58 protein-coding genes and 1 tRNA gene are annotated in these 54,765 nt (G+C 59.7%); 30 read left to right on the top strand and 29 right to left on the bottom strand.

Annotated features, from left to right (window positions below; all coding sequences use genetic code 11):
• Nucleotides 1–56: 56 nt before the first annotated feature.
• The 3 genes from GOX01_RS04145 to GOX01_RS04135 form a co-directional block, all read right to left on the bottom strand.
• Complete coding sequence (locus tag GOX01_RS04145) at nt 57–425, bottom strand: hypothetical protein (protein WP_170212319.1); 369 nt, start codon at nt 423–425, stop codon at nt 57–59.
• Nucleotides 391–702, bottom strand: coding sequence for a hypothetical protein (locus GOX01_RS04140; protein ID WP_131973797.1), 312 nt, complete (start codon nt 700–702; stop codon nt 391–393). The genes GOX01_RS04145 and GOX01_RS04140 overlap by 35 nt, the downstream gene beginning before the upstream one ends.
• 183 nt (nt 703–885) lie before the next feature.
• Nucleotides 886–1,071, bottom strand: coding sequence for a hypothetical protein (locus tag GOX01_RS04135; RefSeq protein WP_062269514.1), 186 nt, complete (start codon nt 1,069–1,071; stop codon nt 886–888).
• A 110-nt stretch (nt 1,072–1,181) separates the two neighbouring features.
• Between GOX01_RS04135 and GOX01_RS04130 the strand changes: the two genes are divergently transcribed.
• Together GOX01_RS04130 and GOX01_RS04125 are read left to right on the top strand one after the other, a co-directional pair.
• Nucleotides 1,182–1,439 (top strand): helix-turn-helix domain-containing protein, encoded by a 258-nt coding sequence (locus GOX01_RS04130; RefSeq protein WP_081107060.1) that lies wholly within the window; start codon nt 1,182–1,184, stop codon nt 1,437–1,439.
• Nucleotides 1,436–2,665 (top strand): STAS-like domain-containing protein, encoded by a 1,230-nt coding sequence (locus GOX01_RS04125; protein ID WP_081107061.1) that lies wholly within the window; start codon nt 1,436–1,438, stop codon nt 2,663–2,665. The genes GOX01_RS04130 and GOX01_RS04125 overlap by 4 nt, the downstream gene beginning before the upstream one ends.
• Nucleotides 2,666–2,816: 151 nt before the next feature.
• Here GOX01_RS04125 and GOX01_RS04120 read toward each other — a convergent pair whose 3' ends face one another.
• The 3 genes from GOX01_RS04120 to GOX01_RS04110 form a co-directional block, all read right to left on the bottom strand.
• Nucleotides 2,817–3,017 (bottom strand): helix-turn-helix domain-containing protein, encoded by a 201-nt coding sequence (locus GOX01_RS04120; protein ID WP_062018527.1) that lies wholly within the window; start codon nt 3,015–3,017, stop codon nt 2,817–2,819.
• Nucleotides 3,018–3,108: 91 nt separating this feature from the next.
• Complete coding sequence (locus GOX01_RS04115; protein WP_062269516.1) at nt 3,109–4,320, bottom strand: tyrosine-type recombinase/integrase; 1,212 nt, start codon at nt 4,318–4,320, stop codon at nt 3,109–3,111.
• Nucleotides 4,321–4,667: 347 nt separating this feature from the next.
• Nucleotides 4,668–6,581 carry a glycosyltransferase family 2 protein gene (locus GOX01_RS04110; protein WP_231139126.1) on the bottom strand — a complete coding sequence of 638 codons (1,914 nt, stop codon included), beginning with the start codon at nt 6,579–6,581 and terminating at the stop codon, nt 4,668–4,670.
• Nucleotides 6,582–6,608: 27 nt separating this feature from the next.
• Here GOX01_RS04110 and GOX01_RS13105 point away from each other — a divergent pair, with 27 nt between their 5' ends.
• A complete protein-coding gene (locus GOX01_RS13105) occupies nt 6,609–7,025 on the top strand; it encodes a hypothetical protein (protein ID WP_231139127.1) in 417 nt (138 codons plus the stop codon).
• Between the two features lie 451 nt (nt 7,026–7,476).
• Here the strand turns inward: GOX01_RS13105 and GOX01_RS04105 are convergent, their stop codons facing one another.
• The 8 genes from GOX01_RS04105 to GOX01_RS04070 all read right to left on the bottom strand — a co-directional run bounded on the left by GOX01_RS04105 (nt 7,477) and on the right by GOX01_RS04070 (nt 14,127).
• On the bottom strand, nt 7,477–9,129 hold the full coding sequence (locus GOX01_RS04105) for an ArnT family glycosyltransferase (RefSeq protein ID WP_011252668.1): 1,653 nt from the start codon (nt 9,127–9,129) through the stop codon (nt 7,477–7,479).
• Between the two features lie 73 nt (nt 9,130–9,202).
• Complete coding sequence (locus tag GOX01_RS04100; RefSeq protein WP_011252669.1) at nt 9,203–9,970, bottom strand: glycosyltransferase family 2 protein; 768 nt, start codon at nt 9,968–9,970, stop codon at nt 9,203–9,205.
• Between the two features lie 4 nt (nt 9,971–9,974).
• On the bottom strand, nt 9,975–10,475 hold the full coding sequence (locus tag GOX01_RS04095; protein WP_011252670.1) for a F0F1 ATP synthase subunit B family protein: 501 nt from the start codon (nt 10,473–10,475) through the stop codon (nt 9,975–9,977).
• A 10-nt stretch (nt 10,476–10,485) separates the two neighbouring features.
• Nucleotides 10,486–11,046, bottom strand: coding sequence for a F0F1 ATP synthase subunit B family protein (locus GOX01_RS04090; RefSeq protein ID WP_011252671.1), 561 nt, complete (start codon nt 11,044–11,046; stop codon nt 10,486–10,488).
• Nucleotides 11,047–11,054: 8 nt separating this feature from the next.
• Nucleotides 11,055–11,282 carry an ATP synthase subunit C family protein gene (locus GOX01_RS04085; protein ID WP_024717170.1) on the bottom strand — a complete coding sequence of 76 codons (228 nt, stop codon included), beginning with the start codon at nt 11,280–11,282 and terminating at the stop codon, nt 11,055–11,057.
• A gap of 82 nt (nt 11,283–11,364) precedes the next feature.
• Entirely contained in the window at nt 11,365–12,114 is a 750-nt protein-coding gene (locus GOX01_RS04080) for a F0F1 ATP synthase subunit A (protein ID WP_011252673.1), read from the bottom strand.
• Nucleotides 12,092–12,460, bottom strand: coding sequence for an AtpZ/AtpI family protein (locus GOX01_RS04075; protein ID WP_024717171.1), 369 nt, complete (start codon nt 12,458–12,460; stop codon nt 12,092–12,094). The genes GOX01_RS04080 and GOX01_RS04075 overlap by 23 nt, the downstream gene beginning before the upstream one ends.
• 143 nt (nt 12,461–12,603) lie before the next feature.
• Nucleotides 12,604–14,127, bottom strand: a complete 1,524-nt coding sequence (locus GOX01_RS04070) for a TSCPD domain-containing protein (protein ID WP_024717172.1) — start codon at nt 14,125–14,127, stop codon at nt 12,604–12,606.
• Between the two features lie 198 nt (nt 14,128–14,325).
• Here GOX01_RS04070 and mlaD point away from each other — a divergent pair, with 198 nt between their 5' ends.
• From mlaD to GOX01_RS04040, 6 genes are read left to right on the top strand one after another with little or no spacing between them, the layout of a single operon-like run.
• Nucleotides 14,326–14,850 (top strand): outer membrane lipid asymmetry maintenance protein MlaD, encoded by a 525-nt coding sequence (gene mlaD, locus GOX01_RS04065; protein WP_011252675.1) that lies wholly within the window; start codon nt 14,326–14,328, stop codon nt 14,848–14,850.
• 3 nt (nt 14,851–14,853) lie between these two features.
• On the top strand, nt 14,854–15,096 hold the full coding sequence (locus GOX01_RS04060) for a hypothetical protein (protein ID WP_011252676.1): 243 nt from the start codon (nt 14,854–14,856) through the stop codon (nt 15,094–15,096).
• Nucleotides 15,093–15,782 carry a DUF2155 domain-containing protein gene (locus GOX01_RS04055; RefSeq protein ID WP_011252677.1) on the top strand — a complete coding sequence of 230 codons (690 nt, stop codon included), beginning with the start codon at nt 15,093–15,095 and terminating at the stop codon, nt 15,780–15,782. The genes GOX01_RS04060 and GOX01_RS04055 overlap by 4 nt, the downstream gene beginning before the upstream one ends.
• A gap of 48 nt (nt 15,783–15,830) precedes the next feature.
• Nucleotides 15,831–16,553, top strand: coding sequence for a trehalose-phosphatase (gene otsB / locus GOX01_RS04050; RefSeq protein ID WP_062269518.1), 723 nt, complete (start codon nt 15,831–15,833; stop codon nt 16,551–16,553).
• Nucleotides 16,541–17,884 (top strand): alpha,alpha-trehalose-phosphate synthase (UDP-forming), encoded by a 1,344-nt coding sequence (locus GOX01_RS04045; protein WP_131973798.1) that lies wholly within the window; start codon nt 16,541–16,543, stop codon nt 17,882–17,884. The genes otsB and GOX01_RS04045 overlap by 13 nt, the downstream gene beginning before the upstream one ends.
• On the top strand, nt 17,875–18,390 hold the full coding sequence (locus tag GOX01_RS04040; protein WP_011252680.1) for a disulfide bond formation protein B: 516 nt from the start codon (nt 17,875–17,877) through the stop codon (nt 18,388–18,390). The genes GOX01_RS04045 and GOX01_RS04040 overlap by 10 nt, the downstream gene beginning before the upstream one ends.
• A 9-nt stretch (nt 18,391–18,399) precedes the next feature.
• Here the strand turns inward: GOX01_RS04040 and GOX01_RS04035 are convergent, their stop codons facing one another.
• Nucleotides 18,400–18,576, bottom strand: a complete 177-nt coding sequence (locus GOX01_RS04035) for a DUF1328 domain-containing protein (RefSeq protein WP_024717175.1) — start codon at nt 18,574–18,576, stop codon at nt 18,400–18,402.
• Nucleotides 18,577–18,768: 192 nt separating this feature from the next.
• Here GOX01_RS04035 and GOX01_RS04030 point away from each other — a divergent pair, with 192 nt between their 5' ends.
• Together GOX01_RS04030 and GOX01_RS04025 are read left to right on the top strand one after the other, a co-directional pair.
• A complete protein-coding gene (locus GOX01_RS04030) occupies nt 18,769–20,805 on the top strand; it encodes an NAD(+) synthase (protein ID WP_062269305.1) in 2,037 nt (678 codons plus the stop codon).
• A gap of 92 nt (nt 20,806–20,897) precedes the next feature.
• A complete protein-coding gene (locus GOX01_RS04025) occupies nt 20,898–22,289 on the top strand; it encodes an NAD-dependent succinate-semialdehyde dehydrogenase (protein ID WP_011252682.1) in 1,392 nt (463 codons plus the stop codon).
• 116 nt (nt 22,290–22,405) lie between these two features.
• On the opposite strand, the gene GOX01_RS04020 is transcribed toward GOX01_RS04025, so the two are convergent.
• Complete coding sequence (locus GOX01_RS04020; protein ID WP_228119173.1) at nt 22,406–25,201, bottom strand: glycosyltransferase; 2,796 nt, start codon at nt 25,199–25,201, stop codon at nt 22,406–22,408.
• 511 nt (nt 25,202–25,712) lie between these two features.
• On the opposite strand from GOX01_RS04020, the gene GOX01_RS04015 reads away from it, so the two are divergent.
• The gene (locus GOX01_RS04015; protein WP_011252684.1) at nt 25,713–27,092 is read left to right on the top strand and encodes a beta strand repeat-containing protein; all 1,380 of its coding nucleotides are present in this window, start codon (nt 25,713–25,715) and stop codon (nt 27,090–27,092) included.
• Nucleotides 27,093–27,207: 115 nt separating this feature from the next.
• Nucleotides 27,208–29,913 (top strand): glycosyltransferase, encoded by a 2,706-nt coding sequence (locus tag GOX01_RS04010; protein ID WP_062269309.1) that lies wholly within the window; start codon nt 27,208–27,210, stop codon nt 29,911–29,913.
• Here GOX01_RS04010 and GOX01_RS04005 read toward each other — a convergent pair.
• On the bottom strand, nt 29,888–30,778 hold the full coding sequence (locus GOX01_RS04005; protein WP_011252686.1) for a rhamnan synthesis F family protein: 891 nt from the start codon (nt 30,776–30,778) through the stop codon (nt 29,888–29,890). The genes GOX01_RS04010 and GOX01_RS04005 overlap by 26 nt on opposite strands.
• 179 nt (nt 30,779–30,957) lie before the next feature.
• Here GOX01_RS04005 and GOX01_RS04000 point away from each other — a divergent pair, with 179 nt between their 5' ends.
• Complete coding sequence (locus GOX01_RS04000; RefSeq protein WP_011252687.1) at nt 30,958–31,227, top strand: HU family DNA-binding protein; 270 nt, start codon at nt 30,958–30,960, stop codon at nt 31,225–31,227.
• Between the two features lie 77 nt (nt 31,228–31,304).
• Here GOX01_RS04000 and GOX01_RS03995 read toward each other — a convergent pair whose 3' ends face one another.
• The 6 genes from GOX01_RS03995 to GOX01_RS03970 form a co-directional block, all read right to left on the bottom strand.
• On the bottom strand, nt 31,305–32,756 hold the full coding sequence (locus tag GOX01_RS03995) for a glycosyltransferase family 2 protein (protein WP_131973799.1): 1,452 nt from the start codon (nt 32,754–32,756) through the stop codon (nt 31,305–31,307).
• 137 nt (nt 32,757–32,893) lie between these two features.
• A tRNA-Gln gene (locus GOX01_RS03990) sits at nt 32,894–32,968 on the bottom strand.
• Between the two features lie 71 nt (nt 32,969–33,039).
• Nucleotides 33,040–33,729, bottom strand: a complete 690-nt coding sequence (locus tag GOX01_RS03985) for a TetR family transcriptional regulator (protein WP_011252689.1) — start codon at nt 33,727–33,729, stop codon at nt 33,040–33,042.
• A gap of 81 nt (nt 33,730–33,810) precedes the next feature.
• Nucleotides 33,811–34,632, bottom strand: a complete 822-nt coding sequence (gene proC, locus GOX01_RS03980; protein WP_024717177.1) for a pyrroline-5-carboxylate reductase — start codon at nt 34,630–34,632, stop codon at nt 33,811–33,813.
• A 2-nt stretch (nt 34,633–34,634) separates the two neighbouring features.
• Nucleotides 34,635–35,141 carry a type III secretion system chaperone family protein gene (locus GOX01_RS03975; RefSeq protein ID WP_062269310.1) on the bottom strand — a complete coding sequence of 169 codons (507 nt, stop codon included), beginning with the start codon at nt 35,139–35,141 and terminating at the stop codon, nt 34,635–34,637.
• A 178-nt stretch (nt 35,142–35,319) separates the two neighbouring features.
• Nucleotides 35,320–35,610, bottom strand: coding sequence for an accessory factor UbiK family protein (locus tag GOX01_RS03970; RefSeq protein ID WP_011252692.1), 291 nt, complete (start codon nt 35,608–35,610; stop codon nt 35,320–35,322).
• A gap of 81 nt (nt 35,611–35,691) precedes the next feature.
• On the opposite strand from GOX01_RS03970, the gene rfaD reads away from it, so the two are divergent.
• From rfaD to pgeF, 3 genes are read left to right on the top strand one after another with little or no spacing between them, the layout of a single operon-like run.
• Nucleotides 35,692–36,672 (top strand): ADP-glyceromanno-heptose 6-epimerase, encoded by a 981-nt coding sequence (gene rfaD, locus GOX01_RS03965; protein ID WP_011252693.1) that lies wholly within the window; start codon nt 35,692–35,694, stop codon nt 36,670–36,672.
• A gap of 11 nt (nt 36,673–36,683) precedes the next feature.
• Entirely contained in the window at nt 36,684–37,505 is an 822-nt protein-coding gene (lgt, locus tag GOX01_RS03960; protein ID WP_011252694.1) for a prolipoprotein diacylglyceryl transferase, read from the top strand.
• The gene (pgeF, locus tag GOX01_RS03955) at nt 37,498–38,277 is read left to right on the top strand and encodes a peptidoglycan editing factor PgeF (RefSeq protein ID WP_011252695.1); all 780 of its coding nucleotides are present in this window, start codon (nt 37,498–37,500) and stop codon (nt 38,275–38,277) included. The genes lgt and pgeF overlap by 8 nt, the downstream gene beginning before the upstream one ends.
• On the opposite strand, the gene GOX01_RS03950 is transcribed toward pgeF, so the two are convergent.
• Together GOX01_RS03950 and GOX01_RS03945 are read right to left on the bottom strand one after the other, a co-directional pair.
• The gene (locus GOX01_RS03950) at nt 38,235–39,410 is read right to left on the bottom strand and encodes an acyltransferase family protein (protein ID WP_011252696.1); all 1,176 of its coding nucleotides are present in this window, start codon (nt 39,408–39,410) and stop codon (nt 38,235–38,237) included. The two genes, pgeF and GOX01_RS03950, sit on opposite strands and share 43 nt — an antisense overlap.
• A 131-nt stretch (nt 39,411–39,541) precedes the next feature.
• Entirely contained in the window at nt 39,542–41,647 is a 2,106-nt protein-coding gene (locus GOX01_RS03945; protein WP_011252697.1) for a catalase, read from the bottom strand.
• Nucleotides 41,648–41,860: 213 nt separating this feature from the next.
• On the opposite strand from GOX01_RS03945, the gene GOX01_RS03940 reads away from it, so the two are divergent.
• Nucleotides 41,861–42,736, top strand: coding sequence for an SDR family oxidoreductase (locus GOX01_RS03940; RefSeq protein ID WP_011252698.1), 876 nt, complete (start codon nt 41,861–41,863; stop codon nt 42,734–42,736).
• Nucleotides 42,737–42,752: 16 nt separating this feature from the next.
• On the opposite strand, the gene GOX01_RS03935 is transcribed toward GOX01_RS03940, so the two are convergent.
• Entirely contained in the window at nt 42,753–44,084 is a 1,332-nt protein-coding gene (locus GOX01_RS03935) for an MFS transporter (RefSeq protein WP_011252699.1), read from the bottom strand.
• Nucleotides 44,085–44,269: 185 nt separating this feature from the next.
• On the opposite strand from GOX01_RS03935, the gene GOX01_RS03930 reads away from it, so the two are divergent.
• Complete coding sequence (locus GOX01_RS03930) at nt 44,270–44,926, top strand: 50S ribosomal protein L25/general stress protein Ctc (protein WP_011252700.1); 657 nt, start codon at nt 44,270–44,272, stop codon at nt 44,924–44,926.
• 3 nt (nt 44,927–44,929) lie between these two features.
• Nucleotides 44,930–45,499 carry an aminoacyl-tRNA hydrolase gene (gene pth / locus GOX01_RS03925; RefSeq protein ID WP_011252701.1) on the top strand — a complete coding sequence of 190 codons (570 nt, stop codon included), beginning with the start codon at nt 44,930–44,932 and terminating at the stop codon, nt 45,497–45,499.
• Here the strand turns inward: pth and GOX01_RS13100 are convergent.
• The gene (locus GOX01_RS13100) at nt 45,468–46,265 is read right to left on the bottom strand and encodes a CPBP family intramembrane glutamic endopeptidase (RefSeq protein WP_011252702.1); all 798 of its coding nucleotides are present in this window, start codon (nt 46,263–46,265) and stop codon (nt 45,468–45,470) included. The genes pth and GOX01_RS13100 overlap by 32 nt on opposite strands.
• A gap of 64 nt (nt 46,266–46,329) precedes the next feature.
• Here GOX01_RS13100 and GOX01_RS03915 point away from each other — a divergent pair, with 64 nt between their 5' ends.
• The 7 genes from GOX01_RS03915 (at nt 46,330) to GOX01_RS03885 (ending at nt 51,185) form a co-directional block, all read left to right on the top strand.
• On the top strand, nt 46,330–46,794 hold the full coding sequence (locus GOX01_RS03915) for a hypothetical protein (protein ID WP_024717178.1): 465 nt from the start codon (nt 46,330–46,332) through the stop codon (nt 46,792–46,794).
• Entirely contained in the window at nt 46,791–47,087 is a 297-nt protein-coding gene (locus GOX01_RS03910) for a transcriptional regulator (protein WP_062269312.1), read from the top strand. The genes GOX01_RS03915 and GOX01_RS03910 overlap by 4 nt, the downstream gene beginning before the upstream one ends.
• A gap of 124 nt (nt 47,088–47,211) precedes the next feature.
• Nucleotides 47,212–48,306, top strand: coding sequence for a redox-regulated ATPase YchF (gene ychF / locus GOX01_RS03905; RefSeq protein ID WP_062269314.1), 1,095 nt, complete (start codon nt 47,212–47,214; stop codon nt 48,304–48,306).
• A complete protein-coding gene (locus GOX01_RS03900; RefSeq protein ID WP_080504743.1) occupies nt 48,299–49,555 on the top strand; it encodes a glutamate-5-semialdehyde dehydrogenase in 1,257 nt (418 codons plus the stop codon). Before ychF ends, GOX01_RS03900 begins: the two co-directional genes overlap by 8 nt.
• Before the next feature lie 32 nt (nt 49,556–49,587).
• On the top strand, nt 49,588–50,175 hold the full coding sequence (locus GOX01_RS03895; RefSeq protein WP_011252707.1) for a nicotinate-nucleotide adenylyltransferase: 588 nt from the start codon (nt 49,588–49,590) through the stop codon (nt 50,173–50,175).
• A 98-nt stretch (nt 50,176–50,273) separates the two neighbouring features.
• The gene (rsfS, locus tag GOX01_RS03890; RefSeq protein WP_024717179.1) at nt 50,274–50,726 is read left to right on the top strand and encodes a ribosome silencing factor; all 453 of its coding nucleotides are present in this window, start codon (nt 50,274–50,276) and stop codon (nt 50,724–50,726) included.
• Nucleotides 50,727–51,185: a 23S rRNA (pseudouridine(1915)-N(3))-methyltransferase RlmH gene (locus GOX01_RS03885; protein WP_011252709.1), complete on the top strand. Its 459-nt coding sequence runs from the start codon at nt 50,727–50,729 to the stop codon at nt 51,183–51,185. It begins immediately after the preceding gene.
• Nucleotides 51,186–51,205: 20 nt separating this feature from the next.
• Here the strand turns inward: GOX01_RS03885 and GOX01_RS03880 are convergent, their stop codons facing one another.
• Both GOX01_RS03880 and GOX01_RS03875 read right to left on the bottom strand, forming a co-directional pair.
• The gene (locus GOX01_RS03880; RefSeq protein WP_011252710.1) at nt 51,206–51,922 is read right to left on the bottom strand and encodes a CHAP domain-containing protein; all 717 of its coding nucleotides are present in this window, start codon (nt 51,920–51,922) and stop codon (nt 51,206–51,208) included.
• 172 nt (nt 51,923–52,094) lie between these two features.
• A complete protein-coding gene (locus GOX01_RS03875) occupies nt 52,095–52,445 on the bottom strand; it encodes a RidA family protein (RefSeq protein WP_011252711.1) in 351 nt (116 codons plus the stop codon).
• Between the two features lie 162 nt (nt 52,446–52,607).
• Here GOX01_RS03875 and GOX01_RS03870 point away from each other — a divergent pair, with 162 nt between their 5' ends.
• From GOX01_RS03870 to GOX01_RS03860, 3 genes are read left to right on the top strand one after another with little or no spacing between them, the layout of a single operon-like run.
• The gene (locus tag GOX01_RS03870; protein ID WP_024717180.1) at nt 52,608–53,258 is read left to right on the top strand and encodes an MBL fold metallo-hydrolase; all 651 of its coding nucleotides are present in this window, start codon (nt 52,608–52,610) and stop codon (nt 53,256–53,258) included.
• A 16-nt stretch (nt 53,259–53,274) separates the two neighbouring features.
• A complete protein-coding gene (locus GOX01_RS03865) occupies nt 53,275–53,751 on the top strand; it encodes a DUF192 domain-containing protein (RefSeq protein WP_174787469.1) in 477 nt (158 codons plus the stop codon).
• Between the two features lie 7 nt (nt 53,752–53,758).
• Entirely contained in the window at nt 53,759–54,727 is a 969-nt protein-coding gene (locus GOX01_RS03860; protein ID WP_011252714.1) for an SDR family NAD(P)-dependent oxidoreductase, read from the top strand.
• The last annotated feature ends 38 nt before the right edge of the window (nt 54,728–54,765 follow it).

Below are 54,765 nucleotides of genomic sequence, written 5' to 3'. Positions count from 1 at the left end.
GTTTTTTCAAGCATCAAGAGACGATCACATGCTTGCTAGATCGTCTCTAGACCGCCTTATCGGCGTTTTGGTTGAACGAGAGCGATCACGTCCTGAGCAAACTGCCGTATGTTGGCTTCACTCTCATAGTCATACGGACTGTCAGCAATAGCTCGCGCCTTTGCCAGTAAATCGGCACGACTTTGTACAGGCAAGGAAAGCATCTTTTGACGTCCATAAGCCCATTGTTGGATGGCAATATCTGTCTTTCGGTCAAGGTCCGGATCTGCATCAAATGGTATGTGGGACAATCGTCTGATCTTGGCGTTGGCAGCCAAGGTCGCACGGGCAGCATTTTGTAAAGCGTTCATGATTGCCTCTTTCTCAGGAGAAGCACAGGACTGGCATTCATCATGCCACTCTTCGGTATGTGATGGTGCGTCCAACGCCATGCTCCGTCGCGACGGGCTCTCCGAACACTGGCTCAACTCGAGGAGTAGATATGTTGGTTCCCGTGACCAAGTAGGGCGTGAACGGCTCAGGCTGTTCCCACGTTTGAAGACCTTCGCCGTCGCAATCAGGTTCATTGTCGTAATCAGCTTCTTCGTCGCCGTTGGGCTCTAAGTCTTCGTTAGGGGCGTCAAGAACATCCAGATAATCGATTAAAGCCTGCGCTAATGCTTCAATGGCGGCTCGGGATGGGGCAGGGGAATGCGATTTCATGTCCATCTTCCTTTCACAACCACGAAAATGCGCCTTTTAGGGCGGGGGTCTTCGAGGTGGTGTTTGCGCCGAAGCGGCGGCCTAGCTCTGCAAAATGGTTCACCAGATCTCCTTCTCCGCGTGCCATCTCAACTTTGGCTTGGCGTTCTGCTTCCGTAGGGGGGACGATGGGGGCATGTTTGCTCATCGCACAGTCTCCACCTGAAGGGCGGCGTGGTGAGCCATGACGGGATCAGGCTTCATCATTCCGAAGAAAACGAGGGCCAGCATGAGGGAGATGCCGAGGCCAGAGACCATTTCAGAAACCAGGCGCAGATTGAGCGCCCCTGCCACGCGAGTAGCGGGCATGGTATAGGCGTGCTTAGCCATTGCCGAACTATCCTTCGGTATGTGGTTAGGTCGGACAGGAAGGCTCCTACCCCTTCTGTTCGACCGCTTTATCTCTTGCGAGATGTCATCATAGGTGACACTCTCCTTTTATGAATGCAAGAGAAAATGTCATCAATGATGCTATTTACCCGGCCCAGGTGAGAGCAGGACGCGCATTGATTGGCTGGACACAAGATAAATTGGCGTCTGAAAGCGGGCTTCCAAAGCGGACCATTGCTCGCATTGAAGGAGGAGAAAGCTCTCCCCGATCTTCCACAATCACCGCCATCCGAACTGCCCTGGAAGCTGCTGGCGTAGAATTTGTGCCTGAGAATGGCAGTGGGGCAGGAGTTAGGTTGAGAAAATGACAGAAAATAGTTTAAAAATAAAAGAAATAATACACATATCAGATCTAAGAGATATTCAATATAATATAAATATGCTTATAGATTTCAGAGGTTATGAATCTATAATATTAGATTTTTCTGAAACAAAAAAAGCATTTGCTGAATGCATGGTTCCAATGTGTTCTTTCATTTTATTAAAAAGAAACGAGAGGATAAGATTTAAATTAATACTTCCTAAATTCGATAGACTAAGAAGGCTATTTCTTAATTGTGGATTGGCTCACATAATTGATCCTCGTAGATTTAGAGAGTATCCAGAGCCAAGTCCATATAATATACCGGCAACAATATTTAGTGAATACAAAAAACAACAAGAATTAGTTAATGATTGTGTAAATAGAATACTTAAAAGATCTCCAAAATTAAATAGAAAGAACATGCAAGCTTTAGAATGGTCCGTAAACGAAATATGTGACAATGTTTTGAATCATTCGGAATCCCCCATTGGAGGATTGTTTCAGATGAATTTCAGGAATTTTGTAAAAGAGGTCGAGTTCATCGTTGCGGATGCAGGAATCGGCATACCGAACTCATTAAGGTCCATTTCAAATAAACGGTGGACTGATGAGTATGCTTTAGAGCAGAGTATCAGGCAAGGTATCACACGTGACCCTGAATTTGGCCAAGGCAACGGTCTGTATGGCACATTTCAAATGGCGGTCTTAAGTGGGGGAACCTTTCATATAAACTCAGGTAACGCTCACTTGGTAACAACTCGCAAACGTGAAGTACAGGTACGGCACGATGCAAGACAATTCACGGGGTCTTTGGTCGTCTGTGCTTTGAAGTTTTCTAGTGAGGATTTGTTGGCTAAAGCTCTTGCGTTCAAAGGTAGTGGATATCAGATGGTAGATTTTATTGAGCTGGCGCATGAGCAAGATAATGGCTCCATTTTATTTAAAATGGGATCGGAAACTGCTTCCTTCGGAAGTAGAAGCTCTGGATTTGAAATAAGAAGAAAAATAAATAATCTTATAATATCAAGTGGTGGTGCGAGTGTTGTTTGCGATATGTCGGGGGTAGATATGATGTCGAGTAGTTTTGCGGATGAAGTATTTGGAAAGATGGCTAGAGAATTTGGGATAGGTATTTTTAAGGATCGGATAAATATAAAAAATCTATCGGATACTAATAATATGCTCATAACAAAAGCTATCTCTCAACGTTTGGCTGAGAGAAGAGTATAAATATATTTTATTTTGGTTTATGTATCAAGTAATGATAGTTTTTAGAATGATTTATTCTGTGATCAATGGCATTAAAATGCCATTGTGAAATTCCATTAGAAAATTTAGCATTTTTTATGTGTTTTAATTTTGAAGTGGCTAATATCATCTTTTACGCCACTTCTCCAAGGCGTGGTAACCGAGCAAAGTAAGCCTCTACAGAGCGCGTCACGATTCTCGTAGAGCGGCCCACCTTCACGGCCTGAATGTCTCCCTGGCTGAGCATCCGGTAAATCCCTGAGCGGCTGATGTTGAACCGCTGGGTGATGAGAGGGATGCTCGCGAATTCAGGAAAATCATTCAGGGTGTGCATGGTTTGTTCTCCATAGATACCCCGCGGAGAGCGGCGGCTATGGGATTAGTCTGGTGGATCAAGATTTCGAAAAGCAAGAATCTTGAACGAATTATTTTCCGGGTTTGTTCTCGATTGTGTGCAGCCATTGGCTCATCAGAGCACGCCGTTTTTCAAAAAGGTCGCCGCGTCGGTAGGCTGCCTCTACCTTGTCACCAATAGCATGTGCCAGTGCCATCTCCGCGACTTCCCTAGGAAAATCTGTCTCTTCAGCCGCCCAATCTCTGAAGGTAGAGCGCAGGCCATGGACGGTGACGTCTTTTGTCCCAGCCGCTGTATGAAGGGCTTTGGATAGGGCCACGTCTGTCAGGGGTTTGCCTCGGCGTTGCCCTGGAAAGATGAAGTTGCCTTGGCGAGAATTGCGGAGCGGAAGGACTGACTGCAAAATTTCCCGCGCACCATCACTTAACGGGACACGATGTTCCCGCTTGGCTTTCATGCGTTCGGCTGGAACTGTCCAGATCTTCTGCTCAAGATCAATCTCATCCCACGTGGCAAAGCGGACTTCACCCGATCGAGCAGCAGTCAGGCACAGGAACCGGACGGCCTGGGCAGCAAGGCCGCTTGATGCTGCGAGGGCTGCCATGACTCGGGCGATGTCTTTCCAATCCACTGCGGGATGGTGTTCAATCTTGGCGACCTTTGAAGGAGCGGGAAGAATATTGGAGAGGTGTCCTCTCCATCTTGCCGGATTCTCACTCTCTCGCCAGCCATGGGTCTTGGCATAGTCCAGGATCCGTTCAATCCGTCCACGGACCCGGCCTGCTGTCTCTGTCTTCTCAGTCCATATGGGGCGTAAGATGTTTAGGACGTCATCTGTATCGACCGCAGATACCAACTTCTTTCCGAAAGTGGGGAAAACGTGGATCTCGAGAGAACTGGTCCAGACGGGTGCCGATCTCTGATCTTTCCAGGCAGGGGTCTGTTCCTGAATGTACCGACGAGCGACGTCCTCAAAGGTCAGTCCGGATTTCCGTTTGCGGGCGGCCTTCTCAGCCTTACGTTCTTCAATCGGATCCAGGCCATCAGCAATCAGGTGTCTGGCTTCTGTTGCCAGACGGCGAGCATCCGCTAAGCCCACGTCGCGGACGGGGCCTAGGCCCATCTCACGAGATCTCCCGGTGATCGGGCTTTTGAAGCGGACTGACCATGCTCGGACGTTGCCTTTGATGGTCAGCCATAGATTGCCCCCGTCTCCGTAGACCCCGTCTTTGAGAGAAGCGACGGTTCGGGCGGTCAGGCGGTTCGAAGCGATTCTGGGCATGCTTCATTCTATCCCAGAAAATCCGACCTATGATAGAAAACCCACGTTCCGACCCATGTTAAAAATTGGCATCGTGGGAGACTTCGGGGGACGTCCTGAGATGATTGGAAAAATTATCCCCATGAAAACACTATCTTAAAGATGGAACCAGAGACGCCCAGACACATAGGTTTGGTGGACCTCAGCTCCACCACGGCAGTTCCCATTTTCAGAAACGCGTGAGGCGGGCAGAAAAGCCCCGTAGGCTGACTGGTCGTGTCTATCGCGGCAGGCGGCAGAAGGCGACTGCAGATGACCGCTCTGTTTAGGCGGTCATCTGCATGTCTGATGAACCAAGGGTACTCGGGTTAATCGGCCTTACTGGTTCGGCTTGAAGTCGTTGATTTTTTCTGTCGGGTTTTGGGCGTTGTGGTCTTGGCCGTACGTTTTTCAGGCGTTTTTTTCGGCGCCATCGTGAATGTCGGGATGGGCCAGAGAGGACGCATTTTCTTTCTGGTTGATGCCAGGGGGGGATAACGCGTTTCATCCACTCCCGGAATCGTAAGGTCAAAAAAGACCTGACGGTCGAGTGTGAAGTGCGGGTTGTAGAACGGGTCCGTACGGAGCGTGTTGCCCCATTTTTCAATCATGAACTGCGTTTCGTGGAAGAAGCGGCGTTCCGTTGACGGACGGTCGTCGCTGCCTCGGCTGAGGCTTTCATGATGCTCGGCGCAGAAGTCAGGCGTCCATACGACCTTGTAACCTGCATCCCGGACCTTGAGGCAGAGGTCGATATCGTTGAAGGCAACTTTCAGATGCTCTTCGTCGAAACCGCCGACCAGTTCGAAGGCCGGGCGACGGATCAGCATCCCGGCGGCTGTGACGGCCGAAATTTCCTGAGGGAAATAGGCGCGACCTGCATAGCCGCCTTCGTCGCGCGGAATGCCGACATGGGCATGGCCGGCAACGTCCCCGATTCCGAGAAGCACGCCAGCATGCTGGACTGTCTGGTTCGGATAAACGAATTTACCGCCAACAATGGCTACGAGCGGATCTGCAAGGGCTTCATTGACCAGGATTTCAAGCCAGTTTTCCTGCTCGACAAAAACATCATTATTCAGGAACAGCAGAAAGTCGGAGGTTTCGTCTTTTGCTGCCAGATTGTTGATGCGGGAATAATTAAACGGTTCCTTGATGGTCAGGATTTCGACATTGGGAATTTTGTCGACTGCTTGGGCGAAAGCCTCGGCTTCCTTTGTGATGGACCAGTTGTTGACCAGAATGACCTTGTAATTGGGATATCGGGTATATTTCTGGATGGCGTCCAGGCAACGCGCCGTTGTCGCGATCTCATCTTTGTAAGGGATGATGATCGTAACCGACGGCGACTGATTGAAGTCCCAGTTGACGGTATAGAGGGTCATTCCCAGCTGGGAGTCTACTGTGGCTGGCAGATTACGACGGACAAGGTGGTCACTGACGGCCTTGATGCCAGCGTCGATGGCATAGCGCTTGTTGCCGATGTCAGAAGCCGTTGAATTGGCAGTAATACGCCAGTGATACAGGATTTCCGGAACGTGGTGGATCTTTTCTGCCGGAATATGTTCGGAGGCGCGGAGAAGGAAATCATGGTCCTGCGCGCCATCATATTCCTTGTTCAGCCCACCGATATTCTGCAAGGCGGACTGGCGGATCATCACGAAGTGACAGACATAGTTCACACCAAGAAGAAGTCTGTAATTCCAGTCAGTCTTGAAAGCAGGTTCCCTGTAGTACCCGCTGGCGTCAATCTTGTCCTCATCTGAATAGATGAGATCGGCGTGGCTTCTTGTGGCCTCTCTCAGCATGTATTCGACGGCTACATCTGCAAGCAGGTCGTCGTGGTCGAAGAAAGCGATCCACTCCCCCTTGGCTGCTGCCAGGCCTGCGTTGGTGGCGATGCTGATGCCGCCATTCTTTTCCTGGAAGATCGGTTTGATGCGGGCGTCAGTTTTGGCAAAATTTTCTATGACCGCGCGTAGTTCAGGATTTTTGCTGCAGTCATCGACAAGAATAAGTTCCCAGTTCTGCCATGTCTGGGACAGGACGCTTTGAATGGCTGCCGTAAAGTCCGTGAGATCGGGGTTCCATACCGGGCAGACGACGCTGACCAGTGGGTTTCCGTCGATAGCGGACTCATCACGCGTACGGTCGACATATTTGCGCAGGACCGGGAAATAGGCTGTCGCCCAGGAATGATAGTCAGCGATCGTGAATCCTGGCTGGGGCAGGATTTCCCGCACCTGACGGCGTAAACGTGTCAGTTCCACATGCAGGGCGTCGATCTGGTCGATCACGTCGATGATCAGGGATTCATGTGCGTCGGTGACGAAGCTGGTCAGGCAAGGGCTGTTCGTGACCTCGATCATGTCGGGCAGAACGTAGAAGCGGAATTCCTGCTGATAGGGTTTGCGATAAAGTTCGGGAGGGGAGAACTGAAAACCGCAGTAGGGATCGCAGGAGAGAGCTTTTCCTACATCGCCCCGATACCGGTTGGCTTCAAGCTGGCCAATTTTCTGGCCATTACAGGTCACGAGGATCTGCTGGTTGCCTTTCCAGCCTTCAATGTCATTGCCGCAGACAACCCAGCCGCTCAGGACGCCCTGTTTCAGGCCATCGACGAAAGAGCGGGTTTCCACGGGGAGTTTGCCGGAGAAGGAGATGTATTCCAGCTTTTGATTTTGTGAATAGATCTCGATCTGCTTGAGACGGTTTTTGAAGGTTATACTGTGTTTTTTTCCATCAAGCAGGTGGGGGGGAATCGCGATGTGGAAACCGGTATTTTTGGATTGGATTCCTGCGGCGTGGACATCTTCCCGAAGATCAGAGCACTGGAACTGGAGGAATTCCTGACCGTCTGCCAGAGCATGCAGGAAGACAGGCTGCGAAGGATTCTCAGTGTCTGTGGCCCAGCCCCGTATGCCGTTAACGGAAAATTCATCAACTTGGCATACTATCATCAATTCTCTCCCAGTGAATTATCAATGCTTTAGTTCGGATATAATGTTCAAAGCATAGGACAAAAATTGATTTATTCAAATATTTTCTGCTGACGATTTCGAGTCATAAAATATCGGGAAAGAAGCAGGGAGAATTTCGGTTTTGTGGCCTCCATGAAACGCAGAAGGCTCTCCGGGCTTATCGTGGGGCAAAGAGCCCAAGATCAAGATGATGGCCATTTGAATAATTGAGGCCTTCAAGACGACCGTATTCCACCACATCCAGACCGTAACCAAGAAGTTCATGTGTAAAAACGGCTTCGTCCCGGCGATCGATCAGCGCCAGGCTGCACTGGGGATGGTCGTGTAGATATGCGGCTGCGGCTGCGGGGCCGATGAGCTGCGTATTGGGACCGACGAGAAAGACTAGGCTCGGCTCGGAATAGGATGACGATATCAAAACACTGTCATTGCAGGGGCGGACGTCTTCGAAGAGATCCGCAATCCGGGGGCTGAGACGGATGGTCTGGAGATTGGGAATCACGCTCAGGAACAGGCCGGCATGAGCAATGACGGCTGCGCCCATGGCGCAGAAGGCTGCCTGTCGCCGCTGCTGCTTCAGGAGCATCATGATGGCGCCGAGCATCAGGGGCAGGGATCCTCCCAGCGCGATCAGGGCGGAGAGTGAGAATGTGTGCTCAAGTTTGTACAGAGCGATGCTGCCGGCGAGGCAGAAGGCGATGCCGATGACCGCCCACAGAACGCCATAGACCCCGAGAAGAGCCTTTGCCCATCGTGAAAGTGTGGGAGGGCGCCATGCCATGAGGCTTGTGGCAGTAAGGATGGCAATCGCCGGATAGGTTGGCAGGACGTAATGCGGGAGTTTGGTGGCGATCAGTTCGAACACCAGCCAGTGCGGGACGATCCAGCTGAGGAGGAAGCGGACCTGCGGGAGTTTGCGGTTTTTCCAGACTGCCGGAATTGCCATGGCGGCAAACAGCGAGCCAGGCCAGAAGGCCAGTCCGAAAACCAGCAGATGGAAGCCGGGAGGAAGGCCGTGGGCTTCCTGACCATGGGCCACTTTACCCAGGAAGTTGCGCCCGACCGCGCGAGCGAAGAAATCTCCGCCGCTGATGACCTCGATGGCGACGCACCAGGGAACGACCACGGCAATCATGAGCAGCCAGCCCCAGCGCGGGCGCAGGCGGGACCACCATGAGCGGTCTTTTTCCAGAAACCACAGGGCCAGGGGTGTGCCGAAGCCTGGAATGAGGACGACCGGCCCTTTGAGCATGAGCCCGACGCCGAGGGCGAGCCAGTAGGCGACTGCGACCCGCAGATGAGTGGGGCGGTTCTTCTGCCGATCGGTGAGAGCACAGAGAAGGGCGGCTTCGATGCACAGGATGTCCAGCAGCAGGACCGTGTCGATGGTCGCCATGTGGCTTTCGGCGACGAACAGGGTTGAGACCATCAGCAGCCCTGCCGCCATCAGGCCCGTTGCGCCACCGAAAAGCGTTGCGCCGATCCACGCTGTCAGCGGGACGATGATGGTTGCGGCGAGGAGGCTCGGAATCCGGTAGGGCCAGGTCTTGCGCAGGACGGACGGGCCAAAGATCTTTTCGGTGGCGGCAGTCGAGGCTGCTTCCAGCCAGTAGATGCCGGCGGGCTGGAGATAGCGTGGTTTGTCCTGGAAGCGGACGTCGATGAAGTTGTGGGAAAGAAGCATCTGTTCGGATGCTTCCATGTAGCGGGGCTCGTCCCGATCAAGCGGCGGGAGCGTCATACGGCCGGGGAGCGCGAGCAGAAAGGCCAGCAGCCCGAGAAGAGCATAATGCCGGAGGTTCAGGGTCATGGGGACTCTCCGCGCCGTTCTGTCAGGCCGGGCATGCGGCAGGATCCCGGAAGGTCCGGATCCGGTGACGGCTTCAGTGTTCGGTCAGATGATCGGGCAGGTGCGTGCGGTTCTGAAGCCACATGACGCCCAGAAGGTCACGGATTCCCACGAGGGCCCGGTTGAAATTCGTATATTTCGAGCTGCCGTGCAGTCGGGCCCGGTGCTGGACTTCGATGCAGATCAGCGGTGCGCCGTAATGCCCCAGAAGGGCAGGCAGAAAGCGGTGGACGCCTTCAAATTGCGGGATCTTCAGGAAGAGATCGCGGGAGAACAGCTTGAGCGGTGCGCCGGTATCGGGGCAGCCGTCGTTCAGAAGGCGGCGACGCAGGCCGTTGGCAAGGCGTGTGGCGATCCGGCGGGACAGGCGGTCATTGCGCTTGCGCCGGACGCCGACAACGAGAGGAGCTGTGCCGGGAGCCGATGTCGCCTGGTCCAGCATTTTCAGGATAGCGGACGGATCATCCTGACCATCGCCATCAATGGTGGCGATCCACTGGCCCTTCGCGGCTGTAATGCCGGTGCGGAGTGCGGCGGATTTTCCGAGACGCTTTGGATGACTGATGATGCGCAGGCGGGGCAGGAGCGTCTGCCGGGCTTCCAGAAGCTTTTTGACGGTCGCGTCGGTGCTGCCGTCGTCGATCGCAAGGATTTCTACGGAAGGATCGGCGCCGAAGGTGTCCGCCAGTTCCTGACAGACCGGCAGAATGTTTTCCGCCTCGTTCAGAACGGCCATGACGACGGAGAGCCTTGTGGGCTGTCCGTCGTCATGGGAGGAACCTTGCACCGTGGAGGTGGGCATCGGATCAGGCAGCGGAGCGCCGAAGGGCTTCCGGCAGGCTGTCGATGCCCTTGTCGATCAGGGTTGCAGCGATGTCGGGGCTCTCCGTCAGACGGGTCGACACGACGTCGCGGGCTGCGGCAACGGCGATCTGGGCAGCGCGATCCTGGATCTCACGGATGGCCGAACGTTCGGCTGCGTGAATGCGATCCTGCGCCATCTTTTCGTAACGGGCTGCGGCGGCTTCGGCATCCTTGCGGGCGCGTTCTGCCAGACCGGCGGCCTCGGCTTCGGAGCGTGCAAGCATGGCCTGTGTTTCGGCCAGGGTCTTCTCACGCTCGCGGTTGGCATCTTCCAGCATCTGCTCGGCTTCGCGACGCAGGCGGGCTGCCTCGTCGAGGTCGTGGCGGACGCTGTCGGCGCGCGCATCCAGATGGCCGGTGATGGCGACCCAGAGCTTGCGCCCGAAAATGACGAAGAACAGGACGAAGGCGAGGGCGGTCCAGAACCGGGGATCGTGGAACATCTTCGTCTCCTTAGGCGCTGACGCGTTTGACGGCGCTGGCGACAGTCTGTTCGTCCTGCGTGCCGATCAGACGCGAAACCAGATCCTGGGTGGTGCTGGTGGCGATCTCGGACAGGCTGGACAGGGCCTGTTCACGGGACTGGGTGATTCGGGTCTCGGCGCTGGCGATCTCGGCTTCGAGGCGCTTGGCCGTTTCCGCAGCGTGAGCTTCCGCGTTGGCGCGGGCTTCGCTCTGGATCCGCTCCACATGGGCGCGGGCCTGCTCGGCTGCTTCATGACGGGCGCTGAGGAGTTCCGCGCTGGCGCGGTCAGCTTCAGCCTTGGCCTTGCGGGCAACATCCAGATCGTTCTGGATCCGGGTCCGACGGTTGGTCAGCACCCGTTCGACACGCGGCAGTGCGAAGCGGCTCAGGGCGAGATAGAAGCCGCCAAAGATGACGGCTCCCCAGACGACCTGTCCGATCAGCAGCGGATCGTGGAAGTTCAGCTGTGGCATGCCCGCAGCCACGGCACGGCCCGGCACGGCCGCAAGCGGAGCGGCGAACAGGAAGAGGCGTGGCGTACGGTACATGTTCGACCTCAGGCGAACAGGATCAGGAAGGCGATCAGCAGGGCGAACAGCGCGACGGCTTCCGTCAGCGCGAAGCCCAGCATGCCGATGCCGAAGACATGCGGACGCGAGGCCGGGTTGCGTGCAACCGAGCTGATCAGCGTCGAGAAGATGTTGCCGAGACCCATGCCGACACCGGCGAGGGCGAAAACGGCAATACCGGCACCGAGGTCACGGGCGGCCTGGGCGATGCTGATGCCGAATTCGTGAGCGGCTTGAACGTCCATTGTCAGGTTCCTTGTTGGGTCGATTAAAGGGTTAGTGCGAAGCTGGTGTGGCTCAGTGAGCGACGGCCTCACGCAGATAGATACAGGTGAGGATGGCGAACACATAGGCCTGCAGCACACCCACCAGCAGTTCGAGGGCCGTCAGCGCGATGTTGATCGCGATCGGGGCGATGGCCAGGACATGGCCGAATGCGCCCAGACCGGCGAGCATGATCGTGAAGCCGGCAAACACTTCCAGAAGCACGTGACCCGCCACCATGTTGGCGAAAAGTCGGATCGACAGGCTGACCGGACGCGAAAGGAAAGAGATGATCTCGATCGGCACTAGCAGCGGAGCAAGCCAGACAGGCGTTCCAGCGGGCAGGAAGTGCTTGAGGAAGCCGACACCCTGAAAACGGATGGAGGCAAGGATCGAGATGATGAACACCATGATGGCCAGGCCGAAAGTCACGGCGATATGGCTGGTGTACGTGAAGGAGAAGGGCAGAAGGCCGAGATAGTTGCCGGCCAGGATGAAGAAGAAGATCGCGAAGACGAACGGGAAGAACGTTGCGCCGTTTTCACCGATCGTGCTGACGGCGAGGTCGTGGACGAAATCGTAGCTGATCTCGGCGGCGGCCTGAAGGCGGCCCGGCACGACGGCGGCGGGGCGCATTCCGACATACAGGAAGACCAGAACGACGGCAGCGGCGATCAGCATGAACAGTGGCGACTGCGAGAACCGCAGGGCTTCTCCCAGATGTCCAAGAACCGGATGGAGCTCGAACTGTCCGAGCGCGTCAATCGTCGATCCGGCTGCCACGCTGGCTTCTCCCGTCATCTTTCGGTCCGGACACCATGTCCGAATCCTTCAAAACCCGCCAGACATTCAACATGCCGGCACCACATCCTGCCAGGGCGAAAACGGACAGGAACAGAGCCCTGTACCCGAACCAGTGACCCAGCGCGTAGCCTATGGCTACACCGACCGCGAGCCCGGCCACAAGGTCCGTTCCCACGCGGATCGCCAGTCCAAGGGATGACATGGAACTGTCACCATTGCCCTCGTCGGTTACGGCGAATTCCCCTGAGCGGGGATCGAGCTTCTGACGGGCACGCCTCAGGCGTTCGTCGAAGTTTCCGTCGTCACCGGCAGGGGCGTGTCCCATGAGGTCTGATCCCTTACCCTGTACGCATCCTTCTTACCCGGTCGTTTAACCGGATTCCTTCTCAGCGCAGGCGCTAGCTACCGGCGAGTCCGTTGACTGTCAATGTATTCTGCTCGCCGGAGCCATCGAAACCCGTTTTCGCCCTAGCTGACCAGTTTCAGGCGGCGCCCGCGGTCCTTCCATTCCGGGCTTTCGCCGGAGCCGCGTCCGAAGGGCAGCATGGGGGCTGGATCTTCCGAACTGGGTTCGACGCGGGGGGCGTCCGGCATGTGCTCGCCCAGATAGGCTTCCGACAGCGTGCGGAAGGCGTAATCGAGCATGGAGGTCGCGTAAGCCGTGGACGGATCACCCTCAACAGTGCCTGCGGGGCCGAAGCGCGTATAGGCGAATCGCTCCACAAAGGCCTCCAGCGGAGCGCCATATTGCAAGCCGATGCTGACGGCGTGGCCGAGGCAGTCCATCAGGCCGCGGGCCATTGGGCTCTCGCGGGGCGGGGTGAGGCTGATCTCGCCGAGCGTGCCGTCCTCGAACTCGCTGGTGCGCATGAAAAGACTGTGACCGCCCACGGCTGCGCGCTGGGTGAACCCGGTCTGGCGCATGGGGAGCGGGCGGCGCACGCCACGGGCCAGCTTGGCCTGAAGGTCGGCCAGATCGGGTTCCGGCACCGCCGGCAGGAAGTCCACGACGTTCTTCACGGCGGCGTGCATGGCAGCCTGAGCCTGCGGACGAACGGGCGGCAGCGGGGTCTCGCCAGCCAGTGCAAGCGCCAGTGCGGATTCGGGCGTCAGGCCACGGCAGGCCAGCCGGGCCAACGTGGACGCACGCAGATGTCCATCTTCGCGCAGAGGCGAGAAGGCCGGGGCGAGGCCGCAGGTTTCGACGCCCAGCAGGCCTTCGGTCGGGGCCGGGGAAGAAAATCCGGTTTCAATCGGGCAGAAATGCCGTCCCTCTTCGGTAGCGCAGACCGAGGATGCGATGGTTCGCAGTCCCGGCAGCGGCGATTCCGGAATGGAAGGCGGGGACAGTTTCGTTCCGGCGCGGGCTACGGTGGTGGCGAGCGCGGCCATGGCACAGGCTGCGTTGCGGGCGTCGTCACTGTCATAGTCCAGACCAAGAGCTGCCAGGCAGGCATCGAGATCGCTCAGGAGAATGAGGCCTGCGGCTTCGTCTTCAGGCTGGGCGGGCAGATCGAACAGGGGCAGCTCACCTGTGCGTTCGATCCGGGTCACGGCGTGAAGGCGTCGCAGGGCGTCGCAGGCCAGACGGAGGCAGGCGACGAAATGCTCGGCGGCGAATCCGGTCTCCTGCACGAAGCTGGACAGGCGGATGGTGAAGCCGGGCGTCTGGTCGGGCTGGCACTGCCACAGCGCGGTATTGGGCGCCATCTGCTGCATCAGCAGAAGATAGGACAGGCTCCGGCCCGGCGACGGCGTGTTGGCCGGGGTGCCGGGGAGGGGCGGGCACGCATCGATCGTGTCCACCCAGCGGGCTGCCTCCGCGGCAAGTCTGACCGGCCCGCCGTTCAGGGTGATCTGGGCGAGGGCCTGCGCGGCCTCGTCATCCCAGGCGGCAGGAAGGGTGACGGAGCGCAGGGCGCTGTCGTCGGGGTCGGTCATGACCTGAAGCGTCCTCATGCGAACGCCGGTCCAGTGAAGGCGAGCTGTCATGCTGCGAATCTACGCCCTGCGCCCGTGGGCCCGTAAGCCGGAAAAGGGTCTCCGGAAGGCTGCTAATGGGCGGGAACATGGGGATATGGGGGATAACATTTTCCCAGGGCCTGCCGAGGGACGATTTCTGCGGGAGGATTGGACGCGCGAAGCGGAGTCGGGTAGTGCTGGAAGGATGATTTTCACGAGGGTATCGTCATGAGCGCTGTCACGGTCCGTCATGACCGGCTGGAGCTTCTGGCCGGGTTCGCTGTCCTTGCCTGCCTTGCGGGTCTTCTGGTCGCGGCAATGGTCGGGCACCATCAGAGCGATGACGGGGGCTACCCTGTCCATGCGTCCTTCAGCCAGATCGACGGCCTGACGGTCGGTTCCGATGTGCGGCTTGCGGGCATTACCGTGGGGCATGTGACCGGCGCTGTGGTCGATCCCAAGAGCTTTCAGGCCCAGGTGACGTTTACGCTCGCGCCCGATGTGAAGCTGCCGACGGATTCTGCTGCGATCGTGACGTCTGACAGTCTGCTGGGCGGGAAGTACATCGCGCTGTCGCCGGGTGGAGCGGATTCGGTGGTGAAGCCGGGTGGTGTCATGACCGAGACGCAGGGCTCCATCAGTCTGGAACAGCTTCTGAGCAAGTTCATTTTCTCCGTGACGGATTCGCTGCAGAAGAGCCAGAAGGCTGCTGCGGGAAAGCCGGCGGCGGGCAGTCTGGCAGATGAGCCCTGAGCCATGACGGATGCGCAGAAAAATGCGTTTCTGTGGGTCGACCACGAGGGCAATCCCGTGTCCTGTGTGGAGAAGGTCCAGATCCTGCGGGAAAACGATGCCGAGCTGCGTCAGGCCCTTCAGGATGCATTTGATGACGGGGTTCTGATGGGGGTTGCGCCTCAGGCGATGCTGCAGACGTTTCAGGCCATGCTGTCCGATCTGAAGAGCCCGCTCCAGGGTGGGGCTCAGGAGAAAGAGTCATGATGAAACTCTGGTCGGACCGGGTTCTGCTGTGCGGGACTGCCGGAATGATTCTGCTGGCCGGGATTTCTGGCGCGCGGGCCGCGACAGGTGTGGCGCCGCCGGCGATGTATCCGGCTGCAACCTGGCAGGGACAGTCACAGGCCGTGGTGCGTGTGCTGGACAGGCTCGACGCCCATCTGGAGCTTCTCACGATTCCCGTGGGCGGGAGCGCGACCTATCACGGTCTTTCCGTGGGTGTTGAAGCCTGTGTCAGCCGGCCGCAGACGCTGGCAGCGGATGCCGGAGCCCTGCTGCATCTGAAGGACAGCAGCGATCCGCAGCGGCCGCCGTTCGATGGCTGGATGCTGGCGCAGGAGCCTTCTGTCGCAACTTATGGCAGCCCTTTGTACGATGTGCGCGTTGTCTCCTGTGCGGGAGCGCCGACGGCGCCTCAGGCGGGGCCTCTGCCTGTGGTGAAGGCACCCGTGCTCGCCAGTGCGGAGGTTCCGGTGGAAGAGGGCGGCGATGCTCCGGCATCCCAGCCCGGTTCTGCCTCAGGTGGTCCTGTACCGCTTGCTCCGGACAGTCATAATCCCATTCCGCTCGCGCCTCCCAGTGGTGCGGCGCCGTCCCTTGCTCCGGCCATGCCTGCGCAGCCTTCGGGACAGCCCCTGTCACCTCCCGAGGCTGATCCCGGCCTCGAATAAGGTGGGATGGGGCGGAATGACCCAGAAACAGGAAGAAATGACAGCTTCATGATTCAGGTTCCCTTTCCCCCGTCCCGGGCAGCCCTGCTGCTTGATTTCGATGGAACGCTTGTCGATATCGCGCCTACTCCGGAAAGTGTCCGGGTGCCGGAAGGGCTCGCGGCGGATCTGCTGCGTCTTCGGGATATGCTCGATGGCGCGCTTGCGATCATTACCGGCCGGCCCATTGCACAGATCGATCATTTTCTGCCGGATATCCCCCATGCCGTGGCCGGCGAGCACGGCGTGATGATGCGTCACGCGCCCGGCCAGGCATTACGGGAGCGGAAACTGCCCGTTGTGCCCGGGGAATGGGTGCAGGCTGTTGAAAAGGCTGCGGCAGATCATCCCGGCGCCAGTGTTGAACACAAAAAAGCTGGAATGGTGCTGCATTACCGTCGTGCGCCCGAAGCGGAATCCGCTTTTCGGGAGCTGGCGTCGGCCTGGCCGGTGGAAAACCGGGGGTTTCACCTTCAGGATGCCCAGATGGCCATCGAACTCCGGCCACTGGGGATCGACAAGGGCAAGGCGCTGCGGGAACTGATGGCGGAGCCGCCTTTTGCCGGGCGGCTTCCGGTTTTTGCCGGTGATGACGTCACGGACCGCGACGGGGTGAGGGCTGCGCGCCAGATGGGGGGCGCAGGCTGGCTCATTCCCGATGATTTTCCAGATGCGGCCACGTTCCGGCGCTGGCTGCATGATCTGTCGGAGGGACACGGATGGGGCGCCTGATCATTGTTTCCAACCGGACGCCTGCCCCTGGGGAGCGTACGCAGCCTGCCGGGGGCCTGACGGTTGGTCTGTGTGATGCAGTACAGACGCAGGAGACCCTGTGGTTCGGGTGGTCGGGCCATCAGCATGCGGATGCGGCCGACCGGCCGGTCCAGAGCGAGCAGGTGGGGAACGTCAATTACGTGACGTTCGACCTGACCCAGAGGCAGTATGACCGGTTCTATCTGAACTTTTCCAACGGCGTCCTATGGCCCCTGTGTCATTACCGGACCAACCTGATCCGCTACACCCGTGAGGACTGCGACGCCTATTATGAGGCGAACGAGGTCTTCGCGGATCGTCTGGTCGGGCTTCTGGAGCCGGATGATACGGTCTGGATCCATGACTATCACCTGTTTCCGCTGGGCAAGATGCTGCGGGACCGGGGGGTTACGGGGCGGATTGGGTTCTTCCTGCATATTCCGTTTCCGCCCTGGAGCGTGGCGCGTCTGCTGCCCAGGCTCGACATGCTGCTGAGCGGCCTGGTGGCCTGTGACCTGATCGGCGTGCAGACGCCTGAGGACGCGACCAATCTCAAGGGATGTTTCGAGGTCTATGGCCTGAAGGCGGCGGTCGAGGCCGTGCCGATCGGGATCGATCCCGTCAGCTTTCGTCAGCAGGCGATCGAAAGCGCTTCCTCCGACGAGGTGGTGAAGATCATGGATACGCTGGAGGGGACGCGCCTGATCATGGGGGTGGACCGGCTGGATTATTCCAAGGGTCTGCCCGAGCGGATGAAGGGGTTCGAGGCTCTGCTGAAGAACTATCCCGAGCATCGCGGGCAGGTGACGTTCCTTCAGGTTACTCCGGTGTCACGGGGGGGCGTGGAGAGCTATCGTCTGCTCAAGGAAGAGCTGGACGGGCTGGTCGGGACGATCAACGGCGCCTATGGCACGCCGGACTGGGTGCCGATCCGCTACACGACCTGGCCGATCGGGCGGCATATTCTTGCCGGGCTTTACCGGATGGCAGATGTGGGGTTTGTCACGCCGCTGCGGGATGGCATGAACCTCGTGGCCAAGGAGTTCATCGCGGCGCAGGACGAGGACGATCCCGGCGTGCTGGTGCTGTCGCGGTTTGCGGGGGCGGCTCCGGAAATGCCCGAGGCGCTTCTGATCAATCCGCTGGATGCGGAAGGGATGGCCGATGCGCTTCATATCGGCCTGACCATGGACGTGCACGCCCGTCATGCGGCATGGTCCGCGATGTATGACGAGGTTTCCCGCAATACGGCGGGGAGCTGGTCCAAGCAGTTTCTTGATAGCCTGGAGGCGATCCGTCCGTGCCACTGAACAGAACATACCGCCCCGTTTCAACGTCTGCGCTGGGTGGTCTGTATGTTCTGGCGGGGCTGGTGGCGCTCGGGGTTGTCTGGTTTGCCGAGCACTGGCTGAAGCTTGCGCCCTGCGAGCTGTGCCTGTGGGAGCGGCGTCCGTGGTGGGTGCTGATCGGGCTTGGGATTGTCACGATCGTGCTGCCGAAGCGCTATGCCCGGTACGGGATTTTCTTCGGGCTTCTGTGCCTGATGACCAGTATCGGGCTGGCGGTTCTGCATGCGGGCGTGGAGCACAAGTTCTGGCCCAGCCCGGCACCCGAATGCAGGGCGCCGGTCTTTCACGGGGGCAACTTCAAGGACTGGATGTCGGCGATGCCCGCACGGCCGAACAAGCCGTGTGATTCGCCGGATTACCTGTTCGGTCTGCCCGTCTCCATGACGGAACTGGGCGGTCTGTATGCGGTTGTGGTGTTCGTGGTGGCTCTGGTCGGGAGCTTCCGCATGGGCCGCTCCCGACGCTGAGGGGCGGGATCAGAGGCGCGTGCCGCGGCCGCGCCCGAAGACGAGGCTGATGATCAGCAGCACCAGGAAGATGAAGAAAAGGATCTTGCCGATATAGGCAAAATCTGCCGAAATTCCGCCAAAGCCCAGCACCGCAGCACATAAGGCGAGGATAAGGAAGGCAATGGTCCAGCGTAGCAGGTCCATGGGACTGTCTCCTTTGTCAGTAGCGCCCTCTGAGGGAGAGGCGGGGTGTGAGAAGGCTGAACGGCGGCGGAGTGAACAGGTTCATTTTCGCAACGTCCGTTTTATTCGGGGGCTGAGTCTGGGAAGCCCCTTTTCGATATTTCCATGGGTCGGATGCCTGTGTTTGGACATCCTGCCTGCCGGAGGACCATCATGACCCTGTTCCGCTCCCTGTATCATCAGGGGTTCGCCCGGATTGCCGCCTGCACGCTGCCGGTGACGCTTGCCGATCCGCTGAAGAATGGCGAGCGGGTTCTGGGGGTTCTGCACGACTGTGACCGGCAGGGTGTGGCGGCGGTGGTGTTTCCGGAGCTGGGGCTGACGGGCTACACGCTGGATGATCTGCGGTTTCAGGACGTGGTGCTCGAGGGGGCGGTCGAGGCGCTCCGGCAGGTGGTCGCGGGGTCTCGGGATCTGCTGTCCGTCGCAGTGGTGGGGCTGCCGCTGGTGCGGGGGGGCCTGCTCTATAACTGTGCGGCGGTGGTGCATCGCGGGCGGGTGCTGGGTGTGGTGCCGAAATCGCATCTGCCGCGTTACCGGGAATTCTACGAGCCACGGCATTTTACGTCTGGGCTTCAGACGTCCGGGACGATCCGCCTGTTTGGCGAAGACGTGCCGTTCGGGGCGGATCTGCTGTTCCAGGCCGAGGATATGGGCGGGCTGACGCTGGGCGTGGAGATCTGTGAAGATCTGTGGGTCGCGTCTCCGCCGAGCGGGAAGCTGGCGGAAGCGGGGGCGACCGTCATTCTCAATCCGTCGGCGTCTCCGGTCACGATCGGGCGGACGGATGACCGGTCGCTTCTGTGCCAGGCGCAGTCCATGCGGACGCTGACAGCCTATGCCTATGCGGCGGCGGGTGAAGGGGAATCCACGACCGATCTGGCCTGGGACGGGCAGGTGTCGGTCCATGAGGCCGGGCGGCTTCTGGCGCAGTCGGACCGTTTTCCGCAGGGCGAGCGGCTGGTTGTGGCGGATGTGGATCTGGATCTGCTGCGACAGGAGCGGATGCGGACGGGCCAGTTCGGGCAGGCGGGTCAAGAGTTCCGGACGGTCGGGTTCACGCTTGCGCCGCCAACGACGGATCTGGGGCTGAAGCGGGAGGTCGTGCGGTTTCCGTTCGTGCCGTCCGATGCGCGGACGCTGGCGCGGGACTGCTACGAAGGCTGGACCATTCAGGTCAGCGCCCTGCGCCGGCGATTGCAGGCGAGCGGGGCGCAGCGAGCCGTGATCGGGGTTTCAGGCGGTCTGGACAGCACGCTGGCGCTGCTTGTGGCAGTGCGGGCGGCGGATGAGCTTGGCTGGCCGCGAACGCATGTCCTTGCCTACACGATGCCCGGTTTTGCGACAGGAACGGAGAGCCGCTCGCTGGCCCATGCGCTCATGGAGGCGCTGGGCGTTGAGGTGAACGAGCTGGATATCCGGCCCACGGCGCAGACGATGCTGGCAGGGATTGGCCATCCTTTCGCCGAGGGGCAGTCCGTTCATGACATTACGTTCGAGAACGTGCAGGCGGGTCTGCGGACGGATTTCCTGTTCAGGATCGCCAATTACCGCAATGGAATCGTGATCGGGACGGGAGATCTGTCGGAACTGGCGCTGGGCTGGTGCACCTATGGTGTGGGGGACCAGATGTCCCATTACAACGTCAATGCCGGGATGCCGAAGACGCTGATCCAGCACGTCATCCGCTGGCTGGCCCGGGATGGAAAACTGGGTGACGGTGTGGTGGGTGCGGTTCTGGAGCGGATCGTCAATGCGGAGATCACGCCGGAGCTGGTGCCCGATACCGGACAGGGCGTTCAGAGCACGGAACAGACGATCGGACCCTACCCGCTTCAGGATTTTACACTTTATCATATTCTGCGTCACGGCTTCAGACCGTCGCGGATCGCGTTCCTGGCGGAGGTGGCCTGGAGCGATGCGTCCCGCGGAACATGGCCCGAGCATTATCCACAGGACCGGAAGATTGCCTACAACCTGGGCGAGATCCGGCACTGGCTGGAAGTGTTTCTACGGCGGTTTTTCGGGACGAGCCAGTTCAAACGCTCGGCCATGCCCAATGGTCCGAAGCTGGTTTCCGGTGGCTCTCTTTCGCCGCGCGGAGACTGGCGGGCGCCGTCTGATGGCACGGCAACGGCATGGCTTGCGGAACTTTGTGATAATGTGCCTGAAACGAACACACATCCGTGAAGTTTTGGTGTGCAGGAGTGTGGGGGGTTTTGTCTGCCCGCATCCGTGCCAATATGTTGGAAACCCGTCACCACATAGGAACATGACTCGTCATGGCTTACGCTACGATCAACCCTTATACCGGTGAGACGCTCAAGACCTTCCCGGAAGCAACCGACCAGGAAGTCCAGACCGCGCTGACCGAAGCCTATGATGCGTTCAAGAGCTGGCGTCATACGCCGTTCGCCGAGCGCGCAAAGATCATGACGGCAGCGGCGAACATTCTTCGCCGTGATATCGACAAGTATTCCAAGCTTCTGACGCTCGAGATGGGCAAGATCTATGCCGAAGCCAAGGCAGAGACGATCCTGTCCGCCGAGATCTTCGAATATTATGCCAAGAACGCCGAAGAACTGCTGAAAGCCGAGAAGCTGCCGGTTGCGGATCCGAAGGAAGGCGAGGCCGTCCTGATCCACCAGCCGCAGGGCATTGTGTTCGCGATCGAGCCGTGGAACTTCCCGTTCTACCAGATCGCCCGCATCATCGCGCCGCAGCTCTCCGCCGGTAACACGGTCATTCTCAAGCACGCCTCCAACGTGCCGCAGTGTGCTGCTGCGTTCGATGACCTGATGAAGGAAGCCGGTCTGCCGAAGGGTGGATTCCGCAACCTGTATGCTGCCCGTCATCACACCGAGACGATCCTCAAGGACCCGCGCGTCTGTGGCGTGGCCCTGACGGGTTCGGAAGGTGCTGGCGCTGTTGTGGCCGGGATTGCGGCACAGGCGCTGAAGAAGTCCACGATGGAGCTCGGGGGTTCCGATGCGTTCCTCGTTCTGGACGATGCGGATCTGGAAAAGACCGCGAAGTGGGCTGCTTTCGGCCGTCACTGGAATGCCGGTCAGGTCTGCGTGTCCGCAAAGCGTCTGATCGTGGCGGATGCCGTGTATGATCGCTTCGTCGAGCTGTACAAGGCCGAAGTCGCCAAGCTGATCCCGGGTGATCCGATGGACCCGAAGACCACGCTGGCTCCGCTGTCCTCGCAGAAGGCTGCTGATGATCTGAAGGCTCAGGTCGAGGAAGCCAAGAAGCACGGTGCCGTCGTCGAGGCCATTGGTCCGTCCGTACCGGAGAAGGGTGCCTTCTTCCAGCCGCTGCTGATGACCAACCTGCACGAGAACAATGAAGCCCGTCTGTGGGAGTTCTTTGGTCCGGTGACGCAGCTTTATCGTGCCAAGGACGATGCGGATGCCATCCGTATCGCCAATGACTCGCCGTTCGGTCTGGGTGGTTCGGTCTTCACGAAGGACACCCAGCGTGGCGTGAAGGTTGCCGAGCAGATCTATACGGGCATGGTCTATATCAACCATCCGACGATGGTGAAGGCTGATCTGCCGTTCGGTGGCGTGGCCCGTTCGGGTTATGGCCGTGAGCTGATCGGTCTGGGTATCAAGGAATTCGTCAATCACAAGCTGATCGACGTTGTTGATATCGACGCGCCGTTCTGATTGATGCGTATCGGGCTTCTTCGTGAAGCCCGGTTCGATCTTTCAGATCATGAAAAAACCCGCTTCCGGATCTGTCCGGGAGCGGGTTTTTTCTTGGCCGGTCTGGGAAAAGGTGTTCAGCTTTCCCGGGGTTTGGCCCATTCGGCGCTAAGGCGGATCCAGGGGTGCCGCGCCTGAACGAATGCCACGACGCGGGCCTTGTGGGCCTCCTTTTCGGTCGAGGCGTTCGTCATGGATGTCTCATGCTGGCGGTAGTCGGCCAGGATCTGCGGGACGTGATGGCCGGGAAGGCCGCGTTCCGCCAGTGAGCACCACAGATCGAAGTCCTCCCAGCCCATTGCTTCACGTGAAACATAGTACCCCCCCACCGCAGCCCAGGCCCATTTGGTGACCATGGCCATGGCGTCGATCCTGTTTCCGGAGACGAGGGAAAGCGGATTGAACGGCAGGTCTCCCAGAAGCTCTGGCGTACCTGGCTGGTGATGGGTGTCCGCCCTCATATCCATCAGCACAGGGCCGTGCTCGTTGAAGCAGGCGATGAGCGGATAGGCGTAGGCTGTGCTGTCACTCATGGAGCCCAGAAGCGTTTCGCAGGCTTCGGGGCGCAGGATGTTGTCGGCATCCAGTTGCATGACATGCACGGTCTCGGCCGCGTCCATTCCGATGTTGCGCGCGCCTCCCAGACCCGCATTGGCGATGGACTGGCGCAGAATCAGGCGGTTGAAGCGGTCGCAGTGCCGCTCCATCCAGGTGCGGGCCAGAGCGACCGAGCCATCCGATGACCCGTCATCCACGACGATCAGATCCAGGACGGGAAGGGTCTGCGCCGCCACGGATTCCAGCGCGTCCAGAAGATGTGTTTCGTAGTTATAGGACGTGATGACGACAGTAACGGGAGCTTCTCCCAGCGCATCGTGATGGAAAAGGGTGCGGCTGGGCGGGATGACGGGCACGGGGGGCGGAGTGAGACGGTCTCTGGCAAGGCGCGTTTCCCCGGCAAGGGCTGCAGCTTCGTCACCGCACATGGACGTCAGGACGAGCTTCATGCGCCGGGCCTGCGCCTGTGGGCCGAAGGGCCACAGGACGGAATGATAGGCGTCCCGTGCCATGCGAACGCGTCGTTCCGGATTATCGATCAGTTCGATCAGGGCGTCGTACCAGTCTGTCGGGCTGTCGGCCAGAAAGCCGGTTTCGCCATGGCGGATAACGCGCTGGAACGGCCCGGTAGGGGAAGCGATCGTTGCCGCGCCCGACAATGCAGCTTCGAAGAACTTGATCTCGCTTTTGGCTTCACAGAAGACGTTTCCCGTCTCCAGAGGTGCGATGGAGATGTCGAACCGCGCGAACTCGTCCTGCAGCTCCTCAAGGGGGACCATGTCGCGCCACTCGATCTGGTCCTGCACTGGGATCAGGCTGGGAAATTCTTCCATCAGCAGGACCGGGCGATGCGTGACGGGTTCGCGGAACAGGACAAGGCGCGCTTCAGGACGCTGGCGCAGGACTTCCGCGATGGTAGGGCAGACGGGGGCGAAGTCCCGCTGATGGGTCCGGGAGCCTGTGGCGTAACCGATGCGAACCAGATCGTCGCCGGCGCTGACGCGGCCTGGCTCTCCACGCATGCGCAGCTCCAGGCGCGCCCGTTTTAGGGTGGACATGTCATAGATGTTCGGAAGCAGGTGAACGACGGGGCGCAGGCTGTGCATGGCAAAGACCAGCTCGGCCGTGGTCGTCGATCCCTGATCGCAGCGCAGGAAGGTGCGGCGCATTTCCGAGAAGCTGCGCTCGATCCGCTCTTCCGTGGCGCCAATCGAACGGATGCCGTCAATCATGTCCACGCGGGCATAATGGGGAACGAAGACAATATCGTCCGCATCGAAGACGGTAATGACGTTTTCCGCTTCGGCCAGATCGAAGATTGTACTGACATGGCCACTGTATTCGACCCGCCAGAACACCATGACATCCGCCCAGTGGATATCGTCATATCCGACCGCAGCACAGGGCTGGACCCTGGCTTCAAAGCCGGCATCCCGGACCGCCGCGGCATTGCGGTAGCAGCGGTACAGAACGCCAGGCGTGTCGGGCTCTCCCGCAACGAACAGCACACGGCGTACGGAGAAAGGTGCGGGAACGGATGTCGGTTCTGGTTCCGGCTCGGGAGCCGGGACTGGAATGGTCTCCGGGCTGCTCTCATCCGTGTTGGGTTCTTCCTGAACCGGGAGGGCGGGTTGAGAAGGATGGGAGCGGAGCATGCGTTTGAGGCGTCGGGCCGCCCGGAACCAGAGCGGAGGTGTCGGAAGCGGGTCAGGAACCGGGTCTTCAGGGGGAAGAGAGATGATCGGCGGCGGAGCGGGTGGCTCTGTCTGTTCGGGCAGCGGGGGCTCGGGCGGCAATGGCGCATTTCTGGCGGAAAGCATCCGCAGAGAGACCCGGAGTTCCTGGATGGTCTGCGTTTTCTCAAGCGATGCCTGCTGTATCGCCTGCGTCCGGGACATCAGAAGGCGGGTTTTCCGACTGTCATCGAGAAGCAGTCGGATATTGCGTCGGAGGCCGAGGCTTTCCGCAGTTTCGGACATCAGGACACGCAGAAAGGGTGAATCGCCTGCATTCGTCAGGGCGCTTTCCGGGGTCAGGGTAACGGAGCCTGCGGGGTGATCCGGCCCGAACTGGAGAACAGGTAATGAAGAAGAGTTCTGGGGTGCCTCTTCCGTAATCTGGCACAGCAGGGGAAGAGCGGTCCCATCGTTCCGGGATGCCTGGGAGACGATCCGGATGTCCCTGTCCGGCAGGTGTGTTTCCAGCGTTGCACGAAGAGCGTGACGAATCTGGGCATGGACGCGGGGTGAACATTCAATCCGGGCAGCGGAAAGGCCTTTTTCCCCGGTCAGGACCATTGTCAGCCAGACAGTCAAGAAAACGTGATCCTGCAGATCGGGAGGAGTATCGGCCTCTGACCTTCCCGATGCCAGCAGGAGTGCCAGACATACCAGGTGATGGTCCGCCCCCGGAAGGGGCAGTGAAGGGGGGATGGGGAAATTCACGAGTGGGCCTGTCGGGATCTAAGTGTCTGTGAAGGATAGATTGTTTCAGAAAAGGCGCAGGCGGGTCGGGGCTGGCTTGACGCAGTAGTGGTAATATTTATTTCTTGTGAAATTAACATTAACGGAACTTTTTTGATATAAAAGGATTTGACTGAAGAGCTGGATCCCCCGCTCTTTCCCGTTTCCATATAATGAAAACGGAAAATTCTTTGTCGGCATGGCTGTTCGAATCTCCAAATGATGGATCTTGATTCCTTGTATCGTGTCCGAAGTGGATTGCTTTTGATAATCTGGCTCTGATATATGCAAGACTCGTCGCTCGATCATTTGAGTGGTCCGAGGGCCGCCGGTGCGAGGCAACCTTTTTTAGGAGTGCATGGTAATGGCTAACATTACTACAGTAGTTGGCGCCTCCGGCCAGACCTTTGCGGTCACGGTCAGTGGTGGGCAGACCCAGCTGCTGGCGCAGCAGTATCAGACTGCTGTTTCCACCCTCCACGCGAGTGGTGGGCTTGATTCTTACGATCTGATTCCGGGCTGGAATGCCGCTGCTGTTTCCAACACGGGCCATGGCCTGATCAGCCAGGGTGGTGACTACACCGTCTCGGGCGCTGCTACGCAGTACATTTCTGTTGGCAGCTACTCCACGACGGGCGAAGACACCCTGAACTCTGCTGTCAGCCTGGATCTCTCCGGCAGCACGGCCAAGAGCGTCAGCGTTCTTGCCGGTGACTTCGCCGGTGTGTCCGTGACGGCCGGTAACCAGGATGGCACGTTCATTGGCGGCGTTGGCAACAACACGTTCAATGGCGCCAATTCCACCGGGAACTGGACCATCGCCACGGGTGACGGCAACGACACCGTGACGGGCACCAATGGTAACGACACCATCAGCACGGGTGAAGGCAACAACCTCATCAAGCTGGGAACCGGCACGAACGTTGTCCGTTCCGAAGGTCAGGACACCATCGACGGCACGACCGGTACCGATACGGTCACGCTGCTCGGCGGCAGCTCCGTGGTCACGCTGGGCGCCAACGCAACGGTTTACGACACGACGTCGCACAACACCGTTTCGGGTGGCAACAACAGCTTCATCACGGGCGGCAGCTCCAGCACCTACTTCTCGACCGGCAACCTCAGCACGGTCTCGGGTGGTCTGAACGACACGATCTCGGCTTCCGCCGATATCTGGCAGATCCGTGGTACGGCCAACTCGATCACTGCTTCGGGAGCCCTGACGTTCCTGAACGGTACGGGTGCAACGACCGTTTCCGCCGGTACGTCCACGCTGTTCGGTGCTTCGGGTCTTGACCTGATGCTGGTCGGTGGCTCTGCAAGCTCCGCCAACCTGTTCGTTGGTGGCGATGGCAGCGAGACCGTTTCGGCTGCTTCTTCCAACGGCACGCTGCATGCTTTCGCAGGCACGGGCGACGAGACCATCATCGGTGGTTCCGCTGCTGATACGCTGGTTGGCGGTTCGGGCGCGGCTACCCTTACGGGTGGTTCGGGCGCGGCAAACCTGTTCGCTCTGAACAAGGGTTCTGCTGGCGGTGACTACACGATCACCGACTTCGGCAGCGCAGCCGGTAACCTGATGGCTCTGTACCAGTACGGCCTTCAGAACAACGACGGTCTGGCAAGTGTTCTGTCGAACGCTACGGTTGCTGGTGGTAACACCACGATCGAACTGTCCGACAACTCCAAGATCACGTTCGTTGGTATCACCGACCTGAACGCTTCTAACTTCACCCTGAGCTAATGACGGTATCTGTCCTCTGACAGACTGGCATTGTTCAGGAAGGCCGGATCCGGAAGGGTCCGGCCTTTCGTGTTTCTGAAGACCTTTTTACCTCCTCTTGTGAAAGCCTGACAGAATGCGGGACGACCCGCGCGAAACCCTGACTGAAAGCTATCGCAGTGCGGCCCGCCTGAATGGTTTGAGAGCCGAACAGCTGCAGAAGGAAAATCAGAAGCTTCGGCGGCAGCTGTTCCTGATTCAGGCGTCCCTGTCCTGGCGTGTGACGCTTCCCCTGCGGGCTGTGCGGGCTCTGACGTTTGGCAGGCTACTGTCCGGCCGCCCCGTGAGCGAACTTCCGGAGCGGTTTCTGCGTCTGTGGGGACGGGAAGGGCTGTCGGGGATCAGGAAAACCGTTATCCACCGTGTCCGCCGCCTGAAGCGGATGCATGGTGACCGGCAGATGGTTTCGACGCCATCCACCGCTGATACTGGAGTGCTTCATCCTTACAAAGCTACGCCCGAGTGTGGAACCGCGAGACTGAAGCCTCAGGTTCTCATCATTGCGGAACTTAGCCTGAGGCAGTGTGCCAAGTATCGTGTCTGGCAGAAGCGGGATTTCCTGAAGATGCTGGGCTGGTCAGTTCAGGTCGTGGACTGGCGGGATCTTGCTGAAGCCCGGTCTGCCCTTCAGCTTTGCACGCATGTCATTTTCTATCGGGTTCCGGGCTTCGAGGATGTCATGAAGCTGGTGCAGGAAGCGCATCGACTGGGGCTGGCTCCGTGCTGGGAAGTGGATGATCTCATCTTCGATGAAGGGGAGTATCGGCAGAACGGGAATATCGACACGCTTCCTGTGGCTGAACGTGACCTTCTGCTCTCCGGAGTGGCGTTGTTTCGCCGGTGTATGTTGGCCTGTGGTCAGGGCATTGCCTCGACGGCGGCTCTTGCGGGCGCCATGCGAGAGGCGGGGCTGACGGATGTCGCTGTTCTGGAAAATGCCCTGGATGCACAGACGCTTGGAATTGCAAAGGCTCTTCCTGCTCCTGTGCCATCAGACCGGATCTGGGTGTCGTATGGGTCGGGCACCAATACTCATGATGCCGATTTCAGGCAGGCCGAGGCGGGGCTGCTGGCAGCGATGGATGAGGAGCCCCGGCTTTGCCTGAGGGTTATCGGGCAGTTGCAGCTGTCTTCGGCATTCAGCCGGTTCGGGGACCGGGTCGAGCGTCTCACGGAGCTGACCTATCCGGAATATCTGAAGGCCCTGTCCCAGACGGATATCGCGATCGCTCCGCTGGAAAAGACGCTGTTCAACGACTGTAAAAGCAACATCAAGTTTCTTGAGGCGGCCATTGTCCGGGTCGCGGCCATCTGTTCTCCCTGTGCCGCGTTTCTGACAGTTATGCGCGACGGGAAGAACGGCCTCCTTGCCGCAGATGCTGCAGCATGGCGAAACGGCTTTCTGGCCCTGGCGCGGGATGGGGATTACCGGAAACGTCTGGCGGAAGCGGCTTATGAGGACGTAATGGCGCGGTATGCCCCTGAGGCGATGGCGCAGACACAGGCCCGGGCGTTGTTTGGTCTTCCGCCCCGTCGGGAAGCAGAAGGCCTCAGGGTCCTGATGGCGAATGTCTATTTTGCGCCACGCTCTTTTGGCGGTGCCACGATTGTGGCTGAGGAGATGGGGCGTCGCCTGGTCCGGAAAGGGGCTGAGGTCAGTGTCATGACGTCCAGACCGCCTGACGTGAATATCCCTGATGGGGACGTTCGCTACGACGTGGACGGCATGATGGTCTTTGCCTCCGTGTTGCCTGACGGTTTGGACGGGGTGGGGCATCTGGATAATCCGGCAATGGCTTCCCGGTTTGCGGATGTACTTGAAGCCTGTCAGCCGGATGTCGTGCATGTTCATGCCGCGCAGGGACTGGGAACGGGGATCCTGCGGATCTGTCAGGAGAGGGGAATTCCTTACGTCCTCACGCTGCACGATGCCTGGTGGCTTTGCGAGCGGCAGTTCATGGTCAAGGGGGATGGACGGTACTGTTTCCAGACGACCATTGATCCTGCGGTCTGTCAGGCCTGCGTGCCCGGTGTGCGGCATCTTGCGGATCGGGCTGTCGTGATGCGGCAGGCGCTGGCGGGTGCGGCCCTTCTGATCAGTCCGTCGCAGGCGCATCGTGAACTCTATCTTGCGAACGGGATTGCGCCTGAACGGATCGTGGTCAATCGCAACGGTTTTTGCTGGCCGAAGCGTGCGCGCAAGCCACGGATGCCCGGAACACCGCTGCGATTTGGATTTGTTGGCGGGACGGAAGCCGTCAAGGGATATGGCCTGCTGAAAGAGGCCATGCAGTCCTTGTCTCGGAGTGACTGGGAGCTTGTCATTGTCGATAACAAGCTCAACCTCGGGTTTCAGTCGATCTTTCCGGAAGACTGGACAGTGCGTGGGAAGCTCCGGGTTGTGCCGGCCTATACACAGGCTGGGCTCGATGACTTTTATGACCAGATCGATGTTCTGCTGTTTCCGTCGCAATGGAAGGAAAGCTACGGCTTGACGGTGCGGGAAGCGCTGGCGCGGGATGTCTGGGTCGTCACGACGTCTCCGGGGGGGCAATCAGAAGACGTGGTGGACGGAGTAAACGGGACGTGGCTGCCGCTGGACGGTAAACCACAGACACTTGTCCAGGCTGTCTCCGCGCTTCTGGATGCGCCGGAACGCTTTGAGGGGTACGTCAATCCGTGCAAGGAACGGCTTGCGACATACGACATGCAGGCGGAAGAACTTTACGGCTTCCTGAAGCAGGCCGCAGGGCAGTCTAGCGGCCGAGGAGCAGGGCTATAAGGGCGTGTCGCCGGTCTTCGCTGGCCAGGGCCTGGATCAGTCTGGCCCGGAAGCCAGCGCGTTTGGAACGGTTGCGGGGCGGTGTTGCCGCAAGGTAACGGGCGATCCAGTCGGGGTTGAAGAAGGCGGGATCGGGGATTTCCTGCCGCCACAGATGGGTGGACGCGATTCCGCTCGGGTTGTCGCGCAGGAGTTCGGTCTTGATGAAGGGGGCGTGGCCGGATCGCAGAACGGCGCGCCAGTCCGTGTGCATGGGGTTGAGTGCCAGAAGACGGGCGAGGCCTCGGGGATTGCTCCAGGCGGCTCCGCAAGACAGGCCGGCCGCCTTGATGGCGAGGCCGAGGCCAAGCTCTCCGTGCAGGACGATCTCGTCCTTGCTCATGTCGCTGAAGGGCTGGTTGAAGATCCGCTGGATTGCTGGATGATCCAGGGCCTCGCGGGTCATGCACAGGAACCAGGATTGCAGATGGGGCACCACGGCTTCCGAGCGGACCATGCCCCAGATCTGAAGGTTCTGTGCCCGCATGCGCTCCACGATGGGAGTGAGCGGAAGGAGCGGGCCGAAGACGCTGTCATTGGCGAACAGGATTTCGTCTGCGTCCCTGTCGCAGCCACGGGAGAGCAGGAATTGCCAGGCCCCGAAGTCCAGCCCGGTATTGGGGCGGGCGTGGACGGTTGCCGAGACCGGAGGTGTGCCGCTTGCGAGGTCATCGTGCAGCGATTGGGCTTGTGTTTCCGACAGGCCGGAGGCGGCGATGTGGATCGTGAAGCCGCAGGACGCGATCTGGCTGAGCAGATGGCGTGTGTGAGGGGGGAGCCCCGCTTCTGTACTGTAATATGCGAACAGGCAGACAGGGGCTGACACGGACCGTCCTGTTGAAGAAAGAAACGTTAAATTCATGATATATGGTTGTTTCTAGGGCGGTTCTATAGGAAACACTATGGCATTCTGAGGCGATAGACAATCCGCCCTTCAGTTCGCATTAGCGGCATTTCTGTACCGGCAAGATGCGATCTGCACTGAGTAAATCCGGAGTTTTATTCATGAGCAAAGCTTTTCTTGCCGCAGTTCTGCAGGATTCCATGAACTGCACAGGGGTTGTTGCCCAGCGGGCGGTCAATGACATGATTGACGCCATTATTGAGGAGCTGCGCGAAGAAGGGGGCTTTACGCTGCCGTCTTTCGGGACGTTCACGGTCTGTGAAACCAAGGCAAGGCAGGCCGTCAATCCGCGGACCGGCGAGCCTGTTGAGGTGTCAGCGGGGCGGACCGTCAGGTTCAAGGCCAGTCCGGGACTGAAGCAGCTCGTCTGAGGGATCGTGAGCGCTCCGACAGGGGAACTGTCGGAGCGCCCGGTGCAACGTGCTTGTGACTGCTCCCAAAGGGGCTGTCAGATAATGGACATGATCTGGGGCCCAAGAAGCGATTTCAGATTCATCCTGTCGTTACTTTCGAGTGTGGCTGATTTCAGCAGGAATTCTTCATACGGAAAAGATCCTGCAGAATTGAGCATGTAATATATCAGGTCCGAAGCTGGTCCTTCGTTGTCTCCAACGAATGTCAGCTCAGAGACCTTTTCTCCGAAGTAAAATTTTTCCCAGTCTGAAGCCTCTTCCCGGGAGAATTCCACGTTTCCACCATGGTTTACGGGAATGCAGGTCAGGTATTTTTGGGTTTTCGGAGATTTTATGAAGATGGAATTATCCGATTCATTGGAAGCGAATTCAAATTCATAGCAGTAATTGCTTTGGGCCGAGTGGCTGATGTGGAACCGAACATTTGAGGAATACACAAAAGGATTCCGGAAAAGCCAGATTTTGTTGCTGTCGTAGGGGATGGCCGCCAGAATGCGCTCAAATCCCTCTCCCTGAAAGAGATGTCCATCAATGTTGTTCAGGGAAAGGTATTCGCCATGAATGCTTTTGAGATGGAAGACATCCACTTTTCTGTGAGGAGTCAGGCTGTTTTCCGTGTTTTCCAGAGCGTTTCCTTTCTCGAGGAAATTCTTCATCGAATACTGGAAAACTGATTTCTTGATAGTGTTGTAAACGGTATTTGCCGCATTGATGCGCGCCTGATCCTGGGGATCATAGACATCATTACGATCAAAATGAGACCAGTAGACCGTACTGTTCGACAGATCGGATCCCAGACGTCTTTTGATGCGGTCGATGAAATGCTCCATGGAGCGGCAGATATAATGATTGATTCTGGCGCCTTCCCACAGGATGTTTTTCGTGGCTCCGGGACGCCATTCTACGGGCTGGCCGGCAGCGTCCGCGTAATTCCCGTAGGACAGGTTGAACTTGTGGGGGTTTTCATACACGAAGCTGACAGCTTCCGGTCTTACGAAGCTTTTTACGAGCGTATTGTCATTAAGCTCGGGCGTCGATCTGTGGTTGAAGACCTGATAGGTCGGGACCTTGTCTTTCAGGACCCTGCTGGAACTTCCGTATATGCACCAGCTTAGGGCAATCCCCGTGTCGTCTTTACTGAATTTGTCCAGAAATCCGTTTATGTCCTGGGTGCCGTCGATGCTGACATATTCGTCACCATCCAGCATGGCGATCCACTCATAGTGATCGATGGACTTCTTGATGGCGTCAAAATAGCTGTCGCGTTGTCTGTAGTAAAAATTGCCTTCAAGCATGGAAGTCCTGCAAACCTCCACGTTGTAAATGCCTTCACAGGATTTGGCTATTTCATAGGTCCCGTCGGTCGAGTGGTCGTCATATACAAATATTTTATCGAACCCGATGGAAATATGCCATGATAGCCATGCCATGATGTCATGGGCTTCGTCTTTAACGAAAAGCACTATTGCAGATTTTTCTTTTTTCACGACGAAGACCCTGATTGATGTCGGAAGTATGTCCTTCCAGATTACATCCTTGATTGAGATTAGCCAAATCAGTTGACGGGCATTGTCCTGAAACGCGGCATACCCGTTGGGGAAAGCATTTTCCGGTTTTTGGAGGCTGGCTGGGGTGGGAGGATTCGAACCTCCGCATGGCGGAATCAAAATCCGCTGCCTTACCGCTTGGCTACACCCCAAATGATGCGCCCTTCAGAGCGCATGCTTCCGGCCTTCTAATCTGAACCGGCTGCCTTCGTAAAGTGCGAAGTCAGGATTCCAGTTCAAGATCGTGGTCGGGCAGGCCGGTATTGTTCAGGGCCTCGTCCATTTTGCGTCGGGCGGACGGCTTGAGAATTCCGTAGCGCTCGGCGCGGTCCAGGGCGGTATCGAGGGCTGCCATGGTGGCTGCGAGGTCGGGGCTTTCGTCCTTTTCCCAGGCCCGCATGGCGTGGGCCCAGACTGCGGCCAGGGCATTGATGCGTATCACGCCGCCAAAGCCCGTGCAGTCGATCCCTGCGGCTTCGGCGAGCCATTTCATGGAATCAAGGGTGGTGCCGGCCAGAAAAGCTGCCAGAGCCGGGTCGTAGGGCACCGTCTGCAGGACGGCGCGCACGCCTTCGCGATATTCCTGGAAGATATCGAAGCGGCGCATGATCAGGTCGAAGAGATATTCGCGCAGCGTTCCGCCGTCACCGTCGTCACGCAGGGCGCTGGCATCGGCGAGGCGCCCGAGCTGGAGCAGCAGCAGCGCTTTGACCGGGTAGCGCCTGCGGACGGTTTCGACGGGAAGACCGGCTTCGCGGGCTGCGTCCACGAGGGAGAAGCGGTGCCATCCCTCGTTTCCGGCGAGCGACAGGGCAGACTGGAGAAGGGCGGCGTCGAAGGCTTCCTGCGCCATGTCCGGCGGACCGCTCAGCGCCATGTCGTCGGATTCAAAGGGGTCCTGCCGTCCGTCCATACGGGTCTCCTGTCGAAAGCTTCTGGTTTCATGGTGGGAGCATTGCGGTCTGCCGACAAGCTCTCTCCCATAAAGAAACCGTCAGCCTGCGAGTTCGTCGGCCCGTTTTGTAGCAGCGTCAATAGCTTTTGGAACAGTCTCTGGCCAGGCGTCGGATTTCATGAGGACGGCCAGGGCTGCTGCTGTGGTGCCATTGGGGCTGGTGACGGCCTTGCGCAGGTCCTCGGCGCTGTCGGGCAGATCATCGAGCATGCGGCCGGCGCCGTAAATCGTTCCACGCGCCAGCCGGCGGGCGATGGTCGGGGACAGGCCGTGCTGCTGACCGGCTTTTTCCAGAAGCTCCGCCAGCAGGAAAACATAGGCGGGGCCGGAGCCGGAGATGGCGGTGACGACGGACAGATCGGCTTCCTTCTCCACCGGAACGACGTCTCCGACGGCAAACAGCAGATCGTGACAGATGGATTTCTGCTCCGGCGTGGCGGAGGGGGCAGCGTAGAGGCCACTGATCCCGGCACCCACGGCGGACGGTGTATTGGGCATGGCGCGCAGGACGGGAATGTCCGCGCCAGCCAGCCGGGCCGCGTCCGAAAGGGCGGCGCAGGTGCGGCCGGCCATGACGGAGAGAATGGCGGCGTTGCTCATGCGGGGGCCAAGCGCCTTGCCGATAGCGTCGATCATGATTTCGGCAGCGGCCGGCTTGACGGCAAGAACGATGATGTCCGGCTTGAAACCGGCTGGGATTTCGGCGGCGGTACGGACGACGGTGATGGCGTCGTCCGAGCCGGTTCGGTGTCGGTCAAGAATGACGAGCCGGGGCGGTGTGGGGGAGGCGAGCCAGCCGTCGAGCAGCGCGCCTCCCATCTTTCCGCACCCTGCGAGAAGAACCGAAGGGACGGATGGCACGGTCAGGCGTCTCCTGCGCAGTCGAGCATTGCGGCGTCTATGGCGTCCTGCGGTGATTTTCCGCCCCAGAGTGCGAACTGGAAGGCGGGGTAGAACCGCTCGCATTCGGACATGGCGATGTCCACCAGGTCTTCCATGCTTTCACCGGGAAGGGTCTGCACGCCACGCAGCAGCAGCGTATGTCGGTAAGAGGGGGTTCCGGTATCGGGATCGACGGCGAAATGGCCGATCCAGAGGCGGTTATTGGCCAGGGAAACGAGTTCATGGATGGCCGGACGGCGCTTGGCGGGCGAGCGCAGGTCCAGGATGCAGTTGAGATGCAGGGCCGAGAGTTCGTCGGACCATGTGAAATACAGCGAATAGTCGCACCACTGTCCGGGGGCCTGGGCGGCCATTTCGGACGGGCCGAGGCGTTCGAACTCCCATTCATAGAGGCCCATGACCTGTTCCATCAGGTCGAGCGGATGGGATTCTGTTTCCGTGGTGAGTGAGGTGCTCAGGGCAGGCATGGCGGGTCTCCCAAGGCCGTGGAGCCTGGCACCGGCCTGGCGCCGGTGCGGCGCTCCAGATGTCTGCGGCCGGAAGAGGAAAATCCCCTCCCGACATCAATCACGTTATGGACCCTTTGCGCGGTGTGCAAGCATTACGCGTTGCAAAAGTCACACTGGTCCTCATGACTGTTGCAGATCAGCCCTGCGGGCCGCCCTTCTCTTCGGTTGCGAGTTCCTCGACAGCGGAGAGGCGCGATTCGATTTCGGCCAGACGCTGTTCGGTGGCGTCCTGTGCCATGCGGGCGCGGGTGGCCATTTCCTGCACGGCGTCGAATTCGTCGCGGCGGACGAGGTCGAGGCTGTTGAGGATTTCGTCCACGCGGGTGCGGACGATGGCGTGAAGTTCTTCGCGGGCGCCGGTCACGGCGGAAAAGGCGTTGCCGGCAAGGCCTGCGAGGTCGTCGAAAAAGCGGGGTCTGTCAGCCATGATGAAGTTCCTGCTGTTCTGCGGCGTGTCATGTCGGGCGCGTCGCTTGGATCGTTATCGGGGACAGACTATACAGGAAGGATGATTATCGTCACCGGCGGGGCCGGATTCATTGGTTCGTGCCTTCATGCAGCCCTGCGTCGCCGGGGCTTGCGGACGGTTGTGGTTGACCGGCTCAGGGACGGGGTGAAGTGGCGGAATCTGGCGTCCCATGCGCCGGATCGCATCATCACGCCTGACGCGCTTGAGGGTTTCCTCGCGTCGGAGCCGGATGTCGAAGCTGTGTTCCACATGGGGGCGATCAGCGCCACCACGGCGCGGGATGGCGATCTGGTCTGGTCGAGCAACGTGGATCTGTCGCAGACGCTGTGGCGCTGGTGTGCGGCGCGGGGCGTGCGGATGATTTACGCCTCCTCGGCCGCGACCTATGGCGCCGCGGACCGGCCGGAGATGTTCCGTGACGGGCTGGAGAATATCGACGGGCTGCGACCGCTGAACCTGTATGGCTGGTCCAAGCAGGCATTCGATCTGTGGGTGAAGCGGGAAATCGAAGCCGGTGCGCCGGTGCCGCCGCAATGGGCCGGGCTCAAGTTCTTCAACGTCTATGGGCCGAACGAGTATCACAAGGGGTCGATGATCTCTGTGGTGAAGGTCAAGTATGACGAGGTCGTGCAGGGCCATGCGGCAAAGCTGTTCCGCTCGGATGTGCCTGGTCTGGCTGACGGGCAGCAGAAGCGGGACTTCATCTGGGTCGGGGATGTGATGAACGTCATGCTGTGGCTGTTCGACCATCCGGAGGTCAGCGGTCTGTTCAACTGCGGAACGGGCGTGGCGCGGAGCTATCTCGATCTGGCGCATGCGGTCTGCGATGCGGCAAAGCGGGCGCGGGATGTGGAGTTCGTGGACATGCCTGAGAAGCTGCGCGGGCAGTACCAGTCCTTCACCTGTGCGGATATGAGTCGCCTGCGCGCTACGGGATATGATGCGCCGTTTACGTCTCTTGAAGACGGAATCGGGCAGTATGTGCGCGAGTATCTCTCCCAGCCTCACCCCAATCTCTGAGAACCGATTCCTTGAGCCATCCCCTGATCTTTCCGGATTTTGACCCGGTTGCCTTCCATATCGGTCCGCTGGCGGTACGCTGGTATGCGCTCGCCTATATGGTGTCGTTCATCATCGCGCTGCCGATTGCGCGGCGGCTGAACCGTCTGGCGCCGGAAGTGGCGACGAACGAACAGGTGGATGACTTCCTGTTCTACGCCATTCTCGGCGTGCTTCTGGGGGGACGGCTGGGCTATGTGCTGTTCTACCGGCCGATGGATTACCTGTCGCACCCGCTGGAGATCTTCAAGACCTGGGATGGCGGGATGTCGTTTCATGGCGGTGCGCTGGGCGTCATTCTGGCGCTGGCCTATTTCAGCTGGAAGACCCGGCTCAGCTTTCTGGCCTTTGCGGACCGGATCGTGCCGGTTGTGCCGATCGGGCTTGGCCTGGGCCGTTGTGCGAATTTCGTGAACGGGGAGCTTTGGGGGCGTCCGGCGTCTCCGGATCTGCCCTGGGCAATGATCTTCCCGACGGGCGGGCCGATTCCACGGCATCCGTCCGAGCTTTACGAAGCCCTGACCGAAGGTGTTCTGCTGCTGTGCGTGATGCTGTTTGCCGCCAGCCGTCCGCAGGTTCGCGAGCGGTTCGGGTTCCTCTCGGGGCTGTTCCTGTTTGGCTATGCCTGTGCGCGGAGCTTCTGTGAGTTCTTCCGGCAGCCGGATGCGAATATCGGATTCCTCTCGGGTGGGACGACGATGGGGCAGTTGCTGTGCATTCCGATGGCGCTCGCGGGGATGGGGCTGATGGTTTACGCGATGCGGCGCCCGGCTCAGGTGTCAGCGCATGTCTGAGGCCGTGCTGACGGGATCGGTTCTCAAGGTTCCGCATGGGTTCTTCACCCGGCTCGGGGGCGTCTCGCCAGCACCGTATGACAGTCTGAACTGCTCGCTGTCCTCGCAGGATGATCCGGCGAATGTGGCGGAGAACCGGGCGCGGGTGGCGCGGGCGATCGGAGTGGTGCCGGATCATCTGCTGGGTCTGAAGCAGACGCATAGTGATATCACCGTGCCTGTGACGGCTGAAACGCCGCTCTGGGTGGCTGGAACCGGGCAGGCAGGGGATGCGCTGGTGACGGACCGGCCGGAAATCGGCGTGGGTGTCATTACGGCGGATTGTGGGCCTGTGCTGCTGTCTTCTGATGACGGGCGGATTGTCGGTGCGGCGCATGCGGGCTGGCGCGGGGCTGTGGGCGGAATTCTGGAATCCGTGGTTGCGCAGATGGTGGCGCTGGGTGCCACAGGGATCAATGCCGTTGTCGGGCCTTGCATTGCGCCGGAGAGCTACGAAGTCGGCCCGGATATGCGGGATGCGGTTCTCGCCAAGGATGCAGCGGGTGAGAACTTCTTCCGTTCAGCGCCGCGCGAGGGGCATTTCCTCTTCGATCTGCCGGGCTATTGCGGCTTCCGTCTGGAACAGGCTGGGGTCCGGACTGTGCAGATTCTTGGTGTGGATACGCTGACGGACCCTCGGTTTTTCAGCCATCGGCGGCGGACGCTCGCGGGTGGTGGGCATATTGGTCATCAGATCTCGGCGATCCGTCCGCGGGCCTCCCCGCTGGGCTGAGGGCGGCGCAGGCCGGATTTTTCGAGCAGCCAGCGATCGGCGGGGCGCGAGAGAAAGCGGTCCACGAGGGCGCCAAGGCAGAAGGACAGGCCGAGGGTCGGGATGAACCACACCCAGCCGAGCATCCAGTTTTCTCCGGTGGCTCTGAACAGATGGACCATCGGCATGACGACAAACATGTGGCTGAGATAGATTTCATAACTCAGCCGGCCCCACTGGCGGGGCCATGCCAGAAACCGGCTTCCGGTCGTCTTGCCCCATCCGTTGTAGAAAGCGAGGAGCAGGGCGGCGCAGGAGGCTGTGAAGAACAGCGGTGTGGCGTAGCCGAGGGTCAGCCATACGACATGGCCGTCGATCAGATAGAGACCGACGCCCAAGCTTCCGGCCCAGCCAAGCCAGGGCGTGAGTTTTTCAAAAAGGGACGGGCTTATCCGGTGCGCCAGAAGGGCCGCACAGACGCCCATGGCGATTGCGGAAATGCCAGGTCCGTAGGCTTCATCCTGCCAGATGTCCGATGCGTTCCGGATCTGCCATTCCGCGAAAGGGCTGGACAGGGCGAGGAGCGCGAAAACGAGGCCGGGCAGTTTGGGAACGCGTCCGCCCAGCAGGCAGAGGATCGGGAAGGCCGCATAGAACAGTTCCTCGACCGAGAGCGACCACAGCACATCCCAGTTGGGGGGAAGATAGTTCGTCCGAGCTTCGTAGAGGTTCAGATGCATGAATAGCGCTGCGAAGATGGCGCCGGGCAGGGTCTGGCTGTCGTGATGGAACAGGAAATCAGGCGCGCCTGCGAGGTTGAGAGCGGCCAAAATCCCGAGCAGGACCAGCAGGCATGGCAGAATGCGGCAGGCCCGGCGCATTGAGAAGGCAATGGCGTTGATGCCGCCCAGACTGCCCCATCGGCGCAGTGTGTGATCGGTGATCAGGAAGCCTGAAATGACGAAGAAGATCTTCACACCCTTGCCGCCATCCCAGTTCAGGGCTTTCAGCAGTATGGAGGGTAAAACGGCCGAGAGGCCGGTGTGCATCAGGGGGATACGCAGGGCGAGGTGATGGATGACGACGAGGATGATGGATAATCCTCTGAGCAGGTCGATCCCCGGATTGCGCTGTGCGCCTGATGTTGTCTTCACCCTGAAATCCCATCCTGCAAAAGCGGAACGCTTCTGGAATGGAAGTCAGGCATGATTCCGTTCGGAATGTGGCGCGGGGAGGGGCAGATATAAAAAAAGGGCCGGAAAATGTCTCCGGCCCCTGTTTTGTCTCAGACAGCGTGGGTTCTGGCTTCCCGGTCCCAGAAGCGCAGTTTGCGGCATAGGGTGATGAAGGTCTTGAGATCGCTGGGGGCCTCAAGCGGGATGATGCCGTCATCCATGTCTTCTGGCGTAATGCCACCCTTGGCGAGAAGAGGCTTGGCGTCCGGGCCGTAGCCGATGAACTTCGCATGGGCGAAGGCATCGGCCACAAAATCCCGTGCAGTGGCCTCGCCAGTCAGGAGCTTTGCCCCTGCTGCGGACGGGAGCAGGACGACCGCATCATACAGGACCGAGGGTGCGCCAACGATCTTCTGGCCAGCCGGAACAAGCTTGCCATCCGTCGTTTTCACGCCACCAACCGCCGGGGCTACCAGTTCGACGATCGTGCCTTCCGCTTCCGCGGCTTTCATCAGAGCAGCGAGCAGGTCTGCATCCGTGCCATCGGTGACGAGCACACCCAGATTGCGTCCCTTGAACGTCTTGGGGCCGTTCTTGAGAATGCTGAGCGGGTCCGAAGCCGGCAGATCCGTCAGCGGCGTGCGGGCAGCCGGGGCAGGAGCCGGCATCTTTTCCAGACGCAGGCCTTCAGCCACGCCCTTTGCGAGCTTTTCATCGACGTTCAGCAGATGGGCGACGACGCGGGCACGGATGGCCGGGGTGAGGCACTTGCTGAGCTCGAAGACGAAGGCATTCTTGATATGCGTCTGCTCGGTCGGGGTCTGGCTGGTGTAGAACTGGCGGGCCTGACTGTAGTGATCGGCAAACAGTTCGCCGCGCTCACGGGTTTTGCGGCCATTAAGCTCTTCCGCATAGGGTTTGTAGCCGGTCTGCGGGTTTTCACGCGGTCCCATGCCCCAGGAGTTGGGCTCATAGTTTGCACGCCCTTTCGGGTTGTGCATGGCCATGTGGCCGTCCTGCTGGAAGTTGTGGAACGGGCATTTCGGCGCGTTTATGGGGATATGCGTGAAGTTCGGGCCGCCGAGGCGCTTGGTCTGGGTGTCCAGATACGAGAAGTTCCTGCCCTGCAGAAGCGGATCGTTGGTGAAGGCAATGCCGGGGACGACATTCTGGGTGCAGAAGGCGACCTGCTCGGTTTCGGCGAAGAAGTTGTCCACCGTGCGGTTCAGCACCAGACGGCCGATGCGGCGGACCGGGATGAGTTCTTCGGGGATCAGCTTGGTGGCGTCCAGAATGTCGAAGTCGAACTTGTCGGCAAAGTCGTCATCAAAGAGCTGCACGCCGAGTTCCCATTCCGGGAAATCGCCGGAATTGATGGATTCCCACAGGTCGCGACGATGGAAGTCCGGGTCGGCGCCGTTGATCTTGACGGCTTCGTTCCACACGACGGACTGCAGGCCCTGCTTCGGCTTCCAGTGGAACTTCACATAGGTGGATTTGCCCTCGGCGTTGACGAGGCGGAATGTGTGGACACCGAAGCCTTCCATGAAGCGGAAGGAGCGCGGAATGGCGCGGTCGGACATGATCCACATGAGCATGTGGACGGTCTCGGGCGAGAGCGACGCGAAGTCCCAGAAATTGTCATGGGCGGACTGGGCCTGCGGAAAGCCGCTGTCGGGTTCTTCCTTTACGGCGTGGACCATGTCCGGGAACTTGATGGCGTCCTGGATGAAAAAGACGGGCATGTTGTTGCCAACAAGGTCCCAGTTGCCTTCTTCGGTATAGAGCTTCACGGCAAAACCGCGCACGTCGCGGGCCACGTCGAAGGAGCCGCGGCCACCGGCGACGGTCGAGAAACGGACGAAGGCGGGAACGCGCTTGCCGATTTTGCCCAGTACACTGGCCGTCGTGTAATCGGCCAGGGAGTCTGTCAGTTCAAAAAAGCCATGCGCGCCGTAGCCGCGGGCGTGGACGACGCGCTCGGGGATGCGCTCGTGATCGAAGTGGAAGATCTTCTCGCGGAAATGAAAGTCTTCCAGAAGGGCAGGCCCGCGGGCACCGGCTTTCTCGGTGTTCTGATCGTCGGAGACGGGAACGCCCTGCTGGGTCGTGAGGGTTGGGGTCTCGCCTGATGCCACCTGATGGGTGGCCCCCTGCGGGCCGCGTTCGAAGGTCTGGTCGCCGATGGTGACGGTTTTGCGTTTGTCCGTGCTCATGAAATGCGCCTCTGCCTGTAGGCCCGGAAAAATACGGGACTTCGGGAAGTCTGGATGAGGAAGCTGCCCTTCCCATCGGAAAGGCCGTGCCCCTTAGAAGGCGCTGTCCGGGGCAAGTGTTCCTGAAATAAATCCGGGAAATTTTCTGAACCTGTCCGGAAGACGGGCCGTTAAGCGCAGGAACTCTGTCCATGACGACACAGGAGTGTTTCCATGCCTGCTGATCCTCGCACCCGCTATCCGCGTCCGCCGTTCCGGGGCCAGACGCAGAAATTTCCGGGTCTTTCAGAAAAGATGATTCCCCGGCCCGATTACGGCGAAGAAACCTATAAGGGTTCCGGAAAGCTCGCGGGGCTTGCGGCCCTCATCACGGGTGGTGATTCGGGGATCGGGCGGGCGGTCGCGCTGGCATTTGCGCGTGAAGGCGCGGATGTCGCGATTTCGTATCTGGAAACGGAGGCGGATGATGCGCGCGATATCGGGGAACAGATCAAGGCCGAGGGGCGGAACTGTCTGTTGTTGCCCGGAGATATCCGTGATGGTGCGCATTGTCGTGAGATGATCAGCAGGACCGTCGAGACGTTCGGGCGACTTGATATTCTGGTGAACAATGCGGCCTTCCAGAAGGCGCGGGCCAAGCTGGAAGAGATTTCCGATGAGGAATGGAAGCGCCATTTCTCCACGAATACGGATGCGCTGTTCCATCTGACGAAGGCGGCCCTGCCGCATCTTCAGGCCGGGGCGTCCATTATCAACACGTCTTCGGTCAATCTGAAGACGGCGCCGGAACTGCTGGTGCCGTATTCCATGACGAAGGCGGCGATTGCGAATTTCACATCCAGCATGGCGCAGCAGCTCGCCGGGCGGGGAATCCGGGTCAATGCCGTGATGCCGGGGCCGATCTGGACGCCGTTCATCGCCACCGGAATGCCCGAGGAAGAGCAGGAGCATCTGGGTTCGGATGTACCGCTGGGCCGTCCGGGGCAGCCGGCCGAGCTGGCAGGCGCCTATGTCTATTTTGCCGATCCGCTGAACAGCTACACCACGGGCGCGCTTCTGGCGGTCAATGGTGGGGTGCCGATGATCTGAGACCCATCTTCCGAAGTCAGGTCTGTGCGAACGCCTGCTCGTCATCGAGCGGGCGTTTTTCCGTTCTGGGGCCGAAGACGAGCGTGACGGTGGCGCCTGACAGCAGGATCAGGGTCGTGAGGCCGAAAACGCCGGGAAAGCCCGCAAGCGGGTAGAGCCAGCCGATCAGGACGGGTGATGCGATGGCGCCCAGGCGCGCGATGGCAGAGGCGAGACCCATGCCCCGGGCGCGCAGGGACGTCGGAAAGAGCTCGGGTGTGTAGGCGTAAATGCCGCCGAAGGTGCCGTTCATGAAGAAGGACAGCAGGATGCCGAAGATCAGAACTTCGGTCGGTGTCTGGCTTGTCGCCATGCCGATGGCGCTGATGGCTCCGGCAACCATGAAGAGCGCCACCGTTCCGCGCCGTCCCAGACGATCGGTGAGGAAGGCGGCGGAGGCATAGCCGGGAAGCTGGGCGAAATAGATCGAGATGGCGTAGCCGAAGCTGCGGGTGACGGTCATGCCACGCTCGATCATCAGGGTCGGGATCCAGGTGAAGAACGCGTAGAAACTGAAGGTGATGGCCAGCCACATGGCCCAGCTCATGAAGGTGGAGCGGCGCAGGTTGGGGGCGAAGAGATCCCGGACCGGACGGATGCTTGGGGCGCCACGGTCGGTCGTCGTGGTCAGGCCGACGGCAAGGCCCGCGCTTTCCTCAATGTCGCCGACGATGCGGCAGGCTTCGGCCGTCTGGCCGCGTTCGTCGAGCCAGCGGGGGGATTCGGGCAGGGCGCGGCGCCACCACAGAAGCATCAGGACCGGAAAGCCTGTGAGCGCCAGCGCCCAGCGCCAGCCATCCGCCATGGCGGGCACGAGCATGAACCCCATGATGGCGGCGGTGACATAGCCGAAGGAATAGAATCCCGTGAGGGCGGCTGTGAATGCACCGCGATAGCGGGCGGCTACGAATTCGCTGAGATAGGGCGCGATGATGGTGGCTTCCGCACCGGCGCCGATTCCGGAAAGGAGGCGGCACAGGAAAAAGCCCGCGAAGGAAGACGATCCGGCGGAGAGCAGGGAGCCGATGGCATAGATGGCCAGGGCGCTCATCATGACGCGGCGGCGCCCGGAGCGGTCTCCCCACCAGCCTGACAGCAGGGCGCCCAGCCCGTAGCCTAGATAGGTGGCGCTGCCGAGCAGGCCGAGTTCCGGGCCGCTCAGATGCCACTGGTTTTTCAGCATCGGGAGCGCAAAAGCCACGATCGCGGAATCGAGGCCGTCGAATGTGTAGCCGAGGCCGCCGAGGAACAGGAGTTTCCAGTGAAAGCGGGTAAAGGGCAGGCGTTCGATGCGGGCGGCAATGCTCATCGGGTGGGGGATCTGCCGGAAACTGTGGAAATGAAAGGCAAGCGTAGCGGCCTGCAGACGGGCTGGTCCAGAGGGGCGGAGTCCGAAAATGGTTGTGCCGGTGGCGGTTTTCCGCTACTCCGCGCCTCGCACAGGCACCCCTGGAGGTCTGTGTTGAGTGAAATTCAATACGCAGGAGCGTAACAGTGGCTAATTTGACGACACTTGCTGTCTCGACGCGTGCGAAGGCTGGTAAGGGGGCAGCGCGCGCAACGAGACGTGAGGGCCTGGTGCCGGCCGTGATCTACGGTGGCAAGCAGGAACCCTCCATCATCGCACTTGATCCGCGCGTGATCATGAAGGAACTGCATCGCGGTGGCTGGTCCTCCCGCGTGTACAACCTGGCTGCCGAAGGCGCAGAGCCGGTTGCAGCCCTGATCCGTGACGTGCAGCTGCACCCGGTCACCGATGCCCCGATCCATGTTGACTTCCAGCGCGTTGCTGCCGGCACCAAGGTGCACGTTGAAGTCTCCATCGCTTTCGTTGGCGAAGAGAAGTCCCCGGGCATCAAGCGCGGTGGCGTTCTGAACGTCGTCCGTCACTATGTGGACGTGCAGGCTGATCCGGCCAACATTCCGGAGCACTTCACGGCCGAGCTGAGCGGTCTGGACATCCACGACAACGTGCGCTGGACGGACCTCAAGGGCACCGAAGGCGTTGTTCTGGGCAGCGGCCAGGCTGCTGACATGGTCATCGCCTCCATCGCTGCACCGACGATCGATGCCGAAATGGAAGCCGAAGCTGCTGCCAAGGCCGCTGCTGAAGCTGAAGCAGCTGCAAAGCCCGGCGCAAAGAAGAAGTAAGTCATGAGGCTCTGGACCGGTCTCGGCAACCCCGAGCCGGGGATGAGCCGTCATCGACACAATATCGGCTTCATGGCGGTCGACGAGATCGCCAGGCGCCACGGTTTCTCACCGTGGCGCAAGCGTTTCCGGGGGGAGACCTCCGAAGGCGTCATCGGGGGGCAGAAGATCCTGCTCCTCAAGCCGATGACGTATATGAACCGGTCAGGCGACAGCGTTCAGCAGGCCGCGCAGTTCTTCAAGATTGCGCAGGACGATATCACCGTATTCCACGACGAACTCGACCTTGCCTTCGGCAAACTGCGCATCAAGCGTGGCGGTGGTGCGGCTGGGCATAATGGCCTGCGCTCCATGGATAAATGTCTGCCGGGGCCGGATTACTGGCGTGTGCGGATGGGAATCGGTCATCCGGGCCATAAGGACCGTGTGACCGGGCATGTTCTGGGAAATTTCGCCAAGGCGGAAGAGCCGGAGCTGGAACGGTGGCTTGAGGCCATCGCCGACGCGGCGCCTCTGCTGGCGAAGAAAGAACACGAAGCCTTCATGACGAAGGTCGCCCTGCTGGCTGCCTGACGGTACTGCGGCTGAAATGGCCGCTTAGCGCCGGTCTGATGAATAGGGCGACGACATCCATCAGGGCGTGAAATCCCATCAGCCAGATCAGCGGTGTTCCGTTTAGGGCACGGATCATGAAGATCAGGCCGAGAGCTGTCGTGGCCAGAACGCCTTTGAGCCCCTGATACCAGTGCATTCCCCCGAATAGCAGCGTTGAGAGCGCGGCGCCGGCGATCAGACTGCCGGTGAGTTGGCCTGTAAGCAGGGGAAGGGCCAGCCGGAAAAACAGTTCCTCGCCCAGACCGGCATTCAGGCACAGCAGAAACGCCAGTCCGGCTTCGGGCCATGTCCGGGGGATCATGGCCGCAAAGTCGCCTAAAGGTTTGAGGGGTAAGGGCCGTTTGAGCTTTCGGAGCAGGAGGAGGACTCCTGCGAGGATCAGAATCCCGCAACCAAATCCGATGAAAAAGGCCGGCGACGTTTCAGGCGGTGCCGTGCTGGCAGTTGGAGTGGGATGCGACAGGCGCAGTTGCGTCAGGCTGGTCCAGCCCAGAGGCCGGGGCAGAAGCCAGAGGGTCATGACGCCACCCAGATCGAAGAGCAGGATGCTCTGGATCAGCCATTTCAGATAAAGGCGACGCCGTTCACCGGTCCGGGTGACCGTCCGGAAGTGCTGCCAGTCCCGTGTTCCTGCGTAGCTGTGGTGAATGCAGGCGCCCAGCAGGGCCGTGAGCCAGAGGATGGCCAGAATTCCGGACCTCGGAGTGCCGTGCAGGATTGTCATGATCTTGTTGTCTTTCCATAATGGAAAGACAGATCATCATTTTCCACATTGGAAAGTCAATACCGTGCAGCAGGATGGAGTCAGGACTGTGGACGTGACCAGCCGGGACGATGCGCGTGTGCAACTGGAAGCCTTGGGGGCTTTCAGGGAAAAGCTGGGTGACGAGCTTGTCTGCCCCTGGTGGAATGCGCCCGTCATGGGCGGCCTTCTGGCGCTGCTGACATTCTCCATGAGTCTGGACCCGCCATTCATCTTCCTGCTGGAAGGGCTGTGCATCGCGTTGATAGGGATTTTCTATGCGCTTGCGCGGCGGCGGATGGGATATTTCGTCAATGGCTATCGTCGGGGCCGGACACGGAAGGTCGCGATCGGCATGATGCTGGCGGTCTATGCGATGATGGCGCTGTCGGGGGCTAGTGTGCGGGGGTGGCTGCCCTGGCTTGCGACGCTGGGCAGTTTTGCGATCGGCTATGGGGCGGCCCTGCTCTGGCAGAGGGCCTGGCGGGCTGATATGACAGCGGCGTTGTGACTGCTGTTCCCCAATTCGATCCTGTCATTCATCCTCCCGCGCGTCTGCAGCTTGCTGCGGCCCTGTCGGAAGTGGATGACATGGAGTTCGGGCGGGCGCGGGATCTGCTGGGGGTGAGTGACTCAGTCTTGTCCAAGCATCTCGCCCAGATGCAGGAGGCGGCCTATGTGCGGTTACGCAAGGCGCCTCTGGGGGGACGGCAGCGGACCTGGCTGGTTCTGACGGCACAGGGGCGTGCGGCTTTGAAGGCGCATGTCCGGGCATTGCAGGATCTGGCGGGAATCGTGGGCTGAAAAGCCTGTTTCGCGGCGGGAGGTGGTTGTGAGCCTCTTCGGTTTCTGCGAACACAGGGCAACGGAATTTTCTGGAACGGATCGTTCGCGTCTGGACGGTCTTCAATGATGATGGAGAGCACGAATGGGTTTCAATTGCGGCATCGTCGGTCTGCCCAATGTCGGCAAGTCCACGCTGTTCAATGCCCTGACGGAAACGGCGGCTGCACAGGCTGCGAATTACCCGTTCTGCACCATCGAGCCGAATACGGGCCGTGTGGCTGTCCCGGACCCGCGACTGGATGAGCTGGCGCGGATCGGCAAGTCCATCCGTAAAGTGCCGACCAGCCTTGAGTTCGTGGATATCGCGGGCCTGGTCCGTGGTGCGTCCAAGGGCGAAGGCCTGGGCAACCAGTTCCTGGCCAATATCCGTGAAGTCGATGCCATCGTGCACGTCCTGCGCTGCTTCGAAGACGACGACATCACCCATGTTGAAGGTGGCGTTGATCCGGTTCGGGATGCGGACATCATCGAGACGGAACTGATGCTGGCGGATCTGGAAAGCCTGGAGAAGCGCCAGGTCGGTCTGCAGAAGCGGGCCCGTGGCAATGACCGTGAGGCTCAGGCCCAGCTTGAACTGATGGAGCCGCTGCTGGCAGCGTTGCGTGATGGCAAGCCGGCCCGGACGGCGGTTCCCAAGGGGCAGGAAGCAGAGGCCTCCCGCCTTCAGCTTCTGACGACGAAGCCGGTTTTGTATGTCTGCAATGTCGAGGAAGCTTCGGCCGCGACCGGAAACGCCTTTTCGGAAGCTGTGCGCAAGCGGGCCGAAGCCGAGGGCGCGGGTGTTGTCGTGGTGTCGGCTGCCATTGAGGCGGAAGTCAGCCAGCTGCCGCAGGAAGACCGGACGGAGTTCCTTGAAGGGCTGGGTCTGACAGATAGCGGGTTGGATCGCGTCATTGCGGCTGGCTACAAGCTGCTGGGCCTGCGGACATATTTCACGGTTGGACCGAAGGAATCCCGTGCCTGGACGATTACGGCCGGGACCAAGGCACCGCAGGCCGCTGCCGTCATTCATAACGACTTCGAACGCGGGTTCATTGCCTGTGAAACCGTGGCCTTCGATGATTACGTCGCCTGCAATGGTGAGGCCGGGGCCAAGGAAGCCGGAAAGCTGCGGATCGAAGGCAAGGAATATGTGGTGCAGGATGGTGACGTCCTGCTGTTCCGGTTCAATGTCTGAGGCAGGACACATTCTGGACGGTCTGGCGGAGCATGCTCGTCGTGCCAGCCGGAGTCTGGCGCGGGCGAATGCGGGAACCCGCAATCATGCCCTGTCCGAAGCTGCGAAAGCACTGAGGGTCCGGTCGGACGAGATCGTGGCCGCCAACCAAAAGGATCTGGCAGCGCTTTCCGAAGACCGGAACGCGGCGTTCCGGGACCGTCTTACGCTGACGCCGGAGCGGGTTGAGGCGATGGCGCGCGGTCTGGAAGACGTGGCAGGGTTGCCGGATCCGGTCGGGCGGGTTCTGGCGGAATGGGACCGGCCGAACGGGCTGCATTTCCGCCGGGTCGCGACGCCGCTTGGCGTGATCGGCATGATCTATGAAAGCCGGCCGAATGTTGGGGCTGATGCCGCGGCGCTGTGCATCAAGTCTGGCAATGCGGTAATTCTGCGTGGTGGTGGAGAAAGTCTTCATTCCGCGCGCGCCATTCAGGCGGCGATGGAAGACGGATTGCGGGCAGCCGGGCTGGACGAGGCCTGTGTGCAGATCCTGCCATCTGCCGACCGGGCTCTGGTCGGAGCGATGCTGCAGGCTTCGGGAAAGATCGACCTGATCATTCCGCGTGGCGGAAAGTCCCTTGTGGAGCGCGTGCAGCGTGAGGCCCGCGTACCGGTTCTGGCGCATGCGGACGGTCTGAATCACACCTACATTCATGCGAGTGCTGATCCGGCCATGGCCCGGAAAATTCTGCTGGATGCGAAGATGCGGCGGACGGGGATCTGTGGTGCAACGGAGACGTTGCTGATTGATGCGGCGATTGCGCCGGCTCTGCTGCCCTTGCTTGTTGAAGATCTGGCTGCGAAGGGATGTACATTCCGGGCAGATGATCGGGCGCGTGCGATTGTGCCGACGCTTGCGGCAGCCTCGGCTGATGATTTCGATACGGAATGGCTGGACGCCGTGCTTTCGGTTGCCGTGGTGGACGGGGTTGAAGATGCTCTGGATCACATCGCGCGGCATGGAAGTTCGCATACCGAGGCCATTATTGCCGAAGATCCTGAAGCCGCGGCCGAGTTCCTCAACGGGACGGACAGTGCGGTTGTGATGTGGAATGCGTCCACGCAGTTCTGTGACGGTGGGGAGTTCGGATTCGGTGCGGAAATCGGCATTGCGACAGGGCGTATGCATGCCCGGGGGCCGGTGGGGCTCGAGCAGCTGACATGCTACCGGTACGAAGTGATCGGCACGGGGCAGGTGCGGGGCTGATCAGTATCCCGACGTCTGGTGACGGCCGGAACATGCGGATCGGCCTTCTGGGCGGGTCTTTCAATCCGGCGCATGCGGGTCATCTCATGCTGGCGCGGCGGGCCTTGCGGGCTTTGCGTCTGGATCAGGTGTGGCTCATGGTCTCACCCGGGAATCCGCTCAAGCCGAGTAAAGGCATGGCGCCGTTCAGGGTGCGTCTTGCCTCTGCGGAGCGGATTGCAGACGGACGGCGAATCGTTGCAACGGATATCGAATCGCGGCTTGGGCAGCGCTTCACCGTAAAAACGGTCGGATTGCTGAAACAGCGTTTCCCGCATGTGCGTTTCGTCTGGCTGATGGGTGCGGACGGGCTGGCGCAGCTTTCGCACTGGAAGCGCTGGCGGCGGTTGGCTGCGATGGTTCCCATTGCTGTGCTCCCGCGTCCGGGCAGTGTTTCGCCAGCCCTGCGGGGGGCCGCGGCCTCTGTTTTGCGGCATCAGAGACGGCCTTCGCGCGAATCACCTGTGCTTGCGGAGCGAAAAGGCAACGCATGGACGTTCCTTTCTGCGCCGCAGAACGATATATCGGCTACAGCGTTGCGTGAGTCCGGCCAGTTTCGTCCGGATTCCGATCAGGAGTAAAAACCATCACCAAGACGACCTCTCCCGAATCGCAGGCCAAAAAGCCTGTGCGCCGGAAAACCAGCTCCCCCGATGCGGCACTGGCCGAGGCTGCCAAGGTGCCGGGAACGGCTCGCAAGAAGGCCGCAGTTGCCGGACCGAAGAAAACGGCCGTCAAGCGCGAAGCCGTGCAGCCGGATCTTCTGACCAGCATGCTGACGGTCATCACCACGAGTCTGGATGAAGACAAGGGTGAAGACATCGTTGTGCTGGACCTGGTCGGCCGCGCGAATTTTGCTGATCGCATGGTTATTGCGACCGGTCTTGCCGACCGCCAGATTTCCGCGATGGCGCATCACATCGAGAAGAAGCTCAATGAGATCGGCATCAAGCGCATTCTGATCGAAGGCGCGAATGGCAGCGACTGGGTTCTGATCGATGCCGGTGATGTTGTCGTGCATCTCTTCAAGCCGGAAAGCCGTGAGCTTTACGGGCTTGAGCGCATGTGGGGCACCGATCTGGATGGCAGCGAAGACGAAGTTGCTGTCGGGCAGGACGAAGAGCAGGACTGAATGAAACTGGTCGCAATCGGCCGGCTCAAAGCCGGGCCGGAGCGCGAACTGTTCGAGCGTTATGCGGGCCGGATCAGGCCCGCTTTGACGGTGACGGAACTCGCGCCGTCAAAAGGCAGCGTCCAGGAGCAGAAGCGCCAGGATGCTGCGGCTCTTCTGGGGGCTTGTCCTGACAATGCCCTGATCGTGGCGCTGGATGAGGGTGGCAAGACACCGGACAGCCTGCGGCTGGCGGAGATGCTGTCCCGCTGGCAGGAATCGGGGCGCCCCATTCATTTTCTGATCGGTGGTGCGGAAGGGCTGGATTCAAGCGTGATCCAGCGGGCCGATTCCGTGATTTCTCTGGGGAAACTGACCTGGCCGCACATGCTGGTCAGGGTCCTGATCGCCGAGCAGGTGTTCCGGGCTCAGGCCATCAATACCGGTCATCCCTATCACAGGGAATCACGACCGGACTGAAGCCCGGTCGTCGGGCTTTATCAGCGAATCGAACGGTCGGGAGCGTCCGAAGTGAAGGCATCGTCCGGAGCTTCGGCGACTTCTGTGCTGCTCATCGGATGGCTCAGAGCGTCGGAGCCGTTCAGGACGGCGCGGTGACGGAAACCTGAGACGTTCGAAGCGCGTGCCATCACGACATGCGGGGCCGGGTTGCGATCGCCATTGTCGGAATGGGGATAGATGAAACCGTAGGTCGGATAGATGCTGCCCAGGCGGCCGCTGCGATCGTTGAGAGCGACGCGGACCGCGCTCCAGTCATTGTTGGGCGAAACATCAACGACGCGCACGTTATGGGCGATGCCGTTGGACGCCCAGTGGGACTGGTCGATATAGATTGTGCGGCTGTCTTCCACCGAACGGACCACGGCGACATGGCCGAGCGGCATACGGCGGATGGCGCGGAAATTCAGGACCGAACCAGCCTGCGGAGCGGACCCGCGGGCATAAACGCCAGCGGCATTGTACCACCAGTCACGCGCATTGCCGTGCAGAACGACTTCTGAAGCCGTCTTGGCGTAGGCGACGCACTGAATGACGTGAGCATAAGAATGGCGATGGCTGCTGGAACGGTGGCTGTGAAAGACGGTCCGTCCGTGGTGACCCGAACTGTGACGGGCCTGAGCCTGTCCCGAAAAGAATGCGATCGCGGAGAGCGCCAGAGCAGAGAAAAAGGTTTTCCGGCAACTTTTATGCTTCACGATCTTTAGGATCCTGATTGGTTGTGTGTTGTTCGGGTTACAGGGAGGTAACAACCTTCCTGCAACCCTGACAAGAGCAGAATGCAGGCCTGTGGGTTAAATTTTCATTTCCAAAGAAAATCTTTTTGACACCACACTCTGCTGCATTCTCGCCATAATCGTCTGATTCAGATCACTTCGTGGTCGTGAGCATGATTTCCACGAGGATCTTCGGGTCCGCCATGACGGCCTGAACGCAGGCGCGGGCAGGGGCCATGTTTTCCGGAAGCCATGCGGACCAGACCGTGTTGAGGGCGGTACGGTCTGCGATGTCCTTCACCCAGATCTGGGCCTGAAGGATGCGGGTCTTGTCGGTGCCGTGCACTTCAAGAATTTCGTCGAGCTGGTCGAGAACGCTCTTGGTCTGTTCTTCGATTCCCTTGGACAGATCAGCTGCGACAACGCCCTGCGTGAAAATGAAGCCGTGATATTCGACGGCCTTGGAAAGAATGGCGTTGGGTTCTGTGCGGATGATGCGGCTCATGATGACACCTCGTGTGATGGGGAAAGGTGGAGAGTGACCTTCCTGTGAAAAGGGGTCAATGATCCGTGGTGGCTGGTGTCAGGCGGATGCTGTGTCTCACTTGTCGCACAGGGGCTGACGCGGTATCGCCACATCAGAACGGACCGTCTGGAAGGGGGAGCTGTGACTCCTTTGTATGCGAAGCGGGTGCCGGTAACGCCTTTGCGGCAGAACTGCACCATTCTCTCGAATGATGAGGGTCGTGCCGTTGTGGTGGATCCCGGCGGAGATGTCGGAGACATTCTTCAGCATCTGGACGGGATGACCGTTGAGGCCATTCTTTTGACGCATGGTCATCTGGATCATGCCGGCGGCGCTGCTGCCCTGAAAAGAGCTCTTGAAAAGCAGCAGGGGCAGCCGGTTCCGGTTCTGGGGCCGGACAGGCGGGATGAGTTCCTGTTGCAAAGCATCACGAAACAGGCGGCTGCTTTCGGAATTCCGGGCATGGAGAATGTTGCGCCGGATCGCTTTGTGGAAGGCGGAGAAGTCCTGCATCTGCTGGGGCAGGATCTTCATGTCGCGCATGTTCCTGGCCATACGCCGGGGCATGTCGTCTTTGTGGATCATGACAACCGTCGCGTTCTGGCTGGCGATACGCTGTTCCGTGGGACGGTTGGCCGGACGGATTTTGCGTATGGCGATTCACAGGCGCTTGTCGACGGTATTCGCAGACATCTTCTGACGCTGTCTGATGATACGGTGGTTTTGTGCGGGCACGGGATGCCGACGACCATCGGAGAAGAGCGCCGGACCAATCCGTTCCTGATTTCCTGAACCTGAAAGTCATATCATGCGAGTTTTATGCTGTGCGCTGGTGGCGGCGCTTGGAATGAGTGCTGGCGTTGCGAAGGCGGAGGAGCCGATCACGCAGGCGCAGGCCCGTCTGCCAACCGCGCCTTTGACCATTACGACACGTGATGGTCAGAAGCATGAGTTTACGGTGGAGCTGGCCAAGACCTATCGCCAGCAGGAAGTGGGCGAGATGTTCCGCAAGCGTCTGCCTGAGAACGAGGGGATGCTGTTCATGTGGGCAACGCCTCAGGTCTCGGACATGTGGATGCGTAATACGCTTGTGCCGCTGGACATCGTGTTCATTGATTCAACGAACCATATCCATGCCATTGCGGAAAATGCCGTCCCTCTGAGCGAGGCGATCCTGCGCAGTGATGGTGTGGTGGCCAATACGCTTGAGCTGGCAGGGGGCGTTACGGCGAAGCTGGGGATCCGGGTGGGCGATGCTGTTACCAGTTCCGCGCTGAAGCATTGATGGTCCTGTGAAAGTTCTGGTTACCGGGGTTGCCGGGTTTATAGGGTTTCATGTTGCGCGGGCCCTTCTGAAGCAGGGCATGGAGGTCGTAGGCGTCGATACTCTCAATGCCTATTATGATCCGGCCCTCAAAGCCGCCCGACTGGAGCAGCTTGAGCCTTATCCGGGGTTCAGCTTTCTGAAAGTAGACGTAGCCAGTCCTGCAGCCATGCAGGACTTGGTCGCGCGGCACTCCGATCTGGAAGGTGTCATCCATCTTGCGGCCCAGGCCGGGGTTCGGCATTCGATGGTCGATCCCTATTCCTATGTGACGTCCAACGTCATGGGGCAGGTCGCTCTTCTGGAAGCCTGCCGTCATCTGAAAAAGCTGACGCATGTTGTGTATGCGTCCTCCTCCTCCGTTTATGGCCGCAATCAGAGCGTTCCTTTCCGGGAGACGGATCGGGTTGAAAGGCCCAGTTCCGTATATGCTGTAACCAAGCGTGCTGCCGAACTGATGTCTGAGTCCTACGCGTATCTGCACGGTATTCCGCAGACGGGGCTCCGGTTTTTTACCGTGTATGGTCCCTGGGGAAGGCCCGATATGGCGTATTACGGGTTTGCGAAAGCAATTTCGGAAGGGCGCCCGGTGACCCTTTATGAAGGAAAGCACCTTTCCCGAGATTTCACCTATATCGATGACATCGTCAGGGGCGTGCAGCAGGTTCTGGGCAGGCCGCCGGAAGCCGGGATGTCGCGGGTGCTTAATCTGGGAGGGGATAAGCCGGAAAGAGTGACCCGCATGATTGAGCTGCTTGAGCAGAATCTGGGAAAGAAAGCTTTCGTGGAGCGGCGTCCCAGACCGGTGGCTGATATGGAATCAACCTGGGCTTCTTTGGAAAATGTCAGGGAATTCTGCGGTTGGAAGCCGGCCGTGTCTTTTGAAGACGGGATGAAGGAATTCTGTCTGTGGTTCAGAAAGTTTCACGAAATCTGATTTTTTCACAAAAATGCAATTTTCCTGTTGACCCCCCT

The organism is Gluconobacter oxydans, from assembly GCF_006539685.1.
GTDB lineage: Bacteria > Pseudomonadota > Alphaproteobacteria > Acetobacterales > Acetobacteraceae > Gluconobacter > Gluconobacter oxydans.
Note: the sequence above shows the minus strand (reverse complement) of the source record. Positions and strands in the feature narration are given on the sequence as shown.

What these genes read in the sequence shown, in the direction of transcription:
- otsB (WP_062269518.1), top strand. Translation starts at nt 15,831, where the DNA reads ATGATTCAGGTTCCCTTTCCCCCGTCCCGGGCAGCCCTGCTGCTTGAT.
- GOX01_RS13100 (WP_011252702.1), bottom strand. Translation starts at nt 46,265, where the DNA reads ATGACAATCCTGCACGGCACTCCGAGGTCCGGAATTCTGGCCATCCTC.
- GOX01_RS03895 (WP_011252707.1), top strand. Translation starts at nt 49,588, where the DNA reads ATGCGGATCGGCCTTCTGGGCGGGTCTTTCAATCCGGCGCATGCGGGT.
- GOX01_RS04125 (WP_081107061.1), top strand. Translation starts at nt 1,436, where the DNA reads ATGACAGAAAATAGTTTAAAAATAAAAGAAATAATACACATATCAGAT.
- GOX01_RS04015 (WP_011252684.1), top strand. Translation starts at nt 25,713, where the DNA reads ATGGCTAACATTACTACAGTAGTTGGCGCCTCCGGCCAGACCTTTGCG.
- GOX01_RS04105 (WP_011252668.1), bottom strand. Translation starts at nt 9,129, where the DNA reads ATGACCCTGAACCTCCGGCATTATGCTCTTCTCGGGCTGCTGGCCTTT.
- GOX01_RS04120 (WP_062018527.1), bottom strand. Translation starts at nt 3,017, where the DNA reads ATGCACACCCTGAATGATTTTCCTGAATTCGCGAGCATCCCTCTCATC.
- mlaD (WP_011252675.1), top strand. Translation starts at nt 14,326, where the DNA reads ATGAGCGCTGTCACGGTCCGTCATGACCGGCTGGAGCTTCTGGCCGGG.
- GOX01_RS04140 (WP_131973797.1), bottom strand. Translation starts at nt 702, where the DNA reads ATGAAATCGCATTCCCCTGCCCCATCCCGAGCCGCCATTGAAGCATTA.
- pgeF (WP_011252695.1), top strand. Translation starts at nt 37,498, where the DNA reads ATGTCTGAGGCCGTGCTGACGGGATCGGTTCTCAAGGTTCCGCATGGG.
- GOX01_RS04090 (WP_011252671.1), bottom strand. Translation starts at nt 11,046, where the DNA reads ATGTACCGTACGCCACGCCTCTTCCTGTTCGCCGCTCCGCTTGCGGCC.
- GOX01_RS04055 (WP_011252677.1), top strand. Translation starts at nt 15,093, where the DNA reads ATGATGAAACTCTGGTCGGACCGGGTTCTGCTGTGCGGGACTGCCGGA.
- GOX01_RS04075 (WP_024717171.1), bottom strand. Translation starts at nt 12,460, where the DNA reads ATGGGACACGCCCCTGCCGGTGACGACGGAAACTTCGACGAACGCCTG.
- ychF (WP_062269314.1), top strand. Translation starts at nt 47,212, where the DNA reads ATGGGTTTCAATTGCGGCATCGTCGGTCTGCCCAATGTCGGCAAGTCC.
- pth (WP_011252701.1), top strand. Translation starts at nt 44,930, where the DNA reads ATGAGGCTCTGGACCGGTCTCGGCAACCCCGAGCCGGGGATGAGCCGT.
- GOX01_RS04010 (WP_062269309.1), top strand. Translation starts at nt 27,208, where the DNA reads ATGCGGGACGACCCGCGCGAAACCCTGACTGAAAGCTATCGCAGTGCG.
- GOX01_RS04030 (WP_062269305.1), top strand. Translation starts at nt 18,769, where the DNA reads ATGACCCTGTTCCGCTCCCTGTATCATCAGGGGTTCGCCCGGATTGCC.
- rfaD (WP_011252693.1), top strand. Translation starts at nt 35,692, where the DNA reads ATGATTATCGTCACCGGCGGGGCCGGATTCATTGGTTCGTGCCTTCAT.
- GOX01_RS03900 (WP_080504743.1), top strand. Translation starts at nt 48,299, where the DNA reads ATGTCTGAGGCAGGACACATTCTGGACGGTCTGGCGGAGCATGCTCGT.
- GOX01_RS03975 (WP_062269310.1), bottom strand. Translation starts at nt 35,141, where the DNA reads ATGCCTGCCCTGAGCACCTCACTCACCACGGAAACAGAATCCCATCCG.
- GOX01_RS13105 (WP_231139127.1), top strand. Translation starts at nt 6,609, where the DNA reads ATGCAGGGCGTCGATCTGGTCGATCACGTCGATGATCAGGGATTCATG.
- GOX01_RS03865 (WP_174787469.1), top strand. Translation starts at nt 53,275, where the DNA reads ATGCGAGTTTTATGCTGTGCGCTGGTGGCGGCGCTTGGAATGAGTGCT.
- GOX01_RS03940 (WP_011252698.1), top strand. Translation starts at nt 41,861, where the DNA reads ATGCCTGCTGATCCTCGCACCCGCTATCCGCGTCCGCCGTTCCGGGGC.
- GOX01_RS04135 (WP_062269514.1), bottom strand. Translation starts at nt 1,071, where the DNA reads ATGGCTAAGCACGCCTATACCATGCCCGCTACTCGCGTGGCAGGGGCG.
- GOX01_RS04115 (WP_062269516.1), bottom strand. Translation starts at nt 4,320, where the DNA reads ATGCCCAGAATCGCTTCGAACCGCCTGACCGCCCGAACCGTCGCTTCT.
- GOX01_RS04045 (WP_131973798.1), top strand. Translation starts at nt 16,541, where the DNA reads ATGGGGCGCCTGATCATTGTTTCCAACCGGACGCCTGCCCCTGGGGAG.
- GOX01_RS04025 (WP_011252682.1), top strand. Translation starts at nt 20,898, where the DNA reads ATGGCTTACGCTACGATCAACCCTTATACCGGTGAGACGCTCAAGACC.
- GOX01_RS04035 (WP_024717175.1), bottom strand. Translation starts at nt 18,576, where the DNA reads ATGGACCTGCTACGCTGGACCATTGCCTTCCTTATCCTCGCCTTATGT.
- GOX01_RS04130 (WP_081107060.1), top strand. Translation starts at nt 1,182, where the DNA reads ATGAATGCAAGAGAAAATGTCATCAATGATGCTATTTACCCGGCCCAG.
- GOX01_RS03970 (WP_011252692.1), bottom strand. Translation starts at nt 35,610, where the DNA reads ATGGCTGACAGACCCCGCTTTTTCGACGACCTCGCAGGCCTTGCCGGC.
- GOX01_RS04095 (WP_011252670.1), bottom strand. Translation starts at nt 10,475, where the DNA reads ATGTTCCACGATCCCCGGTTCTGGACCGCCCTCGCCTTCGTCCTGTTC.
- GOX01_RS03985 (WP_011252689.1), bottom strand. Translation starts at nt 33,729, where the DNA reads ATGGACGGACGGCAGGACCCCTTTGAATCCGACGACATGGCGCTGAGC.
- GOX01_RS03945 (WP_011252697.1), bottom strand. Translation starts at nt 41,647, where the DNA reads ATGAGCACGGACAAACGCAAAACCGTCACCATCGGCGACCAGACCTTC.
- GOX01_RS04070 (WP_024717172.1), bottom strand. Translation starts at nt 14,127, where the DNA reads ATGACAGCTCGCCTTCACTGGACCGGCGTTCGCATGAGGACGCTTCAG.
- GOX01_RS03885 (WP_011252709.1), top strand. Translation starts at nt 50,727, where the DNA reads ATGAAACTGGTCGCAATCGGCCGGCTCAAAGCCGGGCCGGAGCGCGAA.
- GOX01_RS03935 (WP_011252699.1), bottom strand. Translation starts at nt 44,084, where the DNA reads ATGAGCATTGCCGCCCGCATCGAACGCCTGCCCTTTACCCGCTTTCAC.
- GOX01_RS04100 (WP_011252669.1), bottom strand. Translation starts at nt 9,970, where the DNA reads ATGCCCACCTCCACGGTGCAAGGTTCCTCCCATGACGACGGACAGCCC.
- GOX01_RS04000 (WP_011252687.1), top strand. Translation starts at nt 30,958, where the DNA reads ATGAGCAAAGCTTTTCTTGCCGCAGTTCTGCAGGATTCCATGAACTGC.
- GOX01_RS03875 (WP_011252711.1), bottom strand. Translation starts at nt 52,445, where the DNA reads ATGAGCCGCATCATCCGCACAGAACCCAACGCCATTCTTTCCAAGGCC.
- GOX01_RS04060 (WP_011252676.1), top strand. Translation starts at nt 14,854, where the DNA reads ATGACGGATGCGCAGAAAAATGCGTTTCTGTGGGTCGACCACGAGGGC.